Raw genomic sequence first — 57,418 nt, forward strand, 5'->3', positions numbered from 1 at the left:
ACATCGAACTCTTCAACCACACGATCCAGATCACCGGACAGCGGCACGCCGATACGGCCCAGCGCTGCCAGCTCACCGGCATCCGCGCCAACCAGCGTGCTGTCCGGGCGATCAACCGCCGCTGTCAAACCAGCGCCCGGCGTCTGCTGCACCGCTTCAATCAGGGTCTTGCCCATGCGCCCGGCGGCGCCCATCACTGCAATACGTCGCATGCCGACTCCTTACAAATCGCCGAAGAAACGCTTCACACCGTCGAACCAACCGGTGGTTTTCGGCGAGTGGCTGTTGTCGTCGGCCAGGGAGCTGCGGAATTCTTCCAGCAGTTCACGCTGACGACGGTTTAGGTTGACCGGCGTTTCCACAGCGACACGGCACATCAGGTCGCCGGCACCGCCGCCACGCACTGGCGCCACGCCTTTACCGCGTACGCGGAACTGCTTGCCGGTCTGCGTGCCTTCAGGAATTTTCAGTTTGACGCGACCGTCGAGGGTCGGAATTTCCAGCTCGCCGCCCAGCGCAGCGTCGACGAAGCTGATCGGCACTTCGCAGAACAGATGCTTGCCGTCACGCTGGAAGATGTCGTGTTCACGCACGTTGATCACAACGTACAGGTCGCCAGTCGGCCCGCCCTGGGTACCCGCCTCGCCTTCGCCGGACAGACGAATGCGGTCGCCAGTATCAACACCGGCAGGCACTTTGACCGACAGGGTTTTGTACTCTTCGACACGACCGTCGCCGTGGCAGGAGTCGCACGGATCGGAAATGATCTTGCCCTGGCCATGGCAGCGCGGGCAGGTCTGCTGCACCGAGAAAAAGCCCTGCTGCATGCGCACCTGACCGATGCCGCCGCAGGTCGGGCACGTCGTCGGCGACGAGCCTTTCTTGGCGCCGGAACCATCGCACGGCTTGCAGTTGACCAGTGTCGGAACGCGGATATTCACCGACGTACCGCGCACCGCTTCTTCCAGATTCAGCTCCAGGGTGTAGCGCAGATCGCTGCCACGCTGAGCGCCGCCACGAGCACCGCCGCGACCGCCACCGAAGAAATCACTGAAGACATCGCCGAAGATGTCCGAGAAGTTCTGGCCACCGAAGCCGGCACCGCCGCCGCCCATGCTCGGATCAACGCCGGCATGACCGTACTGGTCGTATGCGGCGCGCTTGCTGGCGTCGGACAACACTTCATAGGCCTCGTTGGCCTCTTTGAATGCTTCTTCCGAAGCTTTGTCGCCGGGATTACGGTCGGGGTGGTGCTTCATGGCCAGACGGCGATAGGCCTTCTTCAGGTCCGCTTCGCTCGTGCCCCGCTCGACACCCAATACTTCGTAATAGTCACGCTTTGCCATAAGTTCTTTGCACTCTTAAGGACGTTCGGCAAACCCCTCCTGAGCCTCGCCAAACTCGTTGAGCCCCCATTAAGGCCCGGACCCAACTCACGTCAATTCAACGATCCTGGTCTTGATTGATGCGGTATCTGCGGCGCGAAAAGCAGGAGCATTCCCGGCCATACCGCCAACATCCGAACGGTGTCGCATGCTGTAAAAATTCACGTATTCCAGATACGCCAACGCGGGAGGCAAGCTCCCGCGCGGCGACATCCTACCAGTCACCGCCGCAAGGCAGTCAACCGGGCGACCAACAACTTACTTGTGGTCTTTGACTTCTTCGAACTCGGCATCGACAACGTCGTCAGCCTTCTCAGCCGATTCGCCTTGCGGGGCCGCGCCATCAGCTGGCTGAGCCTGTTCGGCGTACATCTTCTGAGCAACCGGAGCGGAGACTTTCGACAGCTCTTCAACCTTGGCTTCGATGGCAGCCTTGTCGTCGCCTTTGACGGCGGCTTCCAGAGCAACCACTGCAGCTTCGATTGCAGTCTTCTCTTCGGCGGTGACCTTGTCGCCTGCGTCAGCGACCATCTTGCGAGTCGAGTGCACCAGTGCGTCACCCTGGTTACGGGCAGCGGCCAGTTCTTCGAACTTGCGGTCTTCCTCGGCATTCGCCTCGGCGTCACGTACCATGCGCTCGATTTCTTCGTCGGACAGACCGGAGTTGGCCTTGATCACGATCGACTGGGTCTTGCCGGTAGCCTTGTCTTTCGCGCCGACATGCAGGATGCCGTTGGCGTCGATGTCGAAGGTCACTTCGATCTGCGGCACGCCACGTGGAGCTGGTGGAATGTCGGCCAGGTCGAACTTGCCCAGCGATTTGTTCTGGGCAGCTTGCTTGCGCTCACCCTGCAGAACGTGAATGGTCACAGCACCCTGGTTGTCGTCAGCAGTCGAGAACACTTGCGATTTCTTGGTAGGAATCGTGGTGTTTTTCTCGATCAGCGCGGTCATCACGCCACCCATGGTTTCGATACCCAGGGTCAGCGGGCTGACGTCGAGCAGCAGCACGTCTTTCACGTCACCGGCCAGAACAGCGCCCTGAATCGCAGCACCCATGGCAACAGCTTCGTCCGGGTTGACGTCTTTACGTGCTTCTTTACCGAAGAAATCGGTAACCAGCTTCTGTACCAGCGGCATACGAGTCTGACCACCGACCAGAATCACGTCGTTGATCGCGCTGACGTCGATACCGGCGTCTTTCATGGCAATGCGGCAAGGTTCGATGGTGCGCTGAACCAGGTCTTCAACCAGTGCTTCGAGCTTGGCACGCGAGATCTTCACGTTCAGGTGCTTAGGACCGGTCGCGTCTGCAGTGATGTACGGCAGGTTGACGTCGGTCGACTGAGCGGACGACAGCTCGATCTTGGCTTTCTCAGCGGCTTCTTTCAGGCGCTGCATCGCCAGCGGGTCACCTTTGAGGTTCATGCCGCTTTCTTTCTTGAATTCGTCAACGAGGTAGTCGATCAGACGAATGTCGAAGTCTTCACCGCCAAGGAAAGTGTCACCGTTGGTGGCCAACACTTCGAACTGGTGCTCACCGTCAACTTCAGCGATCTCGATCACGGAAACGTCGAAGGTACCGCCACCCAGGTCATAAACGATCACGGTGTGATCGCCCTTGGCCTTGTCCATACCGTAAGCCAGAGCGGCTGCGGTTGGTTCGTTGATGATACGTTTTACGTCCAGACCAGCGATGCGGCCGGCGTCTTTGGTGGCTTGACGCTGGCTGTCGTTGAAGTAGGCCGGAACGGTGATCACCGCTTCGGTCACTGCCTCGCCGAGGTAGTCTTCGGCGGTCTTCTTCATCTTCTTCAGAATTTCAGCCGAGATTTGTGGCGGTGCCATTTTCTGGCCGTTCACTTCTACCCAGGCGTCATTGTTGTCAGCCTTGACGATCTTGTAAGGGACCATCTGGATATCTTTCTGCACAACTTCTTCGTCGAAACGACGACCGATCAGACGCTTTACTGCGTACAGGGTGTTGTGCGGGTTGGTTACAGCCTGACGCTTGGCCGACTGACCTACCAGAATCTCGCCATCGTTGGCGTAAGCGATGATCGACGGCGTGGTACGCGCGCCTTCAGCGTTTTCAATAACTTTGGCTTTGCCGTTTTCCAGCACGGAGACGCAGGAGTTGGTAGTCCCCAGGTCGATACCGATAATTTTGCCCATGTTCACTCTCCCGAAACTTTGGATTTTGTTGCCGCAGCAGTGGTGGCTGACTGCGGTAGCACTTAAACGCTTGACTTCTAAATGGGGGCCTTGCGGCTAATTTCAAGCCTGCTCGTCAATCGAAGGCGAAACCGGTGCCGGCGCCTTGCTGACCACGACCATCGCCGGGCGCAGCAGGCGACCATTGAGCTGGTAGCCCTTCTGGAAAACCTTCAACACGCTGTTCGGCTCGACGTCGGCACTTTCCTGCATGGCCATCGCCTGATGGTGAACGGCGTTGAACGGCTCGCCATGCGGATCGATCGCTTCAAGCTGGTAGCGCTTGAGGGTGTCGTGGAACATTTTCAGGGTCAGCTCGATGCCTTCGCGCATCGGGCGGATGCTTTCGTCGTCCGGGCTCGACAGCTCAAGGCCGCGCTCCAGGCTGTCGACGATCGGCAGCAGGTCGCTGGCAAATTTCTCAAGGGCAAACTTGTGCGCCTTCTCGACGTCCTGCTCGGCACGGCGGCGAACGTTCTGCAGATCGGCAGCAACACGCAGAGACTGATCCTGCGCGGCGGCCAATTGCTCTTCGAGCACTTGCACACGGGTCGCCAGGTCGTCACCCGAACCTTCGGGCGCCTGATTGGCTTCTGGGTTTTGCGTATCTACTGTCTGTTCGTCAGCCATAGAATTCTCCTTTCAATTTCGTCCGCGAGCCTGACTCGCGCTTCTGCCCCGATATATGGGGCCGCAAAATCAGGCTTCAAGGGCTGAAAACCATTGTCCCTACAAAAAAGTGCTGAATACTCATTCTTGAATGCGCTAAGAAAACTTTTCGATCAAGCAAATCGAGCTAAGGGCGGGCATTGTCAGGCCTGAACAAAACACTGTATAAATAACCAGACCTCAAGCCTGGGAGCTGCCTTTATGCTGGTGCACCTGTCCGTACATAACTACGCCATCGTTGAACATCTCGATCTCGAACTTGATCGCGGGATGAGCGTGATCACAGGGGAAACCGGCGCCGGCAAGTCGATCATGCTCGATGCCCTGGGCCTCACCCTGGGTGATCGCGCCGACAGCGGCGTGGTTCGCCCGGGCGCTGATAAAGCCGACATTCTTGCCACCTTCGATCTTGCTGATATCCCCGAAGCCAGCGCCTGGCTTGCCGAGCGCGATCTGGAAAACGACGGGCCGTGCATCCTGCGCCGGGTCATCACCTCGGAAGGTCGTTCGCGCGGTTATATCAACGGCACGCCCTGCCCGCTTGGCGACCTCAAAGCCCTCGGCGAGCTGCTGATCGATATCCACAGCCAACACGAACATCAATCGCTGCTGAAAACCGACACCCATCGCCGCCTGCTCGACGAATACGCCGGCGCGACCGATCTGGCGCGTCAGGTGCAACTGGCCGCACAGCGCTGGCGCCAGACTCGCCAGGAACTGGAGCGCCTTTCCAACTCCGGCGACGAACAGCGCGCACGTCATCAACTGCTCAGCTATCAGCTCGAAGAACTGGAAAACCTCGGTCTCGGCGAAAACGAACTGGAACAGCTGGAGCAGGAACACAAGAACCTGACCAACGCCGAAACCCTGCTGGGCATTTGTCGGCAAGTGGTCGAGCAGTGCAGCGAAAGCGATTCCGGCAATGTCCTGAATGCGCTGACCGCCAGCCTCAATCGTCTGTCCAGTGTGAACAGCTCGGTGGGTGCGCTGGGTGAAGCCAGCAGTTTGCTGACCAGTGCACAGATTCAGGTAGAAGAAGCAGTCGGCGAGCTCAATCGCTTCCTCGACAACTTCGATGCCGACCCGGCTCGCCTGCAATACCTGGAAGAGCGCCTCGACGCGATCTACACCCTGGCGCGCAAACACCGTATTCAGCCGACCGAAGTCGGCGAGATGCAGCAAAAGCTGCTCGATGAAATCGAAACCCTCAACGCCAACGATGAATCCATCGAGCGCCTGGGTGAAGAACTGGCGTCCTATGCCCGCCACTATCAAGAGAAAGCGCGCGAGCTGAGCGACCTTCGTCATCAAGCGGCCGGCAGCCTCGCCAGTGCGGTGGAGCAGGAAATCCAGCGCCTGGGCATGCCTGGCGGCCGATTCACCATCGAACTGAAAGCCAACAGCAGCGACGAGTTGCTGCCGAATGGTCTGGAACAGGTCGAACTGCTGGTCAGCGCCAACCCCGGTCAACCGCTCAAGGCGCTGGCAAAAGTTGCCTCCGGTGGTGAGCTGTCGCGGATCAGTCTGGCGATTCAGGTCATTACCGCCCAGACCTCCCGCGTGCCGACCCTGGTGTTCGACGAAGTGGACGTAGGTATTGGCGGCCCGACTGCCGAGATTGTCGGCCAGTTACTGCGCCGTCTCGGTGATCGCGGCCAGGTCCTGACCGTGACGCACTTGCCGCAAGTGGCGGCGCAAGGGCATCAGCATCTGTTCGTGCACAAGGTTCGCGACGAGAAGGCGACTCACACCGCTGTCGCCAAGCTCACAAAGAACGAGCGCATCGAAGAAGTCGCGCGCATGCTCGGCGGCATCGATCTGACCAAGGAATCCCTGGCTCACGCGAAAAAAATGGTGGTGACCGCCAAGGCGTAACAAGTAACAAATAGTAGAAAGCACGAAGGCGACCCTTGGGTCGCCTTCGTTCGTTTCGCGAATGTGAAATTCGCGCGACATGCTTACTTTTTCTTGCGTACGTACAGCACCAGGTTGTGATCAACCATCTCGAAGCCATGCTTCTCGACGATCGATTTCTGAAGCTTTTCGATTTCTTCGTCGAAGAATTCGATCACTTCACCCGATTCCACGTTGACCATATGGTCGTGGTGGCCACCGTCAGCCAGTTCGAAGACCGCGTGGCCGCCGTCGAAGTTGTGGCGGACCACGAGGCCGGCCGCTTCGAACTGGGTCAGTACACGGTAAACCGTGGCCAGACCGACGTCCTCACCAGCTTCCATCAACGCCTTGTAGACGTCCTCGGCACTCATGTGGCGCTGCTCGGTAGAGTCGAGCATTTGCAGGATCTTGACCCGTGGCAGGGTCACTTTGAGGCCGGCTTTGCGTAGTTCGCTATTTTCAACCATGGTCAGCTTTCTCGCGATGCTGCTTCGCAGCTTCTCTTAATGCGGGTATGATCGGCGTTTACGTTGTCCCAGCCAAGATAGTGGAAGTCGCCCACCGATGCAAAACACCAAGCTCTTGCTAACCAGTTTCACCTTTGTGGGACTGCTCGCACTCGCCGGTTGTTCATTCCCCGGGGTTTACAAAATCGACATCCAGCAGGGCAATGTCGTCACGCAGGACATGATAGACCAGTTACGCCCGGGAATGACCCGGCCGCAAGTACGGTTTATCATGGGCAACCCTCTGCTTGCCGACACGTTCCATGCCGATCGCTGGGATTATCTGTACAGCCTGCAACCGGGTGGCGGTGAACGCCAGCAGGAACGAATCAGCGTTATCTTCAACTCCAACGACCAGCTTGTCAGCCTGTCCGGTGACTTCATGCCCGGCGTGAGCCGTGATGAAGCCATTCTCGGCAAGGACAGCGGCACGACCGTGACCGCGCCTGCTGAAAACGCCGACAAGCCAGAAGCTGAAAAACCAGCCAAACCAGGCTCCTTGCTGGATCAGATCCAGAAGGACGTCGATGGTGTGGAAACCGTACCGGTTCCGACACCAGAGCCGCTGGACACCTCGCCGCAGTAATAGGCGAGACAATAAAAAAACCCGGACATTCCGGGTTTTTTATTGCCTGCCGTTTGGTCTGATCAAGAATTGCGTGCTTTGGCCTCGGCAGCCTTGGCCGCGCGCAAGCGTCGAACTTCTTTGGGATCAGCCAGCAGCGGTCGATAAATTTCGATCCGGTCGCCCGCCTGAACAGGGCGAGAATCCGCGTCAGCCACGACCTTGCCAAAAATCCCCAGCGGGCACTGCGCCAGATTCAACTCAGGAAACTCTGCCGCGATGCCCGATTCGTGCACCGCCGCCCGAACGCTGACGCCTTCAGCGACGCTGATCGTATGCAGAACCTGGCGATCAACCGCCGCGTACACGACTTCTATCTCGATCACCGGCTTAACCATGCATCTGCTTGGCGCGCTGGCAGAAAGCATCCACCAGTTGGTTTGCCGCCTGATTGAACAGCGGGCCCAACGTAGCGCGCACCAACGGCCCGGCATAATCGAACGACAGATCCAGACTGATCTTGCAGGCCTTTTCGTTCAGCGCCTTGAATACCCAGATGCCGTGCAACTGAGTGAACGGGCCTTCTTCGAGATTCATCTCGATCGACTGCCCCGGCACCAGCGTATTGCGCGTGACGAAATGCTGACTGAGGCCGCCCTTCGCTACGCCGACACTGGCGCGCATGTGTTCCGGGGAGCTTTCCAGCACTTCAGCCTCCGAGCACCACGGCAGAAACTCCGGGTACCGCGCGACGTCGTTGACCAGGTCGTAGAGAAACTGCGCCGGGTACGGCAGGAGCGCGGATCGTTGGATATGTGTCGTCATGTAAGCGTTACTTCCAGAGCTGAGCGGCAAAGACTACAAGAATGCCGATAGGCGCCACGTAGCGCATCAAGAACAGGGACAGGGCAAACAGAACCGGGTTACGGATGGACAATTCATCCCGCACCGCTTCACGCCCCATCACCCATCCCGCGAACAGCACGAAACACAAGCCACCGAGGGGCAACATGATCCGCGAGGTGAAGAAATCGATCACGCCGAAGAAGTCGAGACCGCTCTGCGCACCCCATTGATAGAGGCTGAACGCCCCGCCTTCGTTCACGAAAAACTTGGCTTCCTTCCAGATATTGAAAGAAAACACCGTGCCCAGACCAACGAACCAGCAGGTGAACGCAAGCCAGAACGTCACCCAGATGCGGCTGATTTTAGTGCGTTCAACCAGGTAAGCCACCATCGGTTCGAGTAGCGAAATAGCCGAACTCCAGGCTGCCACCGCGACCAGCACAAAGAACACCACGCCCATCAACTGGCCGAAAAAGACGTTACCAAAAGCAAACGGCAGGCTGACGAACATCAGCCCCGGGCCTTCGCTTGGGTTCAAGCCAGCAGCAAATACAATTGGAAACAATGCCAGACCGGCCACCAGCGATACGAAAGTATCCAACAGCGCAACGCCGACCACCGTGCCCGACAACGAGGTGTTCTTCGGCATGTAGGCGCCGTAGATCATGATGGAGCCGACGCCGACGCTCAGCGAAAAGAACGCGTGCCCCATCGCCGGCAGCAGACCGTCGAGGACTTTTTCCGGGTGGAAGTCGAACATGAAATGTACGCCCTCCATGAAATGCCCGGTGGTCATGCTGTAGCCCAGCAGCACCAGAATCATCACGAACAGCAGCGGCATCATGATTCGCAGGCTGCGCTCAAGCCCGGCGACCACGCCTTTGGCGATCACGAAGGCCGACAGCAGCATGAAAATCGTGTGCCAAAGTGTCAGGCGCCATGGATTGGAGATGACATTGCCGAAATAGGCGCCGACCTGATCGGCCGTCGCGCCCTGGAAATCACCACGGCCCATGTCGACGATGTAATCCAGCGACCAGCCGCCGACCACACTGTAGAAAGACAGAATCAGCAGGGCCGTGATCATCCCGGCGAACGCGCCCCACGACCATTTCGCCGAGTGTCCGGCTTCCTGTGCCAGCACCTTCAGGGCATTCGCCGGACTTTGCCGGGCGCGCCGGCCGATCAGGGTTTCCGCGAGCATGACCGGGACACCGATGAGCGCAATACACGCCAGGAACATCAGCACGAAAGCGCCGCCGCCGTAGACCCCGACCATGTAGGGGAACTTCCAGATACTACCCAGTCCCACGGCCGAACCGGTCGCGGCGAGTATGAATACCCAGCGGCTAGCCCAACTGCCGTGGACAGAAACCTTGTCTGTCGACATCGTTTATCACGCCCAAGCGTTAGAAAAAGAGGCCGCATTGTCCGGGATTCACTCAACCTGCTCAAGCACGCAGCAACACCGTAGCCGACAGCCGAACAACTCCATATAATGCCGCCCCTATGGCTAAACAGAAGAAACACCCAACAGGGACCATCGCGCAGAACAAAAAGGCGCGACACGATTACTTCATCGAGCACAAGTTCGAGGCTGGTCTGGTCCTGGCCGGCTGGGAAGTAAAAAGTCTGCGGGCGAGCAAGTTGCAGCTGGTCGACAGCTACGTGCTGCTCAAGGACGGCGAAGCATGGTTGCTCGGCAGCCACATCACGCCGTTGATGACCGCAAGCACCCACGTCATCGCCGACCCGGTGCGCACACGCAAACTGCTGCTCAACCGCCGCGAGCTGGACAAGCTTGCCGCCGCCGTGCAGCAAAAGGGTTACGCCTGCGTCTGCCTGTCCTGGTACTGGAGCAAGCACATGGTCAAGTGCGAAATCGCTCTGGGCAAGGGCAAGAAGGAATACGACAAGCGCGACACCGAGCGCGAGCGCGATGCCGGGCGTGAATTGCAGCGTGCGGTGCGCAACAAGGGCAAGGAAGATTAGTTTTCCACCCTGATCGTTCCCACGCTCTGCGTGGGAAGGCATCCCGTGACGCTCCGCGTCACAACGCGGATGCAGAGCGTCCATTGCTGTATTCCCACGCAGAGCGTGGGAACGATCGTTTGCAGAACTAACGGACTACATCCCCTTGCGCCGCTCCGCCCGAGCCATGCGCTGCACCTCCTGACGTACCTCTTCCAGCACTTCCTGCACATACAGAATATGTCGGCTGGACACTTCCCGCGCCTGCTCGGCACGCCCTTCGATAATCGCCAGATACAATTCCCGATGCTGCGAGATCAGCATGTCGCGGGTTTCCGTACGCTGTTTGTACATGCCGCCGATGTTGGTCACAACGTTGCGCTTGAGCAGATCGAACAAGCCGCGAATCGTATGCAGCAACACCGCGTTATGGCTGGCCTCGGCAATCGCCAGATGAAACTTCGCATCCGCCGCGCCCTCTTCCGCCCGGCTGACTTCTTCATGGCGCGAGTAGCAATCCTGCAGCTCTTCGAACGCAGCGGTCAGGCGCTCGCGATCAACATCGGTGGCGCGCAATGCGGCGTAGTAGGCGCACGATGCCTCCAGGGTGTGCCGGAATTCGAGCAAATCACGTTGCGCTTCGGGATTGCTTTCAAGCAATTGCAGCAGCGGATCGCTGAACGTCGAACCCAGGCCTTCCACCACATAATTGCCGCCGCCCTGGCGACTGACCAACAAACCTTTGGCCGCCAGTTTCTGAATCGCCTCGCGCAACGACGGGCGTGATACGCCAAATTGTTCGGCCAGCGTGCGCTCGGCCGGCAACCGCTCGCCCGACTTCAGCGTGCCCTCAAGGATCATCCCTTCGAGGCGCTCGACAATATCGTCAGACAAACGGCGCTGACGTATCTGATCAAAGCCCATAACTCATTTCTCCACGATCCCGACCGCTCGCCGGGGTGTCTATTCTGGCCTATCCGCGCGCCGCCGACACCTGCCAGACGCCACTTCGCCAAAGCGGATCAGTTGCGCTCTGCACCGCATCTTCGACGAAAGTTTCAGAGCGGCAAATTGACACACCGCCACCAAGGCTTTTACCCTAGCCGACAGCGCTTGTAAATTGGTCTTACCAGTTATCCAAGATTGCTCACAGTGCCTGACCAACAACAATTAGGGGCCACCCCACTATGCAAACCTGGCAACAGCTCTACAGCCCGCTCGGCAGTCTTGGCGTCTCCGCTCTCGCGGCCGTCATTCCCATCGTGTTCTTCTTTCTCGCCCTGGCGGTGTTCCGCCTCAAAGGCCATGTGGCCGGCAGCATCACCCTCGCGCTTTCGATTGCCGTGGCGATTTTCGCCTTCCAGATGCCAGTGGACATGGCCTTCGCTGCCGCTGGTTACGGTTTCGCCTATGGCCTGTGGCCGATTGCCTGGATCATTGTCGCGGCGGTGTTCCTCTACAAACTGACGGTGAAAAGCGGTCAGTTCGAGGTCATCCGCAGCTCGGTCCTTTCGATCACCGATGACCAGCGATTGCAGGTGTTGCTGATCGGTTTCTGCTTCGGCGCCTTTCTGGAAGGTGCCGCCGGTTTCGGCGCGCCGGTCGCGATTACTGCCGCACTTCTTGTAGGACTGGGCTTCAACCCGCTGTACGCCGCCGGCCTGTGCCTGATCGCCAACACCGCGCCGGTAGCGTTCGGCGCGCTGGGGATTCCGATCATCGTGGCGGGCCAGGTCACTGGCATCGACGCCTTCAAGATCGGCGCCATGACCGGTCGCCAGCTGCCACTGCTGTCGCTGTTCGTGCCGTTCTGGCTGGTGTTCATGATGGACGGCCTGCGCGGCGTGCGCGAAACCTGGCCCGCCGCGCTGGTGGCAGGCTTGAGTTTCGCCATCACCCAATACTTCACTTCCAACTTCATCGGCCCGGAACTGCCGGACATCACTTCGGCGCTGGCCAGCCTGATTTCCCTGACCCTGTTCCTCAAGGTCTGGCAACCGCGCCGTGCCGCCGGCCAGCACATCGTTGGCGCTGTATCCGCTTCAGTGGTCAGCGCCAGCGTCGGCGGTTTCGGCCAGAAGCGCACCACCGAGGCTTCGCCCTACAGCCTCGGGGAAATTTTCAAGGCGTGGTCGCCGTTCCTGATCCTCACTGTGCTGGTGACGATCTGGACGCTGAAGCCTTTCAAAGCCATGTTCGCTGCCGGCGGCTCGATGTACAGCTGGGTGTTCAACTTCGCGATTCCGCACCTTGATCAACTGGTGATCAAGACTGCGCCGATCGTGGCCAATCCGACCGCGATTCCAGCGGTGTTCAAACTTGACCCGATTTCCGCCACCGGCACGGCGATTTTCTTCTCCGCGCTGATTTCGATGCTGGTGCTGAAGATCAATTTTAAAACTGGTCTGACCACTTTGAAAGAGACCTTCTACGAACTGCGCTGGCCAATCCTGTCGATCGGCATGGTGCTGGCGTTCGCCTTTGTCACCAACTACTCCGGCATGTCCTCGACCATGGCCCTGGTGCTGGCGGGTACTGGCGCCGCGTTCCCGTTCTTCTCGCCGTTCCTCGGTTGGCTGGGCGTGTTCCTCACCGGTTCGGATACTTCGTCGAACGCGCTGTTCAGTTCGTTGCAAGCGACCACCGCACACCAGATCGGCGTCAACGACACTTTGCTGGTGGCGGCCAATACCAGCGGCGGCGTGACCGGCAAGATGATCTCGCCGCAATCGATCGCCGTGGCCTGCGCCGCGACCGGTCTGGTCGGCAAGGAATCGGATCTGTTCCGCTTCACCCTCAAGCACAGCCTATTCTTTGCAACGATCGTCGGTTTGATCACCTTGGCTCAGGCCTACTGGTTCACCGGCATGCTGGTGCACTAAACCTACAAGACGCCTACAAGAAAGACGGAAATAACCGACGCCGGCCCGTGATCCGGCGTCAGCAATTCACCACCGGGTCTGTAAGGCTGCTGAAAGCAATGCGCTTTATATTCGGCAGCCGCAGCAGACGGATAACCGGGCCCACCCGGAGACACGCCTGATGAGCGAGCTTTTTTACAACGCTGTGCCGAACGCGACCCGCGTGGCACCGCCACTGCCCGAACCTCGGCAATACCCCAGCGAGAAACCGTCGCGGGTCTACCTGTTCGGCACGTGTGTGGTCGACCTGTTCTACCCCGAAGCCGGGATGGACGCGATCCATCTGCTGGAGCGCGAAGGGATCCGGGTCGAGTATCCGCAAGGGCAGAGCTGCTGCGGCCAACCGGCCTACACCTCGGGTTACACCGAGCAGGCGCGGACGGTAGCGCGCTCGCAATTGGCGTTGTTTGCCGGGGACTATCCGGTGGTGGTTCCCTCGGGTTCCTGCGCCGGCATGCTGCGCGAGCATTACGCCGACTTGTTCAAGGACGAGCCGGAAACGTTGAAACAGGTGCAGGCCCTTGCGGCTCGCACTTACGAACTGGCCGAGTTTCTGCTGTTCGTCTGCAAGGTGCAGCTCAAGGACAGCGGCGAACCGGTGAAAGTCGCGCTGCACACCTCGTGTTCGGCACGCCGCGAAATGAACACCCACCTGCACGGCCGCGAGTTGTTGGCGCAGTTGAGCAATGTGGAACGGGTCAATCACGACCACGAAAGCGAATGCTGTGGCTTCGGTGGGACATTCAGCGTCCGTATGCCAGATATTTCCGGCGCGATGGTGGCTGACAAGACCCGCGCGCTGAAGGAGTCCGGCGCGCACAAGGTACTGAGTGCCGACTGCGGCTGTTTGATGAACATCAACGGCGCGCTGGAGAAACAGCAGCAAGCGTTACGCGGGCAACATCTGGCGAGCTTCCTCTGGCAGCGAACCGGAGGTGCGCAATGAGCACCTCAACGATTATTCCTACGGTCGCCGTAGAAGAAGATTTCCGCACCCGGGCACACAATGCCCTGGGTGATCAGCAGCTGCGGAACAACTTCCGCACTGCCATGGATTCACTGATGACCAAGCGGGCAGCGGCTTTCAGCGATGCCCACGAAAGAGAACACTTGCGCGCACTGGGCAATTCGATCAAGGCCCGCGCGCTGTCCAAGTTGCCCGACCTGCTCGAGCAACTGGAACAGAACCTGACCCGCAACGGTGTGACAGTGCACTGGGCGGAAACGGTGGACGAGGCCAATGGCATCGTCTTATCGATCATCCGCGCTCACGAGGCGCGGCAAGTGATCAAGGGCAAATCGATGGTCAGCGAAGAGATGGAGATGAACCATTTCCTCGAGGCTCGGGACATTGAATGTCTGGAGTCCGACATGGGGGAGTACATCGTCCAGCTCGACCACGAGAAGCCTTCACACATCATTATGCCGGCGATCCACAAGAATGCCGGTCAGGTCGCGTCCTTGTTCCACGACAAACTTGGCGTGGAATACACCAAGGACGTTGACCAACTCATTCAGATCGGTCGCAGGGTCCTGCGGCAGAAATTCTTCGAAGCCGACATCGGCGTCTCCGGCGTCAACTTCGCCGTCGCCGAAACCGGCACCCTGCTGCTGGTGGAAAACGAAGGCAACGGGCGCATGACCACAACCGTGCCGCCGGTGCATATCGCGGTCACCGGCATCGAAAAAGTCGTGGAAAACCTGCGCGACGTGGTGCCGCTGCTGTCACTGTTGACGCGCTCGGCGCTGGGCATTCCGATCACCACTTACGTCAACATGATCTCTGGCCCGCGCAAGGAACATGAACTCGACGGCCCGCAGGAAGTGCATCTGGTGTTGCTCGACAACGGTCGCAGCCAGGCCTTCGCCGACAGTGAATTGCGCCAGACCCTGAACTGCATCCGCTGCGGCGCCTGCATGAATCACTGCCCGGTGTACACCCGAGTGGGCGGCCACACTTATGGCGAGGTCTATCCGGGGCCGATCGGCAAAATCATCACCCCGCACATGGTCGGTCTGGCCAAGGTTCCGGACCACCCGAGCGCGTCATCATTGTGCGGCGCCTGCGGTGAAGTCTGCCCGGTGAAGATACCGATCCCGGCCATCCTGCGCCGTCTGCGTGAGGAAAACGTCAAAGCTCCGGACGCGCCGAATCAGGTGATGCGCGGTCAGGGCAGCAAATATTCGCGCAAGGAGCGCTTCATCTGGAACGCCTGGGCCAGACTCAACAGCTCGCCGACGCTGTACCGCTTGTTCGCTTTTTTCGCCACGCGCCTGCGCGCCCTTACGCCGAGCAATGTCGGCCCATGGACGCAAAACCACAGCGCACCAAAACCGGCCGCGCGTTCGCTGCATGACATGGCCCGCGAGCATCTGGCCAAACAGGGAGAGCGTCGATGAGCGCCAAGCAAAATATCCTCGGCAAGCTGCGGAAAAGTCTGACCGGCACCACGCCAATTGCCGACAACTTCGATGTCGATCTGGTCACCCAGCCCTACACCTACAGCGCCGAGCAACGCATCCCGCAACTGCGCAAACTGATGGAGGCGGTGCACACCGAAATCCACCTGACCTCGGGCGCCGAGTGGCCGGCATTACTGGCGCAACTGCTGCGCGACCGCCAATTGCCGAGCCTGCTGATCGCACCGACCACACCGCACGGACAACGCATCGCACAGCACTGGGCGAACAATCCCGAGCTGCCAGAACTGAAGTCCTACGACCGGCCCATGGAAGAGTGGAAAGCCGAGCTGTTCAACGACACCCCGGCCAGCCTCACTGGCACCCTCGGTGCGATCGCCGCGACCGGCAGCCTGATCATCTGGCCTACCCGTGAGGAACCGCGCTTGATGAGCCTGGTGCCGCCGGTGCATTTCGCCCTGCTCAAGGCCAGCGAAATCCGCGACAACTTCTATCAAGTGCAACAAGAATTCGAATGGGCGCAAGGCATGCCGACCAACGCGCTGCTGGTCTCCGGCCCGTCGAAAACCGCCGATATTGAACAGGTGCTGGCGTATGGCGCGCATGGCCCGAAAGATCTGGTCGTGCTGATTCTGGAGGATCAATGAGTCTTCCTGCTGCTTTCCTGCGTGATGCCGAGCAACTGATTCCAGCAGACCGGCGTTTCGACGACCCGCTGTCGACCCTGGCCTTCGGCACCGACGCCAGTTTCTATCGACTGATTCCGAAACTGGTGATCCGCGTCGAGTCTGAAGACGAAGTCGTGGCGCTGCTGCAACTGGCCCAGCGCGAAAAGGTGCCGGTCACCTTCCGCGCCGCCGGCACCAGCCTGTCCGGGCAGGCGATCAGCGACTCGGTGCTGATCGTGCTTGGAGATAACTGGAACGCCCGCGAGATTCGCGGCCAAGGCACGCAGATCCGCCTGCAACCAGGGGTGATCGGCGCGCAGGCCAATGCCTGGCTGGCACCGTTCGGGCGCAAGATCGGCCCGGACCCGGCGTCGATCAATGCCTGCAAGATCGGCGGCATCGTCGCCAACAACGCCAGCGGCATGTGCTGTGGTACTGCGCAGAATACCTATCACACCTTGGCCGGGATTCGCTTGGTGCTGGCCGACGGCACGCGCCTCGACAGCGAAGACCCTGCCAGCGTCGCGGCATTTCGCTCCAGCCACGGCGACCTGCTCGAACGCTTGGCGACATTAGGCCGCGAGACCCGCGCCAACACCGAACTGGCCGCAAGAATTCGCCACAAATACCGTCTGAAAAATACCACCGGCCTGTCGCTCAATGCCCTGGTGGATTTCGACGAGCCTGTGGATATCCTGAGCCACCTGCTGGTCGGCTCCGAAGGCACGCTCGGCTTCATCAGCGCGGTGACTTACGACACCGTCATCGATCACCCGAACAAGGCCTCGGCGCTGATCGTGTTCCCCGATGTCGAAACCTGCTGCAACGCGGTCACCGTGCTGAAAAGCCAACCGGTATCCGCCGTGGAACTGCTCGACCGACGCAGTCTGCGCTCGGTGCAAGACAAAAAAGGCATGCCCGCTTTCGTACAGCAGCTGTCGGAAAATGCCTGCGCGCTGCTCATCGAATCCCGCGCGGCTTCGTCAACATTGCTGCAGGAACAACTGGCGCAAATCATGGCGTCCCTGCGCGATTTCCCCGTCGAGAAGCACGTCGACTTCACTGAAGACCCGGTGGAAAACGCCCGCCTCTGGGCCATCCGCAAAGACACCTTCCCCGCCGTCGGCGCCGTGCGCAAAACCGGCACCACGGTAATCATCGAAGACGTGACCTTCCCGGTCGAACAACTGGCGGTCGGCGTCAATCGCCTGATCGAGCTGTTCGACAAACATGCCTACGACGAAGCGATCCTTTTCGGACACGCACTGGAAGGCAATCTGCACTTCGTCTTCACCCAAGGCTTCAACAGCCTGGAAGAAATCGCACGCTACCAAGCGTTCATGGACGATGTCGCGCAACTGGTCGCCGTGGAGTTCGGCGGCTCGCTGAAGGCCGAACACGGCACCGGCCGCAACATGGCGCCGTTCGTGGAGCTGGAATGGGGCAGCGACGCCTATCAACTGATGTGGCAGCTCAAACGCCTGCTCGACCCCAACGGCATTCTCAATCCGGACGTGGTGCTCAGCGAAGATCCGCAGATCCACCTCAAGCACCTGAAACCGCTGCCGGCGGCGGACGAGATTGTGGATAAGTGCATCGAGTGCGGTTTTTGCGAACCGGTCTGCCCATCGAAAGGCCTGACCCTGAGCCCGCGCCAGCGCATCGTCATCTGGCGTGATATCCAGGCGAAAAAGCGCGCCGGCGTCGACACCACCGAACTGGAAAAAGCCTTCGACTACCAAGGCATCGACACCTGCGCCGCGACCGGTCTGTGCGCGCAACGCTGCCCTGTAGGCATCAACACCGGCGAACTGGTGAAAAAGCTCCGTGGCCGACACGCCACGCATCAGAAAACCGCTGACTGGATCGAAGGAAATTTCGGCAAGACCCTGCAAGGCGCGCGCTTCACCCTGCACGTCGCCAACGGCGCGCGGATGATGCTCGGGGCGCCGCGTCTGGCGAAGTTGTCGGCGACGCTGACGCGCTTGTCCAAAGGCCAGGTGCCGCTGTGGACCAACGCCATGCCCCAACCGGAAAAAGCCATTCGCTTCAGCCCGAGCGTTTCGGACGAGCGCCCGCGTGTGGTCTATCTGGCAGCTTGCGTCTCGCGGGTCATGGGTCCGGCGGCGGGCGACAAAGAACAGATGTCGCTGTACGACAAAACCCGTGGCCTGCTGGAAAAGGCCGGTTACCAGGTAGTCTTTCCCGACAATCAGGACAACCTCTGCTGCGGCCAGCCATTCGCCTCCAAAGGCTACGCCGAACAGGCCGAGCACAAGCGCCAGGAACTGATCAGCGCCCTGCTCCACGCCAGTCGCGGCGGCCTCGATCCGATCTATTGCGACACCAGCCCGTGTACGTTACGGCTGGTTCAGGACATCGGCGAAACACGACTGGATCTGTACGATCCGGTGCGCTTCATCCGTACGCATTTGCTGGATCGTCTGGACTTCACACCCCAGGAAGCGCCGATTGCCGTGCACGTGACCTGCAGCACTCAACACTTGGGCGAAAGCCAGGCGCTGATCGATCTGGCGCGCAAATGCAGCAACACCGTGGTGATTCCTGAAGGCATACATTGCTGCGGATTTGCCGGCGACAAAGGCTTCACCACACCGGAGCTGAACAGCCATTCGCTGCGTACGCTCAAGGACGCCGTGCAGCACTGCAGCGAGGGAATATCCACCAGCCGCACCTGCGAAATCGGCCTGACCCAACACGGTGGCATCGACTACCACGGGCTGGTTTATCTGGTGGATCGGGTGACACAGGCCAAAGTCTGCTGAACAAAAATCAGAACCCTTGAGCGAGGCGGTAGTCCACTGCACATGCCCCGGACCATTCGGGGCCTGTTCAACGGTCAGCGAAGTCTGAACCCTCAGTTCAAGGAGATACACATGAACCGCTCTGTAATGTTAGGTCTGTTTGTCACTGCCTCGATGATGGCGTCCACTTCGTTCGCCGCTGAAAAACCCGCCGATTTGTGCGATGCCAATCTGCAGAGAATCGATAGCGCCAAGACTCAATACCAGACGTCACCGGATCTGAATGCGCGCGTCTCGGCCAGTGTCAGCAAAGCCCGCGCCCTGAAAGCACAAGGCAAGATTGACGACTGCCTCGCTGAAACCCAGCAAACCCTGCTGGACATTCAAAACGCTACCGGTGACACCAAAAAATGATTCATGCGCCGACCTTTTACAGGTCGGCTGCATCGACACCTGGTCGACCGATCTGGCCATTTGACATTCGTTGCAAATAAAACCGAATTCCTGCGCAGCGAAGCGGTCAACCAGACAGGTCCTATACTGACCTCGCTTGTCTTGACCTCGGCATCGCGGCCAGACCGTCCGGCAGCACCGAGCCCCCATCGTTCAAGGAGATACCCATGAAGCATTCTGCAATTGCTGGATTGTTTATCACTGGTGCACTTCTGGCCTCGCCGGTGTTCGCGGCCGACAAAGACCTTTGTGCCGGGAATCTTCAAAGCATCAAAGACTTCGTCACCAGCCAGCCGTCCCTTCCTGAAAGCTCCATGAATAACATCAAGGAAGCACAGGAAAAAGCCACTGCGGCCCAGGCGTCCGGCAACGATAAGGAATGCATCGAGGTTACCAACGGCATCATCAGCAAGATGCAGATCCGTAACCCGACGCGTAACTGATGTCGCGCAGGCCAACCTTCGGGTTGGCCTGCCAAGCGTTTTGACGTACACTGTGCACGCTTGTTGCCCGAACAGATTCACCGGGCAATGAGTTCGGGGCCGTTTAGGATTCGACGCCGGTTGCGAAACTCTAGGTGCATGCCGACTTGGTAACAGAAGTCGTAAATCCACTGTTGCAACTACTTATAGTTGCCAATGACGACCAATACGGTGTTGCTCTCGCTGCTTAATTGCAGCTGACAATGCTCCTGGTACCTTCGGGTCCAGCAATCATCAGGGGATGTCTGTAAACCCGAAATGATTGTCATATAGAACAGAATCGCCGTGCAGTACGTTGTGGACGAAGCGGCTAAAACTTACACAACTCGCCCAAAGCACCCTGCCCGTCGGGTCGCTGAGGGTTAACTTAATAGACACGGCTACGCATGTAGTACCGACAGCGGAGTACTGGCGGACGGGGGTTCAAATCCCCCCGGCTCCACCAACTCTCAACGACAAAGCCCGCCCAGTGCGGGCTTTGTCGCATCTGGGGTTAGTCGAATGGCCGCCCATTTCCTTCACATTCTCAAGCCTGCCGGTGGCTGTGAATGTTCGAAGCGTACTAAGAGGACGCTGGGGGCTGCGGCACCGCTTTGGCTCATCTCCAATTTAACGAAACCAGTTTGGCTGTAAGGCGAGTGCGCTTGTGTGATAGCAAAACCACAGCCATCCCCTTACCATTCCGCGGCTGGCTGGAAGCCTCGCAGAGAAAACCGGTTCGCATGTGGAAACTCAACCTGCACAAGGAAGGCAATAAACCATGAGCTTCATCGAAACGATCCAATCCAAGGAAGTCGATATCTACATATCGGCGTTCTTCACCATCCTCGGCCTGATTCTGGGAGCCATTCTGGATCGGGTACTCAAAGGCGATTCTCCACAATCCGCCAATCAGCCGGGCCATTCGGTAAACCTGACCTTCAATACGGTGGTCAATCCACCGCCGGGCGTAAACGCGGCCAGCACAAGCCAGGATATGACTCCGTTCATCTGCATGCTGCTGCTGGTTGCCGGACTCATTTATCTGTTTTTCAGGGTTGAAATACTCAACCTGCTTTCCTGGGTCACGCTGTTCACTATTTCCCTATGGGCTGGCGGAACCCTGCATAGCCTTTACCGGAGCTTCTTCGCGGGCATTAAGTGGGTCGTTGCGCTTTTGTTTTGCTTGGCATTTTGCGTGGCCGCGACGTATGTCACCGACGAAGCTTTTATGCCCACACAGGCGCCGCCAAATTTCCAGAACGGCCAGCGAATCATCAATGAGCAGGGACTGACGGGGATAAAGGAAAATTTCGTCTTGCTGGATATGCATTGGTTTTTGCTGCACCTGTCGGGCGTGATCCTGCTTATTTACACAAGTCTGCGGATGATGCTTTTTTCAACCTACTTCATCGTTGCGGGCGCACATGCCAATAACAACGGCACTCACGAACCATGGCTTTCCAGAAAAACCCGCAAGTACGCCAATCTGCGCAAAAACATCATCTTCATGCCCATCCTGCTGGTTCTCGCGTACCTGCTGACCTCGGGTCTTGCTTTCGACTGGTTCATCCACACCATGCCAAATCAGGTCAATGCGTTGATGAATACGGTGCTTTATGGGCGCTGATATTTCATCGTGCACTGAAGATCGACTGGCGGGACACCAACCCGGTTGGCAGAAGCGACATGAATTTTTCTTCACTGCGCCCAACCGGGACAGCCTGTAAAGTCCACTCGCTCATTCAAGAAACTACGGTTCGCCCGCGCTCCTAGCGGGCTTTTTTTCGCCTCGGCTTCTCCATATCTTGCCGCTCCCCACCATATGCGCGACTCTGCCAGCAGATCCCTCGCCAAGGAGCGCTCGATGCCGCTGTTATCCCTGCCCTGCCCGCGCCTGACCCTTGCCATCCTCTCCCCCGATCAAGCCGAGCTCGAAAGCGCGTTCTACCAGCGCAACCTCCGCCACCTGGCCCCGTGGTCACCCATCCGCACCACCGACTACTTCTCCACCGCCAACATCCGCCGTCGCCTCGAGATCCAGGCCAGCGCTTTCGAAGCCGGGTTAGCCATGCATTTCGCGCTACTGTCGCCGGACGGTCAGCAGATGATCGGGGCGTGCAATTTCAGCGGGATTATTCGTGGGGCGTTTCAGGCGTGTTATTTGGGTTATCACATTGATGAGGCGCATCAGGGGCAGGGTTTGATGCAGGAGGGGCTGGAGGCGGGGATTGGTTATATGTTCGATGTGCAGAATCTGCATCGGATCATGGCCAATTACATTCCGGGCAATGAGCGCAGTGCGCGTTTGCTTGAGCGTTTGGGTTTCGAGCGCGAGGGCTATGCGAAGGCATATCTGAATATCGCCGGGCGTTGGCAGGATCATGTGCTGACGGCGCTAGTCAATCCGGGGTTCGAGGCGCCGGATCAGCGCTGGTCGCGGCGCCTGGGTTGAGTTGCGCTAAATCTGTCAGACAAAAATCCTTTCAGCTCTCGGGTTTGCGGCCGATACAGACCTGCTAACACCCCTGCTGGCTCAAAAGAACAACAATCTTCCAGCTTAACTGACGACCAAGAAACCCAACGTTTCTGGAGGATTTGCATGAATAGCTGGTTCGGTAACATCAGCGTGAACATGAAACTCGGCCTGGGCTTCGGCCTGGTGCTGGCCCTGACCTGCGTTCTGGCGCTGACCGGCTGGACCAGCCTCGGCGGCCTGATCGACCGCAGCAACTGGATGAGCGACATCACCCAGCTCAACGCTGGCCTGACCAAATTGCGCGTGGTGCGCCTGCAATACATGCTGACCAACGGCGACGAAACCGCCGCGCAGAATGTGCAGACAACCCTGGAAAGTTTCGCCGCTCAGCAGCAGGCGTTGATCAGCAAATTCAAGAGTCCGGAGAACGTCAAACTGCTCAAGCAGCAGGCCGCGACCATCGCTGAATACCAGACCTCGCTGAACAAAATGCGCAACGCCTATCGCACCGGCAACAGCGCGCGCGACACCATGAGCGTCAACGCTCAGAGCGCATACAACCTGATCGAATCGATCAGCCAGCGTGTGCAGCAGTTGGAGTTGAGCGATCAGCGTTTCGAGCAGTTCCAGGCGGTTACTGCGGCCAAGGAAGCGTTCATCCTAGCGCGCTATGAAGTGCGTGGTTACACCGCGACCAGCAACGCCGAGACCGAGCAGAAAGCCGTCGGCCAGATCGACGCGGCCATCGCCAGTCTCAAGCCGCTGAACGCGCAATTTGCCGCGACTCAGCAGGATGCCTTGCGCCAATTGGAAACCGCGCTGAGCAGCTATCGCAGCGCGTTGATGGCGTACAAGAACGCCAACACCGATGCCGTGCAGGCGCGTAAGGAAATGACCGATCAGGGCACCACCATCGTCGCCCTGAGCGAGCAGCTGTATCAGATCCAGCTTGATCGCCGTGACGCTGAAAGCGCTCAGGCGCGCACCTTCCAGTTGATCAGTACGTTGCTGGCGCTGCTGGTTGGCGTGATTGCGGCGGTGATCATCACCCGTCAGATCACCCGGCCGTTGCAGGAAACCCTGGCCGTGGTCGAGCGCATCGCCAGCGGCGACCTGACTCAGAACGTCACCGTCACCCGTCGCGACGAACTCGGCGTGTTGCAGCAAGGGATCGCGCGCATGGGCGTGACCCTGCGTGATTTGATCAGTGGCATCCGCGACGGCGTCACGCAGATTGCCAGCGCCGCCGAAGAGTTGTCGGCCGTAACCGAGCAGACCAGCGCCGGTGTGAACAGCCAGAAGGTCGAGACCGATCAGGTCGCCACTGCCATGCACGAAATGACTGCCACGGTGCAGGAAGTTGCGCGTAATGCTGAGGAAGCGTCGCAAGCTGCCGCTGCGGCGGATGGTGAGGCCCGTGAAGGCGACAAGGTTGTGAATGAGGCCATCGCGCAAATCGAGCGTCTGGCCAGCGAAGTGGTGCGTTCGACCGAAGCGATGAGCGTGCTGCAGCAGGAAAGCGACAAGATCGGCAGCGTCATGGACGTGATCAAGGCTGTTGCCGAACAGACCAACCTGCTCGCGCTCAATGCCGCGATTGAAGCGGCACGTGCCGGTGAAGCCGGGCGTGGGTTTGCCGTGGTGGCCGATGAGGTGCGCGGTTTGGCTCAACGCACGCAGAAATCCACCGAGGAAATCGAAGGTCTGGTCGCCGGTCTGCAGAACGGCACCCAGCAGGTTTCGGCAGTGATGAACAACAGCCGCGCGCTGACCGACAGCAGCGTCGCCCTGACGCGCAAGGCCGGCGCCTCGCTGGAAAACATCACCCGCACGGTGTCGAACATCCAGTCGATGAACCAGCAGATCGCCGCCGCTGCCGAACAGCAAAGCGCCGTGGCCGAAGAGATCAGCCGCAGCATCATCAACGTCCGCGACGTGTCCGAGCAGACCGCAGCGGCGAGTGATGAGACGGCAGCGTCGAGTGTTGAACTGGCGCGGTTGGGTGGTCAGTTGCAGCAGATGGTCAGCCACTTCCGCGTTTGATGTTGGTTTTGCGCTGAGGCTGAAACCGAATCGCGGGCTTGCCCGCGATGGCGGTGGGTCAGTCAAATCGACGTTGCCTGACGCTGCGCCTTCGCGAGCAGGCTCGCTCCCACATCTGGATTTGTGTGGGTCACAGGATTTTGAGCACACCGCAGATCCCTTGTGGGAGCGGGCTTGCCCGCGATGGCGGTGGGTCAATCAAATCGACGTTGCCTGACACTCCGTCTTCGCGAGCAGGCTCGCTCCCACATTGGATTTGTGTGGCTCATCGGATTTTGAGCTCACCGAAAATCCCTGTGGGAGCGGGCTTGCCCGCGATGGCGGTGGGTCAGGTCAGTCTAACCAACGTCGCCTGACACTGCGCCTTCGCGAGCAGGCTCGCTCCCACATTGGATTTGTGTGGCTCGCTGGATTTTGAGCACACCGCAATACCCCTGTGGGAGCGGGCTTGCCCGCGATGGCGGTGGGTCAATCAAATCGACGTTGCCTGACACTGCGCATTCGCGAGCAAGCTCGCTCCCACATTTGGATTTGTGTGCACTCAGATTTTGAGCAGACCGCCGACCTCCTGTGGGAGCGAGCCTGCTCGCGAAAGCGGTGGGTCATTCAGATCATCATTGACTGACACTGCGCATTCGCGAGCAGGCTCGCTCCCACAGGGGTCTAGGGTGTCAGGACTATTCGGGATACCCGGTGATTTTGCGGATGCTTTGATACAGCGGTTTGAGCTGGCGATACATGCGCAAATACACCTCTCTGTACAACTGTTCATAAACCTTCTGCGCCTCAGGCTGCGGTGTGAAAACCGCCCCCACCCGAGTCATCGCCGCAATGGCCGATGGGAAATCCCGATGCAATCCCAACCCCACCGCACAGCAAATCGCCGCCCCCAACCCGGACGCTTCATACACATGCGGACGCTCTGCCGGCAGGCCGAAGATGTTGGCGGTCAGTTGCATGGCGGCGTCGCTTTGCGAGCCGCCGCCGGCGACGCGAAGGCGCTGGATCGAGACCTTTGAGCGCCGTTCGATGTTCTCCATGCCCTGGCGCAGCGCGTAGGCCAGGCCTTCGAGAATGGCCCGGTAGATGTGCGCGCGGGTGTGTACGTCGCCGAAGCCGATCATCGCGCCTTTGGCTTCCACGCCCGGTTCGCGGATGCCCGGTGACCAGTAGGGTTGCAGCATCAGGCCCATCGAGCCCGGTGGCACTTCGTTGACCAGTGCGTCGAACAGTTGCTCCGGCTCGATGCCCTGCTCTTTTGCCTGCTGCATCTCGCGCAGGCCGAATTCGTTCTTGAACCAGCTGACCATCCAGTAGCCGCGATAGATCATCACTTCACAGTTGTACTGATCGGGCACGGCCGAAGGATACGGCGGGATCAGCGGGACGATTTCCAGGTAGCGTGAGCGGGTGCTGGTGATGGTCGCGGTGGTGCCGTAAGACAGGCACACGGTGCGCGCATCGACCACGCCGGAGCCGATCACTTCGCAGGCCTTGTCCGCGCCCGCCGCGATCAGCGGCAGCCCTTCGGGAATGCCAGTGTGCCGGGCGGCTTCGGCTGTGATGTAGCCGAGGGTTTCGCCGGGTTTGTGCAGGGTCGGCAACTGCTCCGGGCGCACCGCCAGTGCTTGCCATTTCCAGTCATGCGGCGCCGCCCATTTCAGCCGTTTGAAGTCGAAGGGCAGATAACCGACGCAGCAGCCGACCGAATCGACGAAGCGTCCGCACAGGCGATGAGTAAGAAAACCCGAGAGCAGCAAAAACTTGTCGGTCGCCGCCCACACTTCGGGCTGATGCCGGGCGATCCAGTTGGCCTCGGCCTGGGCGCGAAAGTAATCCACCGTTGCCTTGGCGCCGACCAGTTTGAACAGCCAGCCCCACGGCCCCTTGATGCCGCCCTCGACCTCGGCCTGACGTTGATCGAGCCAGACAATTGCCGGGCGCAACGGTTTGCCCTTGGCGTCCACGTTGATCACTGTGCCGCGCTGGGTGGTCAGGGATACGCCGGCAATCTGCGCACGGTCGATGCGAGTCTGCTGCCAGAGTTGCTGGCAGGCCTCGCCGAGTTTCGCCCAGTAATATTCCGGGTCCTGCTCGGCCCAACCGGGTTGCGTCGAGTAGTACGCCTGCAGATCGACTTTGCCTTTGCCGAGCAGATTGCCCTGCAGATCGAAGAGCAACGCGCGCACGCTCTGAGTGCCGTTGTCGATCGCTAATAGGTATTTCATGGGGTGATCTCCGGCAAGCCGTGATCGCGCAGCCACAACAATCGATAACGCTGAATTTCCGCTAGCCAGCGCTCATCGTCCCAGGCCAATCGTGGCTGGCAGAGCGTGCGAATCGCGGGAAGATAGTCCTCGCCACCGCGCGGCAGCAACAGGCCCAAACGGGTGCGGCGCAGCAACAAATCATCCAGGTGCAGAATCATTTCCGCCTCGCAGGCGAACGCCAGTTCGGCCCACAACGTATCGCTGGCGCCAACCGTTTCCAGACCGAGTTCACCGAGCAATTGCGCCAGCCTCGGCAGGTCTCGACCGTGACGTCCGGCCAAGCGCCGCCATTGATTGCCGCTCAGTCCCGCAATTGTCAGCGGCGGCACAGCGGCGAACAACTGCGCGCCGTCATCGACAAAAGAACGCCCGAGCATCCCCGCACACGCCTTGAGCACTTCGATCGCTTGCGGGCGAAATGTGGTCAGTTTGCCACCGGCCAACGTCACGCAACCGGGCTCCTGCCACAACACATGTTCGCGGGTTTCGTTGGACGGTTTGTCCTGCTGCGCACCCGCCGCGCTGCCGACCACCGGACGCACGCCTGACCAGGTCGACAGCACATCGTCGACGCCCACTTCGGCGCCGGGAAATTGCTGCTGGCAAGCGGCGAGCAGATAGTCGAGTTCGTCGCTGGATATGCGCGCGCTGTGGTCGAGATCTTCGCGGTGATCGAGGTCCGTGGTGCCGACCACCGTCGCGCCCTCCCACGGAAACACGAAAACCGGGCGCCGATCGCGCTGATGTAGAAAAGTGAACGCATGCGCCACCGGCAAACGCCAGCCCGGCAGCAACAGATGACTGCCGCGCAACGGTCGCAATTGCTTCGCTGACTCAACGGGACGCAAGCGCTCAGCCCAAGCGCCCGTAGCCACGGCCAGCACGCCAGAGCGCAATTGCAGCGTGGCGCCGCCCTCGCCATCTTCGATCTGAACCCCGCACACGCGCCCGCCTTCACGCAGCAGTTGCGTGACCCGCACACCATTGAGCACCACCGCGCCATCGGCCCGAGCCTCGCGCAGTACGCGCATCACCAGCCGCGCATCATCGGTCAGGGCATCGACAAAACAGCTGCCGCCGAGCAGGCCGTTTTCCTTCACCCCCGGGGCGAGAAAACGCAGTTGCTCGGCGTCATGAAAACCATGGTTGCGCCGCCCCGCCAGCGCGTCGTACACCGAGAGCAGGCCGCCCATGACGCGCGGGCCGGGAAAGCCGCCGCGATAGTGCGGCATCATGAAACTCATCGGCTCGACCAGCCCCGGCGCCTCGTCGAGGAGGCGCTGACGCTCGCGCACCGAATCGCGGGTCAGGCGCCACTGGCCCTTGGCGATGTAACGCAAACCGCCGTGGACCATTTTCGATGATCGGCTGGAGGTGCCCCAGGCGAAATCGCGCTGCTCCAGCAGCAGACAACGCCAGCCCCGGCGCGCGGCTTCGCGGACGATTCCGGCACCGCTGATGCCGCCGCCGATGACGATCAGGTCCCAGGTGTCATCCGCCAGCGTCGGCAGAATCTGCTCGCGCCACTGCGCATTCCAGTTCGCCGTCATGGCCGCGACTCTGGCAATAACGTGCCCGGGTTGAGGCGCCCTTCCGGGTCGAAATGTTCACTCAGCGCCTGCAACGTCTGCATCGCCAGCGGGCCTTTTTCCCGCAACAGGTACGGCGCGTGATCCTTGCCGACGCCGTGCTGATGACTGATGGTGCCGTGGTTGTCGACGATGGTCTGGCTGGCCGCGTGTTTGAGCATCCGCCAGCGCGCCAGCGTCGCGGCATAGTCGGCTGCCGGGCGAAACACGTAAGTGGTGTAAATGCTCGATCCTTCGCCGTAAACGTGCGAGAGATGAGTGAACACATGCACGCGCTCGCCCTCGGCGGCCAGGGCATCGCGCAGGCTGTTTTCGATCAGGCTGAGCAAGTGATCGACGTTGCTCCAGTCGGTGGCCGTTTCGAGGGTGTCGACCACGTAACCGGCGTTCCACAGGTTCTCGCGCAGGTAGGGAAAGCGGAAGCGGTTCTGCGCCCACTTCTTGCCCAGCAGGGTGCCGGTGAACACGCCGCCGAAGGCTTTCAGATGCTGGCGCGCGTGTTTCAGTGACAGTGCGTTTTGCTGCCGATTGCCGGTGACGCCGAAGGTCAGCAGGCATTTGCCGGCGCCGGCGCCGCGCAGCTTGAGGTACTTTTCCAGCCAGGCGATCTGCTGCGGATGGCCGGCCAGCGCCAGTTGCGTTTCGGTTTCCACCGCGTTGGACAGACGCAGCATCGACAGCGGTACGCGCGCCTGCGCCAGTTGCCGGATTGCTTGCAGCGCGTGCGGCCAGTCGGGCAGGAACACACCGTAGAAACGTTCGTCCGCCGGCAACGCACTGACCCGCACCTTGACCTCGGAAATGATTCCGAAACGGCCCTCGCAACCGAGCACCATTTCACGCAGATCCGGTCCAGCCGCCGACGCCGGAAACGTCGGAATCTGCAGAGGCCCGGCGAACGTTTCCAGGGTGCCGCCCGCGAACAATTGCTCGATCCGCCCGTAGCGCAACGACTGCTGACCACTGGAACGGCTGGCCACCCAACCGCCCAGGGTCGAGAGCTCCCACGACTGCGGGAAATGCCCCAGCGTGTAGCCGCGCGCGCGCAACTGGCTTTCGACTTGCGGCCCGCTGGCGCCGGGGCCGAATGTCGCCAGCAGGCTCTGTTCGTCGAGATCGGTCAGGCGATTCATCCGCGCCAGCGACACCGTCAGCACCGGCCGCGTGGAGTTTGGCGGATTGATGTGTCCGGCCACCGATGTGCCGCCGCCATAGGGAATCAGGCACAGATCCTGATCATGGGCGAGCGCGAGCAATTGGCGGATCTGCTCGGCGGTTTCGGGAAACGCCACGGCATCGGGATAAGTACCCAACGCGCCTTCGCGCAACGCCAGCCAGTCCGGCAGGCTCTGGCCGCGCGCGTGCAACAGGCGGTCGTGAGTATCGACGCTGTACAAACGATGTGGCACCAGACGCGAGGTCGGCACTTGCGCCAACGCCGCTGCCAGGGTCGCATCGGGCAATGCCCGGCCAGCGCCCAGGCGTTCGTGGAGAAATGTCGCGCCCTGGGCCGGCAGTTCAACCACCGTGCCTGCCTCTCCCCAGCCGTTCCAGCGTCGCATGCGTGTGTCCTTTTTCTGCCGTTGGATCAAGCTTGCATACTAGTCAGCACTGGAGATCTGTCACGGTCGCATCGGGCCATAACCTGTAGCCAATGGCGCCAAACGTCCGGGCATTTACTTTCGCCGGGCAATCCACTTACCTTGCGGCATTCATTCGCTCACGCGCCGTCGATCAAAGGACCGCGACCATGCCATCGCTCGGCTTCACTTCCGTTCCGCCGCTGCTCAAATACCTGCGTCACGCCGAACAGTTGGGCATGGCCATCGAGCCTGCATTGGCGGCGGCCGGGTTGCAGGCGCAGCAGTTGAGCGACAACACCTTGCGCCTGCCGGGCGAGGTTCACGAGCGCTTGCTGGATTATTTCTGCGAGCACTCGGGCGATGGGTTGTTCGGGCTGCATGCGGCGAATTTCGTCCTGCCCAATTCTTGGAGCGTGCTCGGTTACATCACCATGAATTGCGCGACGCTGGGCGATGCGATGAGCCGGATCATGCCGTTCGAAAAACTCGTCGGCGATATGGGCGTCAGCCGCGCGGAGGTGCAGGGCGAGCACGTGCATCTGATCTGGACCTGCCGTTACCAGCGGCCACGGATTCGTCGGCATCTGGTGGAAAACGTGCTCGGTTCGTGGCTGCACTATGCGCGCTGGATCGCCGACACGCAGCTGTCGCCGGCCTGCGTATGGCTGGAGCATGCGCGGCCGGATGAGGTCACGCAGGCGGAGTACGAGGCGTTTTTCGGTTGCCCGGTGCGGTTCGATCAGGCGTATTCGGCGCTGGTGGTGCCGCTGGATTATTTGCAGTTGCCGCTGCGCCAGGCCGATGCGCAATTGCTGCGAACCCTGGAAGAACACGCGATGGGTTTGCTGGCGACGCTGGAAGATGCGTCGCTGGCGCAGCAGGTGAAAAACATCCTGCGCGGTTTGCTCAAGGAGGGCTTGCCGCGCAAGGAGCAAGTGGCGGAGCAGCTCAGCGTCTCGGTGCGCACGTTGCAGCGGCAGTTGCAGCAGGTCGGGACGTCGTATCAGCAGATTCTCGATGAGCTGCGTCAGGAGTTGGCGGAGCACTACTTGCTCAATAGCACGTTGCCGGTTCAGGACATTGCGCAGTATCTGGGTTTTACCGAACCGCGCTCGTTTCATCGCACGTTCAAGAGCTGGCGCGGGATGCCGCCGGGGGAGTTTCGGTTGCGGAATCGGCGGTGATGCTGATGGCCCTATCGCTGGCAAGCCAGCTCCCACAGGTTCGGTGCAAGCCACAGATATAGTGATCAACTCGGACACTGTGGGAGCTGGCTTGCCAGCGATGGCGTCATCGGCAGCGCCGTAAATTTCCGCCATATAAATCGCGCAATAAACACGATTCCCTTCAACTGTTTAAAATCGCCAGACATTCAGCGAAACCACCCACAATTCCTTGCGCCGCTGCCTACGCCTGCGCCAGAATCCGCCGGCTTGTGCGCCCCAGACCTCATCGCTACTGTGATTGCGTCACTGCCTATCAGTGATCGGGTTTAGTAGCCCGGAGTATTTGGGGTGCATCGTTCATCAGACAGTCAGGTCTCGCCTGAGCTTTATGGTGGCTGTGCGCAGGGCGCTCTCGGGCGCGCCGGTTTCCCAGATCCCCGGTCTACTAACCTGCGCACAGCTGCCTCCACTTTCTTTAGTAGGAAAGCGGTGGCCAGCCAAAATGAGGATCTGGATATGTTCAAAGTAACCCCAAACCCGCCCCCCACCGACTCGGCATCCCCCTACGAATCCGCCGAATCGAAGAAATTCCACGAAGCCGCCGACCGCGCCCTCGACCATTACCTCGGCCCATCCAGCGCCGAATTCATGGCCCCGCCCTACAAGTCCAACACGCTGTACATGGCCAATCCCGACGCCGACAACGAATCGCTGTTGGCCGACGCCTGCGAAACACTAGGGTCGGCGACGGTGATGCTCAACGATCAGGCGGGGCTGGTGAACGGCTCGCAACGCAAGACGTTGCAGGGCATTGCGCAGATTGTGATGGTCGCGGAGATGGCGGTGAATCGGGTGCTGGATCGGTTGGTGCCGACTGATTGAGGGTTTTTGAGGAATTTGGTGTGGGCTGGTTTTTGTGGGGTGTCAGGGGTTGCCCCTCACCCCAGCCCTCTCCCAGAGGGAGAGGGGGCCGACCCAGCTGTCTTGCGTTGTCCGTCGACCTGAAAGACCGAGTCGATTATGGATTCGACGCCATGCATTCAATTCGATTATGGATTCAGCACAGAACATTCAGGTCGGCGTAACTCCCGAGCATCCCCCAATCGGTCCCCTCTCCCTCCGGGAGAGGGCTAGGGTGAGGGGCTTTTGATCTCTGGCGCTAAATTCAAAGACTGATCGCATTGGTAAACACCAACCGATTGCCAAACGGATCGGCGATCGTCATGTCCTGACTCCCCCACGGCATCGCCTGAATCTGCGGGTGCGAGAACTTGTAATCCTTGGCCATCAGTTGCTGCTGAAACGCCTCCAGCTCATCGGTCTCGATACGCAGCGCCGAACCCGGGCAGGCATCGCCGTGATGCTCGGACAGATGCAGCACACACTCGCCCCGTGACACCTGCAGATACAGCGGAAAATTCGCTTCGAAGCGATGCTGCCAGTCGATCTTGAAACCGAGAAAATCGACGTAGAACTCGACAGCCTTGGCCTCATCGAAGATCCGCAGGATCGGGGTGGTTTTGCCGAAGCTCATGGGGTGCTCCCTGACTGATTGGCCCCACAGTGTAGACGGGGAGGATGTCAGCAAATCGGCTTGTGGATGGCTTTCTTTAATTGCAATGTGCCATCACTGTGACGCACACCACGAATCCTTAACGAAAGTGGTCGCGCAGGTCGCCCTGTCGCGCAAGAAACCGCCCTGCCCTCGCCCCATTCGCCTGTCCATCGCGATAACTCAACACGCCGTTGACCCAAACCCCGTCAATCCCCTGCGCCGCCCGTTGCGGATCGTTGAAATCGGCCACGTCGCGCACGGTCGCCGGATCGAACAACACCAGATCCGCCCAATGCCCTTCACGAATCTCGCCCCTTTCCTGCAAGGCAAAACGCGCCGCCGACAGGCCGGTCATCTTGTGCACGGCGGTGTGCAGCGGAAACAGGCCGACGTCGCGGCTGAAATGGCCCAGCACCCGTGGGAAAGCGCCCCACAGGCGCGGATGCGGGAACGGGTCTTCGGGCAGTCCGTCAGAACCGACCATCGAAAGCGGATGGGCGAGGATTCTTCTGACGTCGGCCTCGTCCATGCCGTAGTACACCGCGCCCGCCGGTTGCAGACGTTTCGCGGTTTCTTCCAGCGACAGTTTCCATTCGCCTGCGATGTCGATCAGGTCGCGCCCGCTGACTTCCGGGTGCGGGGTCGACCAGGTGATGGTGATGCGATGGGCGTCGGTGACTTGCTTCAAATCCAGGGTCGAGGAACTCGCCGCGTACGGGTAGCAATCGCAGCCGACCGGATGGGTTTTCGCTGCCTCTTCCAGCGCTGCGAGCAATTGCGGACTGCGTCCCCAGTTACCGACGCCGGCGCATTTGAGGTGGGAAATGATCACCGGTGATTGCGCGTGGCGGCCGATCTGAAACGCTTCGTCCATCGCCTCCAGCACCGGGGCGAACTCGCTGCGCAGATGGGTGGTGTACACCGCGCCGAATGCCGTCAGTTCTTCGGTCAGTTGCATGACTTCATCGGTCGAGGCGTTGAAGGCGCTGGCGTAGGCCAGGCCTGTGGATAAACCCAACGCGCCGGCCTCGAGACTGTCGCGCAACTGCGCGCGCATGGCGGTGATTTCGCCGGGTGTCGCAGTGCGGAACAAGTCGTCGAGGTGATTGCTGCGCAGCGCCGTGTGGCCGACCAGCGCGGCGACATTCAGCGTGGGATTGGCCGCTTCGACGGCGGCGCGGTAGTCGCTGAAACGTGGATAAACAAACGCTGCGGCAGTGCCGAGCAGGTTCATCGGGTCCGGCGGATTGCCCTTCAAACTCACTGGCGAAGCGCTGATGCCGCAATTGCCGACAATCACCGTGGTCACGCCCTGGCTGAGCTTGGGCAGCATCTGGGGTTGGCGGATGACCACGGTGTCGTCGTGGGTGTGCACGTCGATGAAACCCGGCGCCAGCACCCGGCCGGCGGCGTCGATTTCTTCGCTGGCGCGGGCGTCGGGCAGATCGCCGATGCGCTCGATGCGGCCATTGAGAATTGCCACGTCTGCCTTATAGCCGGGCGTGTTGCTGCCGTCGATAACCAGCGCGTTGCGGATCAGGGTGTCGTACTGCATGTCAGTCTCCCAGCGGCAGGTGATCGTCGCCGCCACGGTATTCGTCGAGGGCGAGTTTGATTCGCCGCAGACGTTCTTGATTGTCTTCAGGGCTGGCCAGCGCCAGCTCGGTGGCGAGCACGTCGATGGCCAGCAGCATGCCGTAGCGCGCCGCCGTCGGTTTGTAGATGAACGAGGTTTCCGCGCCTTGCAGCGGCAGCACGACGTCGGCCAGTTCGGCCAGCGGTGAATCGCCGCGAGTGATGGCGAGGATGCGCGCGCCGTAGTTGCGCGCCAGCTCCACGGTTTCCAAAAGCTCCGGGGTGATGCCGGTCAGCGAGCAGGCGATCAGCACTTGCTCGGCGTTCAAACTGGCGGCGGTGACGCGCATCATCACCGCGTCGTGGCACACCGCAATCGGGTAACCGAGGCGCACCAGACGCACCTGCAATTCATCGCTGCACAGGGTTGAGCAACCGCCCATGCCGAACGCGTGAATCATCCGCGCCTGACCGAGTAATTTCACTGCGTCAGCGAAGCGCGATTCGTCAAATCCGGCCAGATGCTGGCGCAGGGTGGTTTCGATGTCGCCGACGATCTGCCCGTAGAACGCCGACTGCTCAGGCGTGCCCGCCGGGTCGAGAAAACGGCTGCCAACGCCGCTGGCCTGGGCCAGTTGCAGGCGCAGATCACGCAGGTCACGGCAGCCGACCGTGCGGGCAAAGCGCGACAGCGTAGCGGTGCTGACCTCGGCGCGTTGTGCGAGGTCTTCGAGGCTGGCGCTGGCGGCAAAGCCGACATCGTCGAGCATCAACCGCGCAATGCGGCCCTCGCCGGCGCTGAAGGAATCCTGGCGGGCGCGGATCTGGTAGAGGATGTCCATAGGCGGCGGGCTCCGGTTACAGCAGGTAGGAAAGGCCGACGGTCAGCGCGAAAGCGACCAGCGAAATCAGCGTCTCGAGCACGGTCCAGGTCTTGAACGTCTGAGCGACCGTCATGTTGAAGTATTCCTTGATCAACCAGAAGCCGCCGTCGTTGACGTGGGAAAAGATAACCGAGCCGGCGCCGGTCGCCAGCACCAAAAGCTCAGGATGTGGATAACCCAGACCGATGGCCACCGGCGCGACAACGCCTGATGCAGTGGTCATCGCCACCGTCGCCGAACCGGTGGCGACACGCATCAGCGCGGCGAACAACCAGCCCATGATCAGTGGCGACAAATGAAATTCATGGGCAAGGCCGACGATCTGATCGGTAACGCCGGCATCCACCAGAATCCGATTCAAGCCGCCGCCCGCGCCGACCAGCAAGGTGATGCTGGCGGTGGGCGCGAGGCATTCGTTGGTGAACTTGAGGATCGATTCGCGGTTGAAGCCTTGGGCAATCCCTAGCGTCCAGAAGCTCAGCAAAGTCGCCAGCAACAGCGCGATCACCGAGTTGCCAATGAACAGCAGGAACTGGTTGAACGCGCTGCCGGGGGTGGAAATCAGGTTGGCCCAGCCGCCGATCAACATCAGCACCACCGGCAGCAGAATGGTCGCCATGGTGATGCCGAAACCCGGCAGTTTGTCGCGCGGCTCGCGCTCGAGAAATTGCGTTTCCAGCGGGTTGTCCGCCGGCAATTGAATGCGCGGCACGATGAATTTCGCGTACAGCGGGCCGGCGATGATTGCGGTCGGAATGCCGATCGCGATCGCGTACAGCAAGGTCTGCCCGACCGAGGCCTGATAGGCCTGCACCGCGAGCATCGCCGCCGGGTGCGGCGGCACCAGCGCATGCACCACCGAGAGGCCGGCCACCATCGGCAGACCGACCATCAAAATCGACCCACCAACGCGGCGCGCCACGGTGAAAGCGATTGGCACCAGCAAGACGAAACCAACTTCAAAGAACAACGGCAAGCCGACCAGAAACGCAATGCAGACCATCGCCCAATGCGCGTTCTTCTCACCGAATTTCTCGATCAGCGTGCGCGCCATCTGCTCGGCACCGCCGGACTCGGCCATCATCTTGCCGAGCATCGTTCCCAACGCCACCACCAGCGCAATATGCCCCAGCGTCTTGCCGACGCCGGCCTCATACGCACCGACCACCGCCGACGGCGGCATCCCGGCCACCAGCGCCAGGCCCAGGGAAATCAGGGTGATGACAATGAACGGATTGAGCCGGTAACGGGCGATCAATACGATCAGCGCAATGATGGCCACAGCGGCGTAGACAAGCAGCCAATAGCCGAGGGAAGGCGTCATGCGGTACTCCTCGAAAGGGTCACGTTCGAATGGGTTGTGAAACTCATAAATCATTTCGAGATAGAGATTTCAAACCACATGAAAGTAATTTTCGTGGAGAGACAAGAGGTGTCGCTGATGGGCATGGGGTGTCGTGATTAATGAAAATCGGAGGGCGGGATTTTCATGGCATTTCAAATCTCCACTTAACTCTGTGGGAGCGAGCCTGCTCGCGAAGACCGCTTCAAATTCAACATCTCTGCTGACTGACCCACCGCTTTCGCGAGCAGGCTCGCTCCCACAGTTTTGATCGCACCCTTCCAGGCAGAACGCTGTCGACCTCTTGAACCGAGTATGTCGACGCTTCGAACGAGCGCTATACTCGCTCAAGGTAATTACCCGGGATCACGCCATGGCCATCGTACGTCGCAACCGAAAAAAATTGACCCAGGACGCCCTGATCCGCTCAATCGCCAGCTCTACAGCGATCGAGACCGGCCAAAGTGTCGATATGATCGAACGCAAGCTCAAGGCCAAATCCGGCAAATTCCAACACCTCGCATTGGCCAGGTAGGCTTCTCTCAAGCCCACAGTGCTCGCCGGACCCAATATTCCATTGGCTGGTAGTTGCAGTTGAGGCCTTGATTTATCGCAGCAAAGTAAGCCTCTTTGTTTCGCTCCCAACTGCTGTAATCCAGCGGAACATAGCCCGCCTGCACCGCCATCACGTCTGCAAGTAATCTGGACAGCCGTCCATTACCCTCCCGGAATGGATGAATCAAAATGAATTCCACATGCGTTACGGCGATGGCGTGAATGAGGTTCTCATCAAGATCAGGTTTGCACGGGGTGAATTCAGCAAGGCATTCCTTCTCAAACCCCTCTAACAAGCGCGGAATCTGTGGGGCCGCAGCAAAGAAAAAACCATCTTTGCCAAGGTTGACCGCCCGTATTTCACCCGCCCAGGGATAGATATTGCCCAGCCAGTACCGATGCCAATCCCTCAAGTCCTGAACAGTAATTGTCCGTGCCGGTAAACGCTCGATCAGAACCTGCTGGTAAAGTTTTTCCAGCAGAGTCAGCTCGGCATCATCCATCTCTTCAGGATCACTGATTCCCAGCTTGTTGCTCAGTACCTGCTCATCCGAGCCGGCCTGAAAACTGCCCTGTGCCCCCTCTGCCTCGTAACGATCAACCATTCCCGAACCTGCCGACCTGTCGATGATTCAAGGCACCTTAAGCCGGGTGACATGCGAGCGCAAAGGCAGAAATACAAACGGTCACCCAAAGGCGGCCGTTCAATTGATCGATAGCAAAGCCCGACGGGGTTCAAAGACCCATCACACCATTTCGTTACGAATCCATTCCACCACCGACGTGCGCTTCGGCGTCCAGCCCAGCAGGTCGCGGGCGTGTTTGCCGCGTACGCGGCTGTTGGAACCGAGGCCGTAGTTGGCCATTTCATAGCCCCATTCGGCTTCGGCGTCTTGCAATGGCCAGTCTTGCGGTTCGCCCAGATTGAGGGCTTCGGCCATGGCGGTGGTCATGTCGATGAACGAGGCTTCACCGCTCTCGACGAAGTAGAAAGTGCCGGGCACGTTTTTGGTCAGCGCCAGCTGATACAGGGCGACGACGTCTTCGATGTGCACGTTGGACCAGATATTCTGCCCTGTCCCGACGTGGCGAACGACGCCGCTTTTGTGCGCCTGCTTGAGCAGTCGCGGCAGTTGCACGCTGTCGCGGTTGACGCCCAGGCTGTGGCCGTAGATCAGCGTGTTGCAGATCACCGCCGAGTTCACGCCATCCTGCGCCGCTGCGAGCACGAGGTTGTCGATGGCTACGCGATCGGCCTTGTCGACAGTCGGCTCCGGCAGGTTGTCCTCATAGTAAATGTCATCGCTGGATTTGCCGCCGGAAGCATCGCCGACAATGCTCGAACCGCTGGTGTGCAGAAAGACTTTATTCGAGCCGCGCAAAGCGTCGAGTAACGCTTGCACCGCACCGCGATGGTCGCTGCTGGCAGCGTTGATGACGGCATCGGCAGCACGGGCCTGTTGCGCCAGCAATTGGCTGTCATCGAGGGTGCCGATTACCGCGTTCATGCCCAATGCTTTCAGCTCATCAGCCTGCTCCGCGCTGCGCACCAGGCCGGTGACGTTGTGCCCGGCCTGCACCAGGCCGGTGGCGATGGAACCGCCGATAAAACCGGCCGCGCCGGTAACGAATACGTTCATGGAGTAACTCCCTGCGTGAATAAGTGATGCAGCGAGTATCGGCCGATGAAACCCGGCGAAAAAGCCGCCCTCGGCCAATTCACTCTTGCGCAGGGATCACGAATCAGCCTTTGAATTCGGCGCTGGCGTAGGCGGCGAGTTTGCCCTGGATAAAGTCGAGGAAGCACTGGATGCGCAACGCCAGTTGCGAGTTGCGGTAGTACACGGCGTTGATCGGCTGGCGGTAGCCGCTGTTGAATTCGCCGAGCAGGACTTTCAGGCGTCCGGCGCGGATGTCGTCGATGGTCATGAAGTGCGACAGGCAGGCGATGCCCTGCCCCTCCAGCGCCAAATGGCGCACGGTCTCACCACTGGAAGCGCTGATTGCCGGGCTGATCGGCCAGCGGTCGCCATGCACATAGCGCAGCGGCCATTGGTTGAGGCCTTCGTTCTGGGTGAAGCCGAGCAGCGTATGTTCGCTCAAATCCGCGACCTGCCGGGGCGCACCATGCTTCTTCAAATAGGCAGGGCTGGCAACAATCATCAACGGACTGCAACCGAGCGAACGCGCATGCAGCGTCGAATCGGCGAGGGTGCCGATGCGGATGGCGACGTCGGTGCTTTGTTCCAGCAGGTCAATGATCAGGTCATTGCTGTTGAGTTCGAGCTGAATGTCCGGATACAGCTGCCGGAATTCGTCGATGTAGGGGACGATGGCGTGGAGCATGAACGGCGAGGCGGCGTTGATGCGCAGGCGTCCGGACGGAGTTTGCTGGCGCGAAGACAGACGCTCTTCGAGTTGATCCATCTGATCGAGAATCAGCTTGGCCTGTTCGAAGAAATACTTGCCCTCCTCGGTCAGGTCCATGCGCCGGGTGGTGCGGTTGATCAGCGTGGTGTCGAGCTTGGCTTCGAGCTTCGACAGCGTGCGACTGACGGCCGACGGCGTCTGGCCGACCTGCTCGGCGGCGGCGGAAATCGAACCGCACTCGATCACACAGACGAAAATCTGCAACTCATCGGATCTGGCTTTCACGGGTTCCCTCTTTGAAATCGCCAAGATCGCAGCCTGCGGCAGCTCCTACATTGGAATGCATTCCCCCTGTAGGAGCTGCCGCAGGCTGCGATCTTTTGCTGTGACCCCGATATTAGCCTGAAAGCCTCAAGCCTTGAGGCCAAACACCTCAGTCAGATGCTGCTCATAGCGCACCACATCATTCTCGATATTCGGACGCTTCATGACGTCGACGCAGAGAAAGGTCGGCAGCGCAGTCATGCCGAGAAATTCGTTAGCCTTGTGGAATGGGAAGTACACGGCGTCCACGCCTTTGGCTTCGAAGAAATCAGTCGGGTCATCGAAGGCTTGCTGCGGCGCGTTCCAGGTCAGCGACAGCATGTATTGCTTGCCCTGAATCAGACCGCCGCTGCCGTACTTCTGCGAAGCATCGGAACGTGTGCGACCGTCGCTAGCGTAGAGGCTGCCGTGGCCTTCGGTGAAGACTTCGTCGATGTACTTTTTCACCGTCCACGGCGCGCCCATCCACCAGCCCGGCATCTGATAAATGATCACGTCGGCCCAGAGGAACTTGGCCACTTCTTCGGCAACGTCATAGCCCTCGTCGATAAACGTGGTCTTGACGTCGACACCGCCGCGATCGAGCACGCTCAGCGCGGTCTCGTGCAGGGTGGTGTTATAGCGGCCATCGGAGTGGGCGAATTTTTTACCGCCATTGAGCAACAGCACTTTTTTCATCGGAAAACCTCGGCGCAGCCTTCAAGGCTGGATTGAAACAAGAATTGGAATGGCGGCAGATTAACCATCGATCTCGCGCGGAAACAGCCACATCGACGCAAAATACATTTGACCAAAACGCACGAATCGATCGCCAATTGTTGCCGTAGCATTCAGCGCTTTCTGCATTCGAGGAAGTTGTGATGAGTGAACGCCAGGGTTTCATCCTGCACGCCAAGACCCGCCCGGAAAAAGCCGCCGAATTCGAAGCGCTGTTCCGTGCTTACGTGGCGCCGAGCCGCGCCGAACCGGGCTGCATCGAGTACCACATGCTGCGCGACCAGCAGGATCCGACGCTGTTTATCTTCTACGAGATCTGGGCCAGCCAGGCGCATCTGGATGAGCACTCGGCATTGCCGCACATGAAAGCGTTCTTCGCCAAACGCATGGACTATCTGGAGCGCGATTTCGATATCCGCGCGATCGACATGCTCAGCGAATCGTCGGCTAGCCGCTGATCAGCAAATGGGCGCCGAGCGCGCCCAGTCCGATAAAGAACACGCGCTTGAACAGCGCCGCACTGATGCGCTGACGCAACCATTGGCCAAACCACATACCGAGCATGGCCGGGATCAGCGCCAGCAGCGAGGCGCTCAATTCGCCACCGCCGAGTGCGCCGTGCCAGAGCAGCCCAGCGGCCAGCGCCAGGGTCGAGACGGTGAAGGACAGGCCGAGCGCCTGCACCAGCTCATCGCGGCTCAGCCCCAGCGCTTGCAAGTACGGCACCGCTGGAATCACGAAGACGCCGGTGGCGGAGGTGATGACGCCGGTGATCAGCCCACACAGCGGGCCGAGCCAGCGCTCATGACGCGGGTTGACGTGCAAAGTCGGCAGAAACAGTCCGCTCAATGCATACAGCAACAACGCCGCGCCAAGTCCGCGCACCACCCAATGGCCGCCGGCCATGCCGATCCACAGGGTGCCGATGCCGGTGCCGAGGAAGATCAGCAGCAGCATGGGCCAGAGGCGTTTGATCAATCCTTGCAGATGACCGCCGAAGGCCAGTTGCCAGAGGTTGGTCAGGGTCGCCGGAATGATCAACAGCGCGGCTGCCTGCGCCGGCACCATAGCCAGACCGAGCAGGCCCATCGCGACGGTGGGCAGGCCGAGGCCGATCACGCCTTTGACCGTACCGGCGAGGAGGAAGGTGGCGATGACCAGAACGGACAGGGTCAGGCCGAGGGTTTGGTAGAAGTCGGTCAGTGTGTGCATTGGGGTAATGTGCACTGATCCGGGCTGGGGGAAAATCTGCCATATACTGAGGCAGCCTCTTCCTGTGCAAGAGGCTGACATCGGCGTTGAGGCATCTGGCCTCTTCGCGAGCAGGCTCGCTCCCACACGGGATCTGCGCTGTACATAAGTCCCTGTGGGAGCGAGCCTGCTCGCGAAAGGGCCAGCCCAGCCACCGCGAAACCACAGGCAAACCCCATGCACTTCGACCTCACCGACCTGCGCCTCTACCTGCACATTCTCGACACCGGCAACATCACCGCCGGCGCCGCCCGCAGCAACTTGTCCCTCGCCGCCGCCAGCGCTCGAATCCGCGCGATGGAAGCCTCGCTGGGCGCTGAATTCCTCGAGCGCGGCCGCCGTGGCGTCACCCCGACGCCTGCCGGCAAAGCCCTCGCCCGCCATGCGCGCATCCTTTTGCAACAGGCCGATCGCATGCAGCAGGATCTGGCCGATTACGCGCATGGCGTCAAAGGTCAGGTGCGGCTGTTGTGCAACACCACGGCGATCACCGAGTACCTGCCGGAAGTGCTCGCGGATTTCCTGCGCAGCCATCCCAACCTCGATATCGATCTACAGGAGCTGCCCAGCGCGCGGATTACCCATGCCTTGCGCGAAGGCGCAGCGGACTTGGGCATCGTCTCCGACGCGGTCGACACCAACGGCTTACAGACTCAAGCGTTTCGCGACGATCCGCTGGTGCTGATTCTGCCGCTCGATCACCCGTTGTCTGACGCCGCCGAGGTCAGTTTCAGCGACGCGTTGCAGCACGACTTTGTCGGACTCAGCGCCGACAGCGCACTGGCGATCTATCTGGAGGAACAGGCGCTGCACAGCGGCGCGCGAATGCAGGTGCGCATTCGCGCCGATGGCTTTGATGGCGCAATGCGCATGGTCGCCCGTGGTGCCGGCCTGGCCATCGTGCCGTTGGCCGCTGTCCAACGCGCGATGCTCGAGCAGTTCAAGTGCGTGACTCTGAATGAGCCATGGGCGCGTCGCAGGTTATTGCTCTGCGCGAGAGACTTCGCCGCGCTGCCGGGTTATGCCACCGCGTTGTTACAAGCGCTCAGCGCTGCGCGCGTTTCTGAGCACTCCGATGTCGACCCCAGACAACTGAGCGACGACCGGGCGCTATAGGGTGCGACTTCAATTCTCAAGTCCACCTGCCCGGAGTCCCCATGACCGCGACCGCCCCTATCACCGTTCTGCGCGACACTCACCCGCTGCCGGTACTCGACGCCTGCAAGTGGGAAAAACTCGAAGGCGACCCGCACACCGTTAACCTCAACGCCTACACCAGCGAAGACGGCAGCAAGATCATGGGCACCTGGATCTGCACGCCGGGGAAGTGGCGCGTCGATTATGTGAAATGGGAGTACTGCCATTTCCAGGAAGGCTACTGCGTGATCACCCCGGACGGCATGGCGCCGATCCACCTGCGCGCCGGCGATATCTTCGTCGTTGAGCCGGGCATGAAGGGCACGTGGGAAGTGGTCGAGACCGTGCGCAAATATTTCGTCTTCGCCTGATGCAAAAAAGCCGGGAAATCACCCGACGTGATTTCCCGGCAAATGTCCCGGCGTTGCTAAAAACTGTGGCGAGGGGATTTATCCCCGCTCGACTGCGCAGCAGTCGCAAACCCTGAGCACTCGGTTTGCCTGACACAATCCAGGGGGCTGCTGCGCAACCCAACGGGGATAAATCCCCTCGCCACAAGGGCCGATCGCGATTACTGCGGCTTGCGATAGCTGTTGATGATCGCCGAGAAATCCTTCCCGCCGTCACCGCGCTGGCTCATCGCCTGATACAACTGCTGCGCCACCGCGCCGAGCACCACCGGTTGGTGCGCCTGCCGCGCCGCTTCCGTCGCCAGCCCGAGATCCTTGAGCATCAGTTCCGCGCCGAAACCACCGGTATAACCGCGCGAGGCCGGCGCCGTTTCGACGATGCCCGGCCACGGGTTGTACATCTCCGAACTCCAGCAGCGGCCGGTCGAGCTGTTGATGATTCCGGCCAGCACGCCGGTGTCGATCCCCAGCGCATCGCCCAACGCCATCGCCTCACTGACGCCGACCATCGAAATCGCCAGCAGCAGGTTGTTGCAGATCTTGGCGATCTGGCCGGTGCCGACTTCACCGCAATGGACGATGTTGCGGCCCATTTGCGCCAGCACCGGTTGTAGAGTGGCGAACAGTTCCGGGGTAGCGCCGACCATGAAGGTCAGCGTTCCGGCGGTCGCGCCGCCAGTGCCGCCGGAGACCGGCGCATCAGCCATGGCCACGCCGTGTTTGGCGGCGGCCGCTGCGACGTCGCGGGCGGTCTGCGGATCGATGGTGCTGCAATCCACCGCCGGCACGCCTTGGCGAATGCCGGCGAGCACGCCCTCTTCACCCAGCCAGACACTGCGCACGTGCACAGCCGCCGGGAGCATGGTGATCACCAGTTCGGCATCTTCCGCCGCCTCGCGGGCCGAAGCGCGGATGGTGCCGCCCAGTTGCTCGAGTTCCGCCAGCACGGTTTTGTTCAGGTCGACCAGGTTCAGCGAGTGGCCGGCCTTGATCAGGTTGCGCGCCATCGGCGCGCCCATGTTGCCCAGCCCGATAAATGCGATTTTCATGATCGAATCCTCAGCGCAGGTTGATGGTGGTGTTTACGCCGTCGTTGACGCTGTCGTCGTCGAACCAGCGCGCCGTGACCGTTTTGGTCTGCGTGTAGAACTGCACCACTTGTTTGCCGTACGGGCCGAGGTCGCCGAGTTTCGAACCGCGTGAACCGGTGAAGCTGAAGAACGGCACCGGCACTGGAATCGGGATGTTGATGCCGACCTGACCGACATCGATTTCAGTCTGAAATTTACGCGCCGCCGCACCGCTCTGGGTGAACAGGCCGGTGCCGTTGCCGAACGGATTGCCGTTGACCAGCGCGATCGCCTGATCGAGGGTGTCGACTTCCAGCACCACCAGCACCGGGCCGAAGATTTCCTGGGTGTAGATCTGCATGTCGGTGGTCACCCCGGAGAACAGGGTCGGGCCGACAAAGTTGCCCTGCTCGTAGCCCGGCACGCTGATGTCGCGACCATCGAGCTCAAGCTTGGCGCCTTCTTTGATGCCGCTTTCGATCAGCTCGAGAATCCGCGCCTTGGCCTTTTTCGAAATCACCGGACCGACATCGGTGCCCGGCTCGCTGCCGGCGTTGACCTTGAGTTTCTGCGCCAGCGCTTTGAGGTCTGGCAGCCACTGTTTTGCGGCACCGACCAGCACCACCACCGACGTGGCCATGCAACGTTGCCCGGCGGCACCGAAACCGGCACCGACCAAGGCATTCAGCGCTTGCTCGCGATTGGCGTCCGGCAGTACCACGGCGTGGTTTTTTGCGCCCATCATCGACTGCACGCGTTTGCCGTGTTTGCCGGCCAGGTCATAAACGTGGGTGCCGACAGCGGTCGAACCGACGAACGACACGGCTTTGATGTCCTTGTGCGTGCACAGGCCATCGACCACATCCTTGCCGCCATGAACGACGTTGAGCACGCCCGCCGGAACGCCAGCCTCAATGGCCAGTTCCACCAGCAGCATGGTCGACAGCGGATCCTGTTCCGAAGGCTTGAGCACGAAGGTGTTGCCGCACGCGATCGCCATCGGGAACATCCACAGCGGAATCATCGCCGGGAAGTTGAACGGCGTGATGCCGGCGCAGACGCCGATCGGCTGGCGCAGGGTGTAAGTGTCGACGCCGCCGGCGACGTTCTCGGCGAACTCGCCCATTTGCAGGGTGCCGATCGAGCACGCGTGCTCGACCACTTCCAGGCCACGGAAAATATCGCCCTCGGCGTCAGCAATGGTCTTGCCCTGCTCGGCGCTGAGGACCACGGCAATGCGCTTGGAGTGCTCGCGGATCAGCGCTTGCAGCTTGAGCATGATGCGCATCCGCGCGCCGATCGGGGTCAGTTTCCAGGTCTGGAAAGCGCGCTGCGCGGCGCTGACAGCGGCATCGACCTCAGCGGCGGTGGCGAACGGAACCTTGGCCAGCACTTGCTGGGTGGCCGGGTTGACGATGTCGTGCCACTCGGTGGTCTGCGACTCGACCCATTCGCCGTCGATCAGCAGTTTGACCTTTTGCAGCGTGGTGTCGTTGGGCGTAAGCGATGCGTTCATGCTGGTCTCCAGAACTTGTTTTTATCGTAGGAGCCAAGGCGAAAGGTTCGCCTTGAGATGAGGCGTGTGTCACGAATTGGTTGTCGGACTGTTTTTGGAGTATAGATGTGCAAACTTCTAATAAGAACGCACATATAAGCCCGACCATCATGCAAAAAAACATCACCTCGCTAGGCTCGCTGAACTGGGACGACCTGAAGTTTTTCCTCGAAGTCGCCCGCACCCGCAAGGCCAGCACCGCCGCCAAACGCCTGGCTGTCGACTACACCACGGTGTCGCGACGGATCAGCTCGCTGGAAGCGGCGCTGGGTACATTGCTGTTCGAAAAATCCCGCACCAGCGGCTTCGTCCTGACCACTGAAGGCCAGCGCTTGCTCGGTTATGCCGAGTCGATCGAAAGCACGTTGCACATGGCCTGCGAGCAAGTCTCGGGCTCGGGCGTTGCCCTGTCCGGACACGTGCGCATGGGCTGTACTGAAGGCTTCGGCAGCTTCTTCATCACCCCGCAGTTGAGCCACTTCGTCGACGCCTACCCGGCAATCTCGGTGGACATCCTGCCGCTGCCGCACTTCATCAGCCTGTCCAAGCGCGAGGCCGACATCGTCATCGCCCTCGAGCGGCCGGAGCACGGGCCGTACGTCTGCTGCAAACTCTGCGACTACCGCTTGCAGCTGTACGCAACCCAGGACTATCTGGACAAACACCCACCGATCCGCCGCCCGGCCGACTTGAGCAAGCATCAATTCATCAGTTATGTGGATGATCTGGCGTTCAGCTCGGAGCTGCTCTACCTGGCCAACGTGCTGCCCGGCGCCAGCGCAAACTTGCGCAGCACCAGCGTGATCGCGCAATACGTCGCCGCACAGCAGGGCCGCTCGCTGGCGATCCTGCCGTGCTTTCTCGCCGCGCAGGATCCGCGATTGTTGCCGGTGTTGCCGGAGGAAATCGACATCACCCGGCAGTTCTGGATGTACTGCCGGGAGGATCTGCGCAAGTTGAAGCGGATTACGTTGTTGTGGGATTACATTCGCGAGGTGACTGAGCGTAATCAGGCGCTGTTGATGGGTGAAACGCGGGAGATGCGCTTTGCCGACTAGTCGGCGCTGACCACAATCGACACCCGGCGATTTTCCGTGCGCCCCGCTGCGGTGTCGTTGGAGGCCACCGGTTCGCTGCTGCCCAAGCCTTGCAGCTGGATGTTTTCCGGCTTCATGCCGACCGTGCCGAGGACGTTGGCGACGCTCTTGGCCCGGCGCAGCGACAGTTGCTGATTGTAGGTTTCCTTGCCCGACGCATCGGTGTGGCCATCTACCCGAACGCGCTCGATCCCCACGCCGAGCAGCGCCTTGCCGATGCGTTCGACGATTTCCGTGCTGGCTGCGTTGAGGCTTTCAACATCGCTGCCAAACAACACTTTGCCCGACAGGCCGAACTCCCAACCGTCGTCGGTCAATTCGAAACCCTGCTGTTTGAGCACGGCAACCTGCGCCGGTGTCAGGCCTTTTTGCGGGGCGGTCTGGCAACCGCTCAGGGTCAGCGCGGCGATCAGCAGCAATGCGGAAAACAGTCGAAAGGGAAGTGTGAACACGGGCATCAGCTCCTGGTGTGAACGGAATCGACCGGGCGCTCCGACCCGGCGGTGAATTGCGCGCCACGCGACAGGCGCTTGGCCTGATACATCGCCGCGTCGGCTGCGTTGAGCAAGGCGCCCGGCGTGGCGCCATGATCGGGGTAAACGGCGATGCCGATACTGAGCGAGGTCACCACACTGCTGTCGCCGGGCAGGGTGATCGGCATGTCCATGCTGGCGAGAATCTTGTCAGCGATGTGCTCAGCGTCTTCGACCGTGTGCAGTGGCGCAAGCAGCACGGCGAACTCGTCGCCGCCCAGCCGCGCGACCAGATCATCCTCGCGCAATTGCGCTCGCACGCGATTGGCGATGGCCACCAGCACGGCGTCGCCCGAGGCGTGGCCGAAGTTATCGTTGATGCCTTTGAAGCGGTCGCTGTCGAGAAACAGCACGGCGACCCGCTCATCGTGTTTTTTGCCGTTGCGCAAGGCGCGCATCAAGCGGCCTTCGAAAAACGCGCGGTTGGGCAAACCGGTGAGGCTGTCGTGGGTCGCTTGGTGAGCGAGAGTTTCGTTTTCGTTTTGCAGATGGGTTTGCCACGACTCGAGTTCGCCGAGCAAGGCATTGAAGTCGTTGCCCAGGTTATCCAGTTCGGCGATTTGCGCCGGCGGCACGCGCCGATCCAGCGCTCGTTCGCTACGGGCGGCGTGGGCGACGGCGGCGAGGCTGTGTAACGGGCCGATGATCGCGCGCAACTGCCGCCGCGCCAGATAAAGCGCGACCCAGGCGCTGATCGCGGTGCACAGCACAATCCCGGCCAGGCCGCTGAGCAGGAAGCGCATCAGGCTGCCGCCGTGACCGATGAGCAGGACCCGACCGATTTCGCGGTCCTGATGTTCGATCGGCAGGCTGACCGGTTTTTCCAGAATGGCGCGGGTGATCTGCATTTCCAGCTCGGAGAACAAGCCGGTCTCGACGCGCTGCCATTGCGCGATCAATTGGCCTTGCGCGTCGAGCACTCGGGCATCCGCTACTTCCTCGGTGGCGGCGATGATCGCCAGCGCCTCGGTTGCCGCCGCTTTGTCATTGAACACGACGGCTGCTTCGACGGTGTAGCTGATCGAACGGGCGATCAAGTGCAGGTTGTGATCGGCATACACCCGCAGCGCGAGCACGCCCAACAAGGTCAGCGAAACACTGGCCATCGCCACCGCCACCAGCGCGACAATCAAATGCCCACGGCCAATGACCGAGCCCAGGGTGGGGCGAGCCTTCCAACTGAACAGCTTCATGGCGCTGCCGCTTTGCGACGGGACAACTGCAACACGCTGGGGTGTATGCGCACACCACTGCGAGCCACGGAGTCGAGATTGACCTCGAACGACACTTGTTCATCGCCGACGCGCAGGCAGAACAGACTGCCGACGGTGCATTGATCGTCTGCTTCGCTGATGCTCAGCACCGGATGCCCGATCAACGATGCGAACAGGCGACTGCGTTCGTCGGCGGTGAGCTTGCCGATGTACACCGCGTCGCATTCGCTGACGATGGCCGGGTTGTCCGCCAGCAGACGCCGCACGGCCACTGGCCGACCCGTGGCTTGGGTGGTGCCTTTGACCAGGTCATCGGTGTATTCGGTGGGGCCCACGATGCACAGGCGCAATTGCGCCGGTTCCACCGGCCAGCGTGCATAACTGAGGATGCCAAGCACCACTTGCGTGACCGCTTTGGCCCGTTGCTCGGCCGGCCCGGTTTGCGCTTGGGCGATGGCGCTGCCCGTGAACAACCAGAGCAAAACGATCAGCAATGCGTGCTGGCAGGCCACCACACGCTGTGTCGCCCAGACGGCCACCTTCATGGAGGGATTCTCTTGGAGCGTAACGAAATGATGCCGCAACGATAGCACAGCGCCGAAACGCCAGCGAGGCGCCTGCCTCTGACCGGTTGGTCAGTAATCGTTGTCGATCATTCAGCACTTCATCCCTGAGACTCGGCGCCCTCCTCCAGTTCCAGCATCAGCCCGCTCAGACGCTTGACCTTGCGCTGCACCGCTTCCTCAAACACGCCGGCACGTGGCTCGATCAAGGTGAACCAGTGCCGGGCGCGAGTAATTCCGGTGTAGATCAGCTCTTTGGTCAGTACCGGATTCAGCGCATCCGGCAGGATCAGCGCCGTGTGGGCGAACTCCGAGCCCTGGGATTTGTGTACCGTCATGGCGTACACGGTTTCAACATCATTGAGCCGACTCGGCAACACGAAGCGCACGCCGCCCTCTCCATCGTTACGCGGGAAGGCCACACGCAGAACGGTTTTGCCGATCTCTGCGCCTTCACGCTCGGGGAGTTTCAGGGCGATGCCGATGTCGCCGTTCATCAGGCCCAGACCATAGTCATTACGAGTCATCAGCACGGGCCGACCTTCATACCACTGCTGATCGCTCTCGATCAGACGCGCCTTGAGCAACGCAGCGGTGATGCGCTGGTTCAGACCTTCAACGCCCCACGGCCCTTTGCGCACCGCGCACAGCAACTGGAATGTGTCGAACGCCTGCAAGACTTCCCGCGCCCAATCGGTCCAGTCCGCATGCTCAAGAGGCCGCGTCGACGGTGGACGCTGATCGCGCAGTACGCTCAAGTAATGGCGATAACCTTGCGGGCCGTTGCCGTGACCTTCGAGCAACAGGCGTTCGAGCTTCTGATCGCGTTCGCCTTTGAGCGGTAACGAATACACATCATCGTAGCTGCCGGCCGCGAGCAACTGTCGCGCCTCGTCGGCCAATTGCTGATTGACCCGACGCGCGAGCTGACCGATGCCGCTGCCCTCGCCGAAACGGCGCGAGTGACGCAGCATCACCACTTGCTGCGCCAGCGGGTGGGTGCCGTCGCGGTCTTCATGCAAACCGCTGCCCTGCAACGACTCGCCACTGACTGACTCCAGCCATTGCCGCGTCTGCGGGCTGTACCAACCGCCCTCGGCGTCACGGCATAGATCGCCCAACACCGCACCGGCCTCGACCGAGGCCAGTTGATCCTTGTCGCCCAGCAATACCAACCGCGCATGGGCCGGCATGGCGTCGAGAAGGTTGGCCATCATTTCCAGGTCGATCATCGAAGCTTCGTCGACCACCAGCACATCCAGCGGCAGGCGGTTGCCGGCATGGTGACGGAAATGCCGGGTGCCCGGTCGACTGCCGAGCAGACGGTGCACGGTGGTCACATCGCTGGGGATCGCCGCGCGCACCGCTTCGGCGACTTGCAGCGATTGCACTTGCTGACTGATCGACTCGGTCAAGCGTGCAGCGGCCTTGCCGGTCGGTGCGGCCAGACGAATGCGCAGCGAATGACCAGCCTCAACGGCCGGTGCCTGCAACAATGCGAGCAAGCGCACCACCGTAGTGGTTTTCCCCGTGCCCGGGCCGCCAGTGATGATGCTGAAGGCGCTGCGCGTAGCGAGAGCACAGGCGAGTTTCTGCCAATCGATGACAGCTGCGGATTCCGCGCCGCCGAACAATTCATCCAGACGCTGCGGCAGATCATCCGGCGTCGGCTCCTGTTGCACCAAGCGTTGGCGCAACGCTGCATCGATGCGGCGTTCGTAGGTCCAGTAGCGGCGCAAGTACAGGCGTTTCGAGGACAGCACCAACGGACGTGTCTGCGCTGGTTCACTCGGGTCAGCAGCCAAGGCCACCAATGGACTGCTTGCCAGCACTTTGCACCAATGGGCTCCATCGAGCGTTTCGAGCAATTGCGAGGGCAGCAACAACACACCGCCCTGCACATCGCCTTCGGGCGGCAGTGACAGGGCAAAATCCGGCGCCTTGAGGGTTTCGAACAAATCCAGACACACATGGCCATGGCCGAGCTGGTGACTGGTCAACGCCGCCGCCAGCAGCACCAGCGGATCGGTCTCGGGCTCGAGCTCATGCAGGAAAGCGACAAAGGCGCGGTCCAGCGCGCGCAGCCAACCGCGCTCGACCCAACGGCTCAGCAACAACAGCAAATCATCGGCGCGGGTCAGCGGCGAGAGTTTCGACAGGCTGTCCGCTTCCAGCGGTGTCGGCAGCAGATCGGCGAATGTGCGGCTCATAGCAGGACTCCCTGTTCCCAGGCGGGCTCGGACTTGGGTTCGGGTTTGCCCTGGAACATCCGGTCGAGGCGTTCGATCAATTCCCGTGGTGGACGCACGAAGTACACGCCGCGACTATCCGCACGCGTCCCGCGTAGAAACAAATACAGCGCCCCGCCGATGTGACGGTCGTAATCGTAATCCGCCAGCCGCGCCTGCAACTGGCGATGCAACGCCAGCAGATATAGCACGTATTGCAGGTCGTAACGATTGTCGAGGATCGACTGCTCCATCGCCTGCACGGTGTAGGCCTGATCATCCACGCCGAGCCAGTTGGATTTGTAATCGGCAACGTAATAGCGGCCAGCGTGCTCGAAGGTCAGGTCGATAAAGCCCTTGAACATGCCGTTGAGTTGCACCGGTTCTGCCGCAACACGAGCGACGCCTTTGTGAGTGTGCTGGCGCACCTGTTCATCGAGCTTGAGCACGTCGACTTTGTGGCTGGCGAACCAGAACTCCATCTCGACGCGGTATTGCTTCAGTTGCTCAAGAACCACCGGCGGTTGCCCGCCAGCGGTCGGCAACGGCGACTTGAGCAAATGCTGCAGCCAGTCAGTCAGCGCGGTAATCCAGCCTTGCCAGCCGCGTAGGTTGCAACGCCGGGCAATCGCATCTTCCAGCGCTTCGCGGGTAACCGCAAAACCTTCAGCGCCCGCCCATTCGAGCAAGCCATGCAGAAAGGTGCCGGGATTGGGGCCACGGGGAAAACGGTGAATATCGGCGCCACCGCTGATGATTTCGCGGGGTGCGTCGGGATCAAGGCGCTCGTCGTCGAAGAGCTTTTGCGCCTGCGGACTGTCCGGTGCTTCATCGCTGCCGACGCTCAATATGTCGCTGATGCGCAAAGCGCTGTAGGAAGCGATCCACCAGTTTTCGCTGGCTTTGCGCTTGGGCCGTAGCGTGGCTCGCAGGACTGCTTCATTGCGCGGCGGCTGGTAATGCTCGTCAGTGGGCTGAGGCATTTCGCCGATGCCTATCGCCGCGCAGTCTTGCTGCAGATCCCGCAGCCAGCGATTCAATTCGGTGGACTCGCCCAAAGCGGCGCCGCCACCCAGCAAGTAACCCAACGCCGACAGGTGCAGCACAGAGCTGTTGTTATTGCCGCGTTTCAGGTCAGTGACGCCCAGCCAGCAGGCATGCTGTGCACGGGTCAACGCGACATACAGCAGCCGCAAATCTTCGGCGAGTCGTTCGTCATCCGCTTGGGTAATCAGCTCGGCGGTCGGCTTGAGGCTGATCTGCGCCTTGCCCGCAGCGTCGTGGTAATGCAGCGGCAAACGGCTGCCATCCACCGGTTTCGCCGAGCAAATGAATGGCAGGAACACCAGCGGATATTCCAGACCCTTGGATTTGTGGATGGTCACCACTTTAACCAGTTGCTCGTCGCTTTCCAGACGCAGAATCTGCTCTTCACCAGCCTGACCGGACAGTGCCAGCAGCTCGGCCAGATGGCGGATCAGCGCTTGCTCGCCGTCCAGTTCAGCGGCGGCTTGCTGCATCAGTTCCGAGAGGTGCAAGAGGTTGGTCAGTACGCGCTCGCCGTCACTGCGCTGCATCAGGGTTTGCGGCAGGTGGAAGTCGTGAAGCAGGCGCCGCAACATCGGCAGCACACCCTGTTTGCGCCAGAGTTCTCGATAGCCACGGAACTGCATGACCCGGGCTTCCCAGACCATTTCATCCTGGTTCAGGCGCTCCAGCTCGATCAGCGGCAGGTTCAGGGTGGTGCAGGCCAGCGCAGCCTTGAGCGAGCGCTCGACATCGGGTTCGGCGCAGGCCTTCAGCCACGCCAGGAGGTCGTGCGCCTCTTGCGCGGCGAACACCGAATCCTTGTCCGAGAGATAAACGCTGCGCACCCCTCTGGCGGCGAGTTCGGCGCGTACGGCCTGGGCTTCCTTACCGTCGCGGACGAGGATCGCGATGTCAGAAGGACGCAGACCTTTGAAGTCATCTGCCTGAACGAAACCAGCGCTACCGTTTTGCCCGCCATTGAGCAGTGCGGTGATTTCACTGGCGCAGGCGGCGGCCATTTGCTGGCGATAGACCGCGCCGGACAGCGGCTGATCGCCAGACAATAGCCAGACATTCAGTGCCGCGACGTCTTGCCCGGCAATCCGCAGCGTTTCCTTGCGCCCCTGAGACTCGACCGGGAGGAACGGCACCGGGTTTTCGCCGGTTTTCTCGCGAAACAAAAACGCGCCGCGTCCCTGCTCTCGGGACTCGGCGCGTTCGAATACGTGATTGACCGCTGTCACCATACCGTGGCTGGAGCGGAAGTTGGTGCCGAGCGTATGCAAGCGGCCGGTGGTGGCCTGACGTGCGCGCAGGTAGGTGTAAATGTCGGCACCGCGAAAGGCGTAGATCGCCTGCTTGGGGTCGCCGATCAGGAACAGGCCGGTGTCAGGGTGATTGTCTTCGATGCGGTAGATGCTTTCGAAGATCCGGTACTGCACCGGATCGGTGTCCTGGAATTCGTCGATCAGCGCGACAGGGAACTGCTCGCGGATCAGTGTCGCCAAGCGCTCGCCGCCCTCTGATTGAAGCGCGGCATCCAGACGCAGCAGCATGTCGTCGAAACCCATTTCTGCGCGACGGCGCTTCTCTTCTTCAAAGCGTGCACCGACCCACTTGGCGGCGTGTTGCAGAACAGCGGCATCGGGTGTCGGCAATGCGTCGAGGCTCGACTTCAGTGCGGACATGGCGTCCAGCCCCGGATGACTCGGGGCCTGGCCTTTCCAGGCCTCGGCCATGCCTTCGGGTGTCAGACGGGTGAAGCCGGTGCCAATGTCCAGTTGCTCAAGCGCCTCGTCTTCGGCCCAGGTCTTGAGTTTCTCGAACCAGGGTTCGAAATAACGCGCCTGCATTTTGCGGCCATCGACGGTTTTGCTGGCGACGCCTTCATGGCAGAGAGCAAGCAGCTCGTCTGCCCAGTCACGCCAAGGCATTTTCAGTTCGACCAACGCCGCTCGCCGCTCCAGCAAACACTCCTCGATCAGCTCCGCAGGCGCCTTGCCTTCATCGGTGTCACGCTCGCTGGCAAACAAGCCGCGCACCCGAGGCAACAACAAGGCGGGGCCACCCCAATTGCTGCGCACCCAGTTCAGCGCATCGCCCTGCATCGGGTAGCAGAACAGTCGCCAGTAATCGCGCAACACTTCGCCAAGCAGATCGCTGTGATCGGTTTCCAGGGATTGCGTGAACAGGCTGCCGCTGTCGAACGCATGCTCGCGCAGCATGCGCTGACACCAGCTGTGAATGGTCGAGACGGCGGCTTCGTCCATCCACTGCGCGGCGATATCGAGGCGGTTGGCACAGCCCGGCCATTGTTGCGGATCGAACTGATCGCGCAACTCGGCAATCAGTCCGTCGGGGGCAGTGATTTCATCGCGGAAGAATCGCGCGGCCTCAGCCAAGCGTGTCCGAATGCGTTCACGCAACTCTTTGGTGGCAGCATCGGTAAACGTCACTACGAGGATCTGCGGCGGCAGCAGTTCGCGTGCGAAACCGCTTCTCTCGCCGCCATGACCGAGAATAAGGCGCAGATAAAGTGCCGAGATCGTAAAGGTTTTGCCGGTGCCGGCGCTTGCTTCGATCAACTGACTGCCGCGCAGCGGGAAGGCCAAAGCCAACGGTGTTTTGGTACTCATGCGCGGGCACCTTCGCTGGACAATGAACGCCATGGCGCTTCGAATACTGGGCGGTACAAGGCGTCGCACCAGCCGGTGAAGGTTTCGTCTGCCAACAGTGCATCGAGATCGGGATATTGCCGGAGCAGTGCCGGGCTTTCACGCCGCTCGCCCTCGCTGGACTGGCCGTCACCTTCATAGGCTTTTCGTGCAGCGGCTTCGGCTTTGACCGGGTCAGTTTGAGACAACCAGGCGAACGCGGTTTTTATCGCAATCGGCAAGGGTTGGCGCATGCCGGATTGCCACGCAAGAAGCAGGTCACCGAGCAAACGCAGCGCTCGGTCTCGCTCCATTGGCTCCAGCAACAATGTGTCATCACTGGCGACCAATGCCGTGGTCAACGCATGCTCGCTGGCGCAGGCGACCAGATGGGTGACCCACGGTTTGGTCAGCCGATGCCACTTGCGAGTTTTGATCGAGCCGATGCTGTTGGGAATGGTATTGACCGACAGCAGACCGCCACCGGCGCGTTGATGCAGGTTTGCGAGCCAGCCCTCCAGCCGCGAACCCTGCAGGTCGAGACTGACCGGGATCGCACTGGTCAACGGCGTCGGCCATAACGTCAGCAACTGTTGATAACGCTGCAGAAGATCCGGTAGCGGTTCGATCAGTTCATGCTGTAGGCATTCGCCAAAACCGGCCATAGGCAGCAGACCACTGTTTTGCAGGCGCAGCGCCCGGGCTTGCAGCGCCTGATCGATATTGTCCGGCTGGCTGAGTGCGGCTTCCAGCAAGCTGTCGCTGAGCGTGTAGCGCTGCAGCGCGTCCAGCACAAAAGGTTCTTCATCGGCCAGCGGTGCTTGCGCGGCCTCGAAATACACCTTTAGGCGTTGAGTGAAAAAATGCCGAACCGGGTTCCGCAGAAAGTCCTGCAGCAATGCCAGCGTCAGCGGTTCCTCTTGAACATATGGCGCGAGTAAGGGTGCTTCACTTTGCTGCGCTTTCTCTTGATGCAACACCTGCCACTCGCTGGCGTAGCTGAACAGTTGCTCGCCTTCGTGGAAATAGCGGGCGCTGAAAGGTTGCAGGGGATGTTCTTCGGTCAGCGCGTCTAACAGATCCTGGCTTGGGTCGATTGAACGCCAGCCGCTGGCGAGGTGATCGCGCAACTGGCCGATGAGCACCGAGGCAGGTCGTTCGCTGTTGTCACGGATGCTGCGGCCGACCCAACTGATATAGAGCTGAGAGCGTGCGGACAACAGCGCTTCGAGTAACAGGTAGCGATCGTCTTCACGTCGTGAGCGATCCCCAGGTCGGTAATCGCTGCCCATCAGATCGAAGTCCAGCGGCGGCTGCGCGCGCGGATAATCGCCGTCGTTCATGCCCAGCAGACATACCAGTTTGAAAGGAATGGCGCGCATCGGCATCAAGGTGCAGAAATTCACCGCACCGGCGAGGAATCGTTGCGACAAACGGCCCTGATCCAGCCCGGCGAGCCAGGCTTCGCGCACGACAGTCAGCGGCAGTTCGTCAGTCAGCCCGACCGCCTCGCAGGTCTCCAGCCAGGTTTCGCGAAGCTCTTCCAGTTGGGTCAGCAGGTAGTCGTCGTGCTCGTTGCTCGCCTGAAAGAACACTTGCATCAGCGCCTGCAAGCGCAGCCCCCACTCTTTTGGTTGAGCCGGTTGCGTAAGTTGCTGGTGAGCGATTTCCAGGGCATCCAGCAGGGCCACCAATGGCCCGATGAGGGCAGCATCCAGCCCACCAATTTCGTCGTAAGGCTCGATACCTGCACATGCGTCGGCACTGCCGACGGCGTAGCCCAGCAGCATTCGGCGCAGGCCGAAATGCCAGCTGTTCTGCTCCAGTTGCTCCGGCAATCCGAGACCGGCCCGTTGCTCGGCACTCATGCCCCAACGCACACCGGCGCCTTCGATCCAGCGGTGCAGAGTTGGCAGGTCGCGTTCTTCTACGCCAAAGCGAGCACGCAGGGCCGGGACATCGAGCAGGTCGAGGATCTCACTGACCGGGAAACGGCTGTCCGGCAATTTGAGCAAATGTTCTACCGCGATTAGCAACGGATCACGTCCACGCTGGCCCTGGTCCGCCAAAGTGAAAGGAATGAAGCGCGGGTCAAATCGATCGAGCTGACCGAAAACCGCGCGGATATGCGGTGCATAGCTGTCGATATCCGGGACCATGACGATTACGTCGCGGGGGCGCAAGTCCGGGTCGGCGCTGAAACGCGCCAGCAGTTGATCGTGCAGGATCTCGACTTCACGCTGGGCGCTGTGGGCGATGTGAAAACGTATTGAATGGTCTTGGGTTGAATCGACCGCTGGCCAGAGTTCGCGTGTCTCGTTGAGGGGGCGTAACTCCAGAATGTCATCCTGCAGCTGGTTAAGCATGTTGCGGGGCTGGGCTTCGCTGAACAGGTCGATGCGTCCGTCACGAAAGGCTGCGCGGTAGCTGTTGGGATCGTCGTAGCTATCGAGCAGGTTGATATAGTCGCGACCTTGCTTGCCC

At 60.6% G+C, this 57,418-nt stretch carries 49 protein-coding genes, 1 other RNA gene and 1 pseudogene (2 of these 51 running past the window's edge); 22 read left to right on the forward strand and 29 right to left on the reverse strand.

What is annotated here, in order from left to right:
• The 4 genes from dapB to grpE all read right to left on the reverse strand — a co-directional run.
• Positions 1–212 carry the start of a 4-hydroxy-tetrahydrodipicolinate reductase gene (gene dapB, locus ACYSTU_RS24455; RefSeq protein WP_016771766.1) on the reverse strand. Its footprint begins 592 nt before the window's first position, so the window shows 212 of its 804 coding nt (coding positions 1–212); the start codon lies at positions 210–212; the stop codon falls past the left edge of the window.
• A gap of 9 nt (positions 213–221) precedes the next feature.
• Positions 222–1,346, reverse strand: a complete 1,125-nt coding sequence (gene dnaJ, locus ACYSTU_RS24460) for a molecular chaperone DnaJ (RefSeq protein WP_016771767.1) — start codon at positions 1,344–1,346, stop codon at positions 222–224.
• Between the two features lie 297 nt (positions 1,347–1,643).
• The gene (dnaK, locus tag ACYSTU_RS24465) at positions 1,644–3,560 is read right to left on the reverse strand and encodes a molecular chaperone DnaK (RefSeq protein WP_024011565.1); all 1,917 of its coding nucleotides are present in this window, start codon (positions 3,558–3,560) and stop codon (positions 1,644–1,646) included.
• Between the two features lie 102 nt (positions 3,561–3,662).
• The gene (grpE, locus tag ACYSTU_RS24470) at positions 3,663–4,229 is read right to left on the reverse strand and encodes a nucleotide exchange factor GrpE (protein WP_016771768.1); all 567 of its coding nucleotides are present in this window, start codon (positions 4,227–4,229) and stop codon (positions 3,663–3,665) included.
• Positions 4,230–4,469: 240 nt separating this feature from the next.
• Here grpE and recN point away from each other — a divergent pair, with 240 nt between their 5' ends.
• Positions 4,470–6,143, forward strand: coding sequence for a DNA repair protein RecN (recN, locus tag ACYSTU_RS24475; protein ID WP_016771769.1), 1,674 nt, complete (start codon positions 4,470–4,472; stop codon positions 6,141–6,143).
• Positions 6,144–6,226: 83 nt separating this feature from the next.
• Here recN and fur read toward each other — a convergent pair whose 3' ends face one another.
• The gene (gene fur, locus ACYSTU_RS24480) at positions 6,227–6,631 is read right to left on the reverse strand and encodes a ferric iron uptake transcriptional regulator (RefSeq protein ID WP_016771770.1); all 405 of its coding nucleotides are present in this window, start codon (positions 6,629–6,631) and stop codon (positions 6,227–6,229) included.
• Between the two features lie 97 nt (positions 6,632–6,728).
• Here fur and ACYSTU_RS24485 point away from each other — a divergent pair, with 97 nt between their 5' ends.
• On the forward strand, positions 6,729–7,256 hold the full coding sequence (locus ACYSTU_RS24485) for an outer membrane protein assembly factor BamE (protein WP_016771771.1): 528 nt from the start codon (positions 6,729–6,731) through the stop codon (positions 7,254–7,256).
• Between the two features lie 62 nt (positions 7,257–7,318).
• Here the strand turns inward: ACYSTU_RS24485 and ACYSTU_RS24490 are convergent, their stop codons facing one another.
• Genes ACYSTU_RS24490 through ACYSTU_RS24500 form a run of 3 tightly spaced genes read right to left on the reverse strand, consistent with a single transcriptional unit; the run spans position 7,319 to position 9,471 of the window.
• The gene (locus ACYSTU_RS24490) at positions 7,319–7,633 is read right to left on the reverse strand and encodes an RnfH family protein (protein WP_125917886.1); all 315 of its coding nucleotides are present in this window, start codon (positions 7,631–7,633) and stop codon (positions 7,319–7,321) included.
• The gene (locus ACYSTU_RS24495; protein WP_016771773.1) at positions 7,626–8,060 is read right to left on the reverse strand and encodes a type II toxin-antitoxin system RatA family toxin; all 435 of its coding nucleotides are present in this window, start codon (positions 8,058–8,060) and stop codon (positions 7,626–7,628) included. Before ACYSTU_RS24495 ends, ACYSTU_RS24490 begins: the two co-directional genes overlap by 8 nt.
• A gap of 7 nt (positions 8,061–8,067) precedes the next feature.
• The gene (locus tag ACYSTU_RS24500) at positions 8,068–9,471 is read right to left on the reverse strand and encodes a sodium-dependent transporter (RefSeq protein ID WP_186568016.1); all 1,404 of its coding nucleotides are present in this window, start codon (positions 9,469–9,471) and stop codon (positions 8,068–8,070) included.
• 119 nt (positions 9,472–9,590) lie between these two features.
• Between ACYSTU_RS24500 and smpB the strand changes: the two genes are divergently transcribed.
• Positions 9,591–10,073: an SsrA-binding protein SmpB gene (smpB, locus tag ACYSTU_RS24505; RefSeq protein WP_007953781.1), complete on the forward strand. Its 483-nt coding sequence runs from the start codon at positions 9,591–9,593 to the stop codon at positions 10,071–10,073.
• A 135-nt stretch (positions 10,074–10,208) separates the two neighbouring features.
• Here the strand turns inward: smpB and ACYSTU_RS24510 are convergent, their stop codons facing one another.
• A complete protein-coding gene (locus tag ACYSTU_RS24510; protein ID WP_016771775.1) occupies positions 10,209–10,976 on the reverse strand; it encodes an FCD domain-containing protein in 768 nt (255 codons plus the stop codon).
• Positions 10,977–11,239: 263 nt separating this feature from the next.
• On the opposite strand from ACYSTU_RS24510, the gene ACYSTU_RS24515 reads away from it, so the two are divergent.
• The 12 genes and pseudogenes from ACYSTU_RS24515 to ACYSTU_RS24570 all read left to right on the forward strand — a co-directional run bounded on the left by ACYSTU_RS24515 (position 11,240) and on the right by ACYSTU_RS24570 (position 24,263).
• Positions 11,240–12,934 (forward strand): lactate permease LctP family transporter, encoded by a 1,695-nt coding sequence (locus tag ACYSTU_RS24515; RefSeq protein WP_499002093.1) that lies wholly within the window; start codon positions 11,240–11,242, stop codon positions 12,932–12,934.
• 160 nt (positions 12,935–13,094) lie between these two features.
• Entirely contained in the window at positions 13,095–13,919 is an 825-nt protein-coding gene (locus tag ACYSTU_RS24520; RefSeq protein WP_016771777.1) for a (Fe-S)-binding protein, read from the forward strand.
• Positions 13,916–15,373, forward strand: coding sequence for a LutB/LldF family L-lactate oxidation iron-sulfur protein (locus tag ACYSTU_RS24525; protein ID WP_041477924.1), 1,458 nt, complete (start codon positions 13,916–13,918; stop codon positions 15,371–15,373). Before ACYSTU_RS24520 ends, ACYSTU_RS24525 begins: the two co-directional genes overlap by 4 nt.
• The gene (locus ACYSTU_RS24530; protein WP_499002098.1) at positions 15,370–16,041 is read left to right on the forward strand and encodes a LutC/YkgG family protein; all 672 of its coding nucleotides are present in this window, start codon (positions 15,370–15,372) and stop codon (positions 16,039–16,041) included. Before ACYSTU_RS24525 ends, ACYSTU_RS24530 begins: the two co-directional genes overlap by 4 nt.
• Positions 16,038–18,848 carry an FAD-binding and (Fe-S)-binding domain-containing protein gene (locus ACYSTU_RS24535; protein WP_499002101.1) on the forward strand — a complete coding sequence of 937 codons (2,811 nt, stop codon included), beginning with the start codon at positions 16,038–16,040 and terminating at the stop codon, positions 18,846–18,848. Before ACYSTU_RS24530 ends, ACYSTU_RS24535 begins: the two co-directional genes overlap by 4 nt.
• A 111-nt stretch (positions 18,849–18,959) precedes the next feature.
• On the forward strand, positions 18,960–19,241 hold the full coding sequence (locus ACYSTU_RS24540; RefSeq protein WP_016771780.1) for a PA2433 domain-containing protein: 282 nt from the start codon (positions 18,960–18,962) through the stop codon (positions 19,239–19,241).
• Between the two features lie 206 nt (positions 19,242–19,447).
• Positions 19,448–19,723 (forward strand): PA2433 domain-containing protein, encoded by a 276-nt coding sequence (locus ACYSTU_RS24545; RefSeq protein WP_016771781.1) that lies wholly within the window; start codon positions 19,448–19,450, stop codon positions 19,721–19,723.
• Between the two features lie 95 nt (positions 19,724–19,818).
• Positions 19,819–20,207: a transfer-messenger RNA gene (gene ssrA / locus ACYSTU_RS24550) on the forward strand.
• A gap of 315 nt (positions 20,208–20,522) precedes the next feature.
• Positions 20,523–21,371: a hypothetical protein gene (locus ACYSTU_RS24555; protein WP_073473873.1), complete on the forward strand. Its 849-nt coding sequence runs from the start codon at positions 20,523–20,525 to the stop codon at positions 21,369–21,371.
• A 237-nt stretch (positions 21,372–21,608) separates the two neighbouring features.
• Entirely contained in the window at positions 21,609–22,196 is a 588-nt protein-coding gene (rimJ, locus tag ACYSTU_RS24560) for a ribosomal protein S5-alanine N-acetyltransferase (protein WP_122508189.1), read from the forward strand.
• A gap of 282 nt (positions 22,197–22,478) precedes the next feature.
• Positions 22,479–23,357: pseudogene (locus ACYSTU_RS24565) on the forward strand (methyl-accepting chemotaxis protein); the annotation flags it as partial.
• Positions 23,358–23,558: 201 nt separating this feature from the next.
• Positions 23,559–24,263: a methyl-accepting chemotaxis protein gene (locus tag ACYSTU_RS24570; RefSeq protein ID WP_370593651.1), complete on the forward strand. Its 705-nt coding sequence runs from the start codon at positions 23,559–23,561 to the stop codon at positions 24,261–24,263.
• 677 nt (positions 24,264–24,940) lie between these two features.
• On the opposite strand, the gene ACYSTU_RS24575 is transcribed toward ACYSTU_RS24570, so the two are convergent.
• From ACYSTU_RS24575 to ACYSTU_RS24585, 3 genes are read right to left on the reverse strand one after another with little or no spacing between them, the layout of a single operon-like run.
• Positions 24,941–26,491 (reverse strand): FGGY-family carbohydrate kinase, encoded by a 1,551-nt coding sequence (locus tag ACYSTU_RS24575; RefSeq protein WP_499002106.1) that lies wholly within the window; start codon positions 26,489–26,491, stop codon positions 24,941–24,943.
• Positions 26,488–28,083, reverse strand: a complete 1,596-nt coding sequence (locus ACYSTU_RS24580) for a glycerol-3-phosphate dehydrogenase/oxidase (protein WP_499002109.1) — start codon at positions 28,081–28,083, stop codon at positions 26,488–26,490. Before ACYSTU_RS24580 ends, ACYSTU_RS24575 begins: the two co-directional genes overlap by 4 nt.
• Positions 28,080–29,684, reverse strand: coding sequence for an FAD-binding oxidoreductase (locus ACYSTU_RS24585; RefSeq protein ID WP_499002112.1), 1,605 nt, complete (start codon positions 29,682–29,684; stop codon positions 28,080–28,082). Before ACYSTU_RS24585 ends, ACYSTU_RS24580 begins: the two co-directional genes overlap by 4 nt.
• 188 nt (positions 29,685–29,872) lie before the next feature.
• On the opposite strand from ACYSTU_RS24585, the gene gliR reads away from it, so the two are divergent.
• Positions 29,873–30,889 carry an AraC family transcriptional regulator GliR gene (gliR, locus tag ACYSTU_RS24590; RefSeq protein WP_499002115.1) on the forward strand — a complete coding sequence of 339 codons (1,017 nt, stop codon included), beginning with the start codon at positions 29,873–29,875 and terminating at the stop codon, positions 30,887–30,889.
• A 498-nt stretch (positions 30,890–31,387) separates the two neighbouring features.
• A complete protein-coding gene (locus ACYSTU_RS24595) occupies positions 31,388–31,753 on the forward strand; it encodes a DUF6124 family protein (RefSeq protein WP_336341873.1) in 366 nt (121 codons plus the stop codon).
• Positions 31,754–32,036: 283 nt separating this feature from the next.
• Here the strand turns inward: ACYSTU_RS24595 and ACYSTU_RS24600 are convergent, their stop codons facing one another.
• From ACYSTU_RS24600 to ACYSTU_RS24615, 4 genes are all read right to left on the reverse strand, one after another.
• The gene (locus ACYSTU_RS24600; protein ID WP_016771789.1) at positions 32,037–32,405 is read right to left on the reverse strand and encodes a glyoxalase superfamily protein; all 369 of its coding nucleotides are present in this window, start codon (positions 32,403–32,405) and stop codon (positions 32,037–32,039) included.
• Positions 32,406–32,523: 118 nt separating this feature from the next.
• Entirely contained in the window at positions 32,524–33,981 is a 1,458-nt protein-coding gene (locus ACYSTU_RS24605; RefSeq protein WP_499002119.1) for an N-acyl-D-amino-acid deacylase family protein, read from the reverse strand.
• A 1-nt stretch (position 33,982) separates the two neighbouring features.
• The gene (locus ACYSTU_RS24610) at positions 33,983–34,843 is read right to left on the reverse strand and encodes a MurR/RpiR family transcriptional regulator (RefSeq protein ID WP_122508182.1); all 861 of its coding nucleotides are present in this window, start codon (positions 34,841–34,843) and stop codon (positions 33,983–33,985) included.
• Between the two features lie 16 nt (positions 34,844–34,859).
• Complete coding sequence (locus ACYSTU_RS24615; RefSeq protein ID WP_499002122.1) at positions 34,860–36,209, reverse strand: GntP family permease; 1,350 nt, start codon at positions 36,207–36,209, stop codon at positions 34,860–34,862.
• Positions 36,210–36,600: 391 nt separating this feature from the next.
• On the opposite strand from ACYSTU_RS24615, the gene ACYSTU_RS24620 reads away from it, so the two are divergent.
• Positions 36,601–36,762 (forward strand): hypothetical protein, encoded by a 162-nt coding sequence (locus ACYSTU_RS24620; protein WP_016771791.1) that lies wholly within the window; start codon positions 36,601–36,603, stop codon positions 36,760–36,762.
• Between the two features lie 7 nt (positions 36,763–36,769).
• Here the strand turns inward: ACYSTU_RS24620 and ACYSTU_RS24625 are convergent, their stop codons facing one another.
• From ACYSTU_RS24625 to mdaB, 4 genes are all read right to left on the reverse strand, one after another.
• Positions 36,770–37,387: a Fic/DOC family protein gene (locus tag ACYSTU_RS24625; protein ID WP_476313032.1), complete on the reverse strand. Its 618-nt coding sequence runs from the start codon at positions 37,385–37,387 to the stop codon at positions 36,770–36,772.
• Between the two features lie 141 nt (positions 37,388–37,528).
• Positions 37,529–38,422, reverse strand: coding sequence for an NAD-dependent epimerase/dehydratase family protein (locus ACYSTU_RS24630; protein WP_499002126.1), 894 nt, complete (start codon positions 38,420–38,422; stop codon positions 37,529–37,531).
• 103 nt (positions 38,423–38,525) lie between these two features.
• The gene (locus ACYSTU_RS24635) at positions 38,526–39,437 is read right to left on the reverse strand and encodes a LysR family transcriptional regulator (protein WP_122610788.1); all 912 of its coding nucleotides are present in this window, start codon (positions 39,435–39,437) and stop codon (positions 38,526–38,528) included.
• A gap of 126 nt (positions 39,438–39,563) precedes the next feature.
• A complete protein-coding gene (gene mdaB / locus ACYSTU_RS24640) occupies positions 39,564–40,154 on the reverse strand; it encodes an NADPH:quinone oxidoreductase MdaB (RefSeq protein ID WP_042608814.1) in 591 nt (196 codons plus the stop codon).
• A 182-nt stretch (positions 40,155–40,336) separates the two neighbouring features.
• Here mdaB and ACYSTU_RS24645 point away from each other — a divergent pair, with 182 nt between their 5' ends.
• The gene (locus ACYSTU_RS24645) at positions 40,337–40,651 is read left to right on the forward strand and encodes a putative quinol monooxygenase (RefSeq protein ID WP_474322493.1); all 315 of its coding nucleotides are present in this window, start codon (positions 40,337–40,339) and stop codon (positions 40,649–40,651) included.
• Here the strand turns inward: ACYSTU_RS24645 and ACYSTU_RS24650 are convergent.
• Positions 40,641–41,405: a sulfite exporter TauE/SafE family protein gene (locus ACYSTU_RS24650; protein WP_499002131.1), complete on the reverse strand. Its 765-nt coding sequence runs from the start codon at positions 41,403–41,405 to the stop codon at positions 40,641–40,643. The two genes, ACYSTU_RS24645 and ACYSTU_RS24650, sit on opposite strands and share 11 nt — an antisense overlap.
• Positions 41,406–41,621: 216 nt before the next feature.
• On the opposite strand from ACYSTU_RS24650, the gene ACYSTU_RS24655 reads away from it, so the two are divergent.
• Positions 41,622–42,560, forward strand: a complete 939-nt coding sequence (locus ACYSTU_RS24655) for a LysR family transcriptional regulator (RefSeq protein ID WP_499002134.1) — start codon at positions 41,622–41,624, stop codon at positions 42,558–42,560.
• 41 nt (positions 42,561–42,601) lie between these two features.
• Positions 42,602–42,952, forward strand: a complete 351-nt coding sequence (locus tag ACYSTU_RS24660; RefSeq protein ID WP_016770579.1) for a cupin domain-containing protein — start codon at positions 42,602–42,604, stop codon at positions 42,950–42,952.
• A 200-nt stretch (positions 42,953–43,152) separates the two neighbouring features.
• Here ACYSTU_RS24660 and mmsB read toward each other — a convergent pair whose 3' ends face one another.
• Together mmsB and ACYSTU_RS24670 are read right to left on the reverse strand one after the other, a co-directional pair.
• On the reverse strand, positions 43,153–44,040 hold the full coding sequence (mmsB, locus tag ACYSTU_RS24665; RefSeq protein ID WP_016770578.1) for a 3-hydroxyisobutyrate dehydrogenase: 888 nt from the start codon (positions 44,038–44,040) through the stop codon (positions 43,153–43,155).
• Between the two features lie 10 nt (positions 44,041–44,050).
• On the reverse strand, positions 44,051–45,577 hold the full coding sequence (locus tag ACYSTU_RS24670; protein ID WP_122610784.1) for a CoA-acylating methylmalonate-semialdehyde dehydrogenase: 1,527 nt from the start codon (positions 45,575–45,577) through the stop codon (positions 44,051–44,053).
• A gap of 149 nt (positions 45,578–45,726) precedes the next feature.
• Here ACYSTU_RS24670 and ACYSTU_RS24675 point away from each other — a divergent pair, with 149 nt between their 5' ends.
• Positions 45,727–46,674, forward strand: coding sequence for a LysR family transcriptional regulator (locus tag ACYSTU_RS24675; protein ID WP_016771799.1), 948 nt, complete (start codon positions 45,727–45,729; stop codon positions 46,672–46,674).
• On the opposite strand, the gene yfiB is transcribed toward ACYSTU_RS24675, so the two are convergent.
• From yfiB to recC, 6 genes are all read right to left on the reverse strand, one after another.
• Positions 46,671–47,171 (reverse strand): outer membrane lipoprotein YfiB, encoded by a 501-nt coding sequence (gene yfiB / locus ACYSTU_RS24680; protein ID WP_313870474.1) that lies wholly within the window; start codon positions 47,169–47,171, stop codon positions 46,671–46,673. The genes ACYSTU_RS24675 and yfiB overlap by 4 nt on opposite strands.
• A complete protein-coding gene (gene dgcN, locus ACYSTU_RS24685) occupies positions 47,171–48,439 on the reverse strand; it encodes a diguanylate cyclase DgcN/YfiN (RefSeq protein WP_499002139.1) in 1,269 nt (422 codons plus the stop codon). Before dgcN ends, yfiB begins: the two co-directional genes overlap by 1 nt.
• Complete coding sequence (gene yfiR / locus ACYSTU_RS24690; protein ID WP_041477864.1) at positions 48,436–49,005, reverse strand: regulatory sequestration protein YfiR; 570 nt, start codon at positions 49,003–49,005, stop codon at positions 48,436–48,438. The genes dgcN and yfiR overlap by 4 nt, the downstream gene beginning before the upstream one ends.
• 119 nt (positions 49,006–49,124) lie before the next feature.
• Positions 49,125–51,233, reverse strand: coding sequence for an exodeoxyribonuclease V subunit alpha (gene recD, locus ACYSTU_RS24695; RefSeq protein WP_499002143.1), 2,109 nt, complete (start codon positions 51,231–51,233; stop codon positions 49,125–49,127).
• A complete protein-coding gene (recB, locus tag ACYSTU_RS24700; RefSeq protein ID WP_499002146.1) occupies positions 51,230–54,916 on the reverse strand; it encodes an exodeoxyribonuclease V subunit beta in 3,687 nt (1,228 codons plus the stop codon). The genes recD and recB overlap by 4 nt, the downstream gene beginning before the upstream one ends.
• Positions 54,913–57,418: the 3' portion of an exodeoxyribonuclease V subunit gamma gene (recC, locus tag ACYSTU_RS24705; protein WP_499002149.1), read on the reverse strand. The gene runs 947 nt beyond the window's last position; the window shows 2,506 of its 3,453 coding nt (coding positions 948–3,453); its start codon lies beyond the right edge, outside the window — the gene reads right to left on this strand; its stop codon occupies positions 54,913–54,915. The genes recB and recC overlap by 4 nt, the downstream gene beginning before the upstream one ends.

It is taken from the genome of Pseudomonas glycinis, assembly GCF_054871425.1.

Bases quoted from the DNA above. Each gene is read 5' to 3' on its own strand.
- ACYSTU_RS24515 (WP_499002093.1), top strand. From the start codon at position 11,240: ATGCAAACCTGGCAACAGCTCTACAGCCCGCTCGGCAGTCTTGGCGTC.
- dnaJ (WP_016771767.1), bottom strand. From the start codon at position 1,346: ATGGCAAAGCGTGACTATTACGAAGTATTGGGTGTCGAGCGGGGCACG.
- ACYSTU_RS24645 (WP_474322493.1), top strand. From the start codon at position 40,337: ATGAGTGAACGCCAGGGTTTCATCCTGCACGCCAAGACCCGCCCGGAA.
- smpB (WP_007953781.1), top strand. From the start codon at position 9,591: ATGGCTAAACAGAAGAAACACCCAACAGGGACCATCGCGCAGAACAAA.
- ACYSTU_RS24585 (WP_499002112.1), bottom strand. From the start codon at position 29,684: ATGCGACGCTGGAACGGCTGGGGAGAGGCAGGCACGGTGGTTGAACTG.
- grpE (WP_016771768.1), bottom strand. From the start codon at position 4,229: ATGGCTGACGAACAGACAGTAGATACGCAAAACCCAGAAGCCAATCAG.
- ACYSTU_RS24490 (WP_125917886.1), bottom strand. From the start codon at position 7,633: ATGGTTAAGCCGGTGATCGAGATAGAAGTCGTGTACGCGGCGGTTGAT.
- ACYSTU_RS24675 (WP_016771799.1), top strand. From the start codon at position 45,727: ATGCAAAAAAACATCACCTCGCTAGGCTCGCTGAACTGGGACGACCTG.
- ACYSTU_RS24660 (WP_016770579.1), top strand. From the start codon at position 42,602: ATGACCGCGACCGCCCCTATCACCGTTCTGCGCGACACTCACCCGCTG.
- recN (WP_016771769.1), top strand. From the start codon at position 4,470: ATGCTGGTGCACCTGTCCGTACATAACTACGCCATCGTTGAACATCTC.
- gliR (WP_499002115.1), top strand. From the start codon at position 29,873: ATGCCATCGCTCGGCTTCACTTCCGTTCCGCCGCTGCTCAAATACCTG.
- ACYSTU_RS24530 (WP_499002098.1), top strand. From the start codon at position 15,370: ATGAGCGCCAAGCAAAATATCCTCGGCAAGCTGCGGAAAAGTCTGACC.
- ACYSTU_RS24570 (WP_370593651.1), top strand. From the start codon at position 23,559: ATGACTGCCACGGTGCAGGAAGTTGCGCGTAATGCTGAGGAAGCGTCG.
- ACYSTU_RS24545 (WP_016771781.1), top strand. From the start codon at position 19,448: ATGAAGCATTCTGCAATTGCTGGATTGTTTATCACTGGTGCACTTCTG.
- ACYSTU_RS24520 (WP_016771777.1), top strand. From the start codon at position 13,095: ATGAGCGAGCTTTTTTACAACGCTGTGCCGAACGCGACCCGCGTGGCA.
- rimJ (WP_122508189.1), top strand. From the start codon at position 21,609: ATGCCGCTGTTATCCCTGCCCTGCCCGCGCCTGACCCTTGCCATCCTC.
- ACYSTU_RS24495 (WP_016771773.1), bottom strand. From the start codon at position 8,060: ATGACGACACATATCCAACGATCCGCGCTCCTGCCGTACCCGGCGCAG.
- ACYSTU_RS24555 (WP_073473873.1), top strand. From the start codon at position 20,523: ATGAGCTTCATCGAAACGATCCAATCCAAGGAAGTCGATATCTACATA.
- ACYSTU_RS24540 (WP_016771780.1), top strand. From the start codon at position 18,960: ATGAACCGCTCTGTAATGTTAGGTCTGTTTGTCACTGCCTCGATGATG.
- recB (WP_499002146.1), bottom strand. From the start codon at position 54,916: ATGAGTACCAAAACACCGTTGGCTTTGGCCTTCCCGCTGCGCGGCAGT.
- ACYSTU_RS24630 (WP_499002126.1), bottom strand. From the start codon at position 38,422: ATGAACGTATTCGTTACCGGCGCGGCCGGTTTTATCGGCGGTTCCATC.
- yfiB (WP_313870474.1), bottom strand. From the start codon at position 47,171: ATGCCCGTGTTCACACTTCCCTTTCGACTGTTTTCCGCATTGCTGCTG.
- ACYSTU_RS24575 (WP_499002106.1), bottom strand. From the start codon at position 26,491: ATGAAATACCTATTAGCGATCGACAACGGCACTCAGAGCGTGCGCGCG.
- dnaK (WP_024011565.1), bottom strand. From the start codon at position 3,560: ATGGGCAAAATTATCGGTATCGACCTGGGGACTACCAACTCCTGCGTC.
- ACYSTU_RS24600 (WP_016771789.1), bottom strand. From the start codon at position 32,405: ATGAGCTTCGGCAAAACCACCCCGATCCTGCGGATCTTCGATGAGGCC.
- ACYSTU_RS24620 (WP_016771791.1), top strand. From the start codon at position 36,601: ATGGCCATCGTACGTCGCAACCGAAAAAAATTGACCCAGGACGCCCTG.
- mdaB (WP_042608814.1), bottom strand. From the start codon at position 40,154: ATGAAAAAAGTGCTGTTGCTCAATGGCGGTAAAAAATTCGCCCACTCC.
- ACYSTU_RS24625 (WP_476313032.1), bottom strand. From the start codon at position 37,387: ATGGTTGATCGTTACGAGGCAGAGGGGGCACAGGGCAGTTTTCAGGCC.
- dgcN (WP_499002139.1), bottom strand. From the start codon at position 48,439: ATGAAGCTGTTCAGTTGGAAGGCTCGCCCCACCCTGGGCTCGGTCATT.
- ACYSTU_RS24650 (WP_499002131.1), bottom strand. From the start codon at position 41,405: ATGCACACACTGACCGACTTCTACCAAACCCTCGGCCTGACCCTGTCC.
- ACYSTU_RS24485 (WP_016771771.1), top strand. From the start codon at position 6,729: ATGCAAAACACCAAGCTCTTGCTAACCAGTTTCACCTTTGTGGGACTG.
- mmsB (WP_016770578.1), bottom strand. From the start codon at position 44,040: ATGAAAATCGCATTTATCGGGCTGGGCAACATGGGCGCGCCGATGGCG.
- fur (WP_016771770.1), bottom strand. From the start codon at position 6,631: ATGGTTGAAAATAGCGAACTACGCAAAGCCGGCCTCAAAGTGACCCTG.
- ACYSTU_RS24610 (WP_122508182.1), bottom strand. From the start codon at position 34,843: ATGGACATCCTCTACCAGATCCGCGCCCGCCAGGATTCCTTCAGCGCC.
- ACYSTU_RS24580 (WP_499002109.1), bottom strand. From the start codon at position 28,083: ATGACGGCGAACTGGAATGCGCAGTGGCGCGAGCAGATTCTGCCGACG.
- ACYSTU_RS24655 (WP_499002134.1), top strand. From the start codon at position 41,622: ATGCACTTCGACCTCACCGACCTGCGCCTCTACCTGCACATTCTCGAC.
- ACYSTU_RS24500 (WP_186568016.1), bottom strand. From the start codon at position 9,471: ATGTCGACAGACAAGGTTTCTGTCCACGGCAGTTGGGCTAGCCGCTGG.
- ACYSTU_RS24525 (WP_041477924.1), top strand. From the start codon at position 13,916: ATGAGCACCTCAACGATTATTCCTACGGTCGCCGTAGAAGAAGATTTC.
- ACYSTU_RS24605 (WP_499002119.1), bottom strand. From the start codon at position 33,981: ATGCAGTACGACACCCTGATCCGCAACGCGCTGGTTATCGACGGCAGC.
- yfiR (WP_041477864.1), bottom strand. From the start codon at position 49,005: ATGAAGGTGGCCGTCTGGGCGACACAGCGTGTGGTGGCCTGCCAGCAC.
- ACYSTU_RS24595 (WP_336341873.1), top strand. From the start codon at position 31,388: ATGTTCAAAGTAACCCCAAACCCGCCCCCCACCGACTCGGCATCCCCC.
- ACYSTU_RS24535 (WP_499002101.1), top strand. From the start codon at position 16,038: ATGAGTCTTCCTGCTGCTTTCCTGCGTGATGCCGAGCAACTGATTCCA.
- recD (WP_499002143.1), bottom strand. From the start codon at position 51,233: ATGAGCCGCACATTCGCCGATCTGCTGCCGACACCGCTGGAAGCGGAC.
- ACYSTU_RS24510 (WP_016771775.1), bottom strand. From the start codon at position 10,976: ATGGGCTTTGATCAGATACGTCAGCGCCGTTTGTCTGACGATATTGTC.
- ACYSTU_RS24615 (WP_499002122.1), bottom strand. From the start codon at position 36,209: ATGACGCCTTCCCTCGGCTATTGGCTGCTTGTCTACGCCGCTGTGGCC.
- ACYSTU_RS24670 (WP_122610784.1), bottom strand. From the start codon at position 45,577: ATGAACGCATCGCTTACGCCCAACGACACCACGCTGCAAAAGGTCAAA.